At 59.0% G+C, this 57671-nt stretch carries 49 protein-coding genes (2 of these 49 only partly in view); 19 read left to right on the forward strand and 30 right to left on the reverse strand.

Annotated features, from left to right (window positions below; genetic code table 11):
* The 3 genes in view from HALAL_RS0102305 to HALAL_RS0102315 are tightly spaced (at most 28 nt apart) and all read right to left on the reverse strand, a layout consistent with a single transcriptional unit that may run on beyond the window.
* Window positions 1-276, reverse strand: partial view of a response regulator gene (locus HALAL_RS0102305; RefSeq protein WP_025272452.1) — the 5' portion only. Its footprint begins 390 nt before the window's first position; the window shows 276 of its 666 coding nt (coding positions 1-276); it begins with the start codon at window positions 274-276; its stop codon lies beyond the left edge, outside the window.
* On the reverse strand, window positions 273-1382 hold the full coding sequence (locus HALAL_RS0102310) for a sensor histidine kinase (RefSeq protein WP_025272453.1): 1110 nt from the start codon (window positions 1380-1382) through the stop codon (window positions 273-275). Before HALAL_RS0102310 ends, HALAL_RS0102305 begins: the two co-directional genes overlap by 4 nt.
* 28 nt (window positions 1383-1410) lie before the next feature.
* Window positions 1411-3285: a serine hydrolase domain-containing protein gene (locus HALAL_RS0102315; protein ID WP_025272454.1), complete on the reverse strand. Its 1875-nt coding sequence runs from the start codon at window positions 3283-3285 to the stop codon at window positions 1411-1413.
* 379 nt (window positions 3286-3664) lie between these two features.
* Here HALAL_RS0102315 and HALAL_RS0102320 point away from each other — a divergent pair, with 379 nt between their 5' ends.
* Window positions 3665-5032 carry an ABC1 kinase family protein gene (locus tag HALAL_RS0102320; RefSeq protein ID WP_025272455.1) on the forward strand — a complete coding sequence of 456 codons (1368 nt, stop codon included), beginning with the start codon at window positions 3665-3667 and terminating at the stop codon, window positions 5030-5032.
* A gap of 255 nt (window positions 5033-5287) precedes the next feature.
* Here the strand turns inward: HALAL_RS0102320 and HALAL_RS16410 are convergent, their stop codons facing one another.
* Window positions 5288-5647, reverse strand: a complete 360-nt coding sequence (locus HALAL_RS16410; protein ID WP_025272456.1) for a WhiB family transcriptional regulator — start codon at window positions 5645-5647, stop codon at window positions 5288-5290.
* Window positions 5648-6675: 1028 nt separating this feature from the next.
* Window positions 6676-8787, reverse strand: coding sequence for an ATP-dependent DNA helicase UvrD2 (locus HALAL_RS0102330; RefSeq protein ID WP_025272457.1), 2112 nt, complete (start codon window positions 8785-8787; stop codon window positions 6676-6678).
* A gap of 129 nt (window positions 8788-8916) precedes the next feature.
* On the opposite strand from HALAL_RS0102330, the gene HALAL_RS0102335 reads away from it, so the two are divergent.
* Window positions 8917-9150, forward strand: a complete 234-nt coding sequence (locus HALAL_RS0102335) for a mycoredoxin (RefSeq protein WP_025272458.1) — start codon at window positions 8917-8919, stop codon at window positions 9148-9150.
* Between the two features lie 167 nt (window positions 9151-9317).
* Here the strand turns inward: HALAL_RS0102335 and nudC are convergent, their stop codons facing one another.
* From nudC to HALAL_RS0102350, 3 genes are read right to left on the reverse strand one after another with little or no spacing between them, the layout of a single operon-like run.
* Window positions 9318-10187, reverse strand: coding sequence for an NAD(+) diphosphatase (nudC, locus tag HALAL_RS0102340; RefSeq protein WP_025272459.1), 870 nt, complete (start codon window positions 10185-10187; stop codon window positions 9318-9320).
* Window positions 10187-11500 (reverse strand): M16 family metallopeptidase, encoded by a 1314-nt coding sequence (locus HALAL_RS0102345; protein WP_025272460.1) that lies wholly within the window; start codon window positions 11498-11500, stop codon window positions 10187-10189. The genes nudC and HALAL_RS0102345 overlap by 1 nt, the downstream gene beginning before the upstream one ends.
* A complete protein-coding gene (locus tag HALAL_RS0102350; RefSeq protein WP_025272461.1) occupies window positions 11497-12780 on the reverse strand; it encodes a M16 family metallopeptidase in 1284 nt (427 codons plus the stop codon). The genes HALAL_RS0102345 and HALAL_RS0102350 overlap by 4 nt, the downstream gene beginning before the upstream one ends.
* 339 nt (window positions 12781-13119) lie before the next feature.
* Here HALAL_RS0102350 and HALAL_RS0102355 point away from each other — a divergent pair, with 339 nt between their 5' ends.
* The 3 genes from HALAL_RS0102355 to HALAL_RS0102365 all read left to right on the forward strand — a co-directional run bounded on the left by HALAL_RS0102355 (window position 13120) and on the right by HALAL_RS0102365 (window position 15440).
* On the forward strand, window positions 13120-13878 hold the full coding sequence (locus tag HALAL_RS0102355) for a methionine ABC transporter ATP-binding protein (protein ID WP_025272462.1): 759 nt from the start codon (window positions 13120-13122) through the stop codon (window positions 13876-13878).
* Window position 13879: 1 nt separating this feature from the next.
* The gene (locus HALAL_RS0102360; RefSeq protein WP_025272463.1) at window positions 13880-14560 is read left to right on the forward strand and encodes a methionine ABC transporter permease; all 681 of its coding nucleotides are present in this window, start codon (window positions 13880-13882) and stop codon (window positions 14558-14560) included.
* A gap of 64 nt (window positions 14561-14624) precedes the next feature.
* A complete protein-coding gene (locus HALAL_RS0102365; RefSeq protein ID WP_025272464.1) occupies window positions 14625-15440 on the forward strand; it encodes a MetQ/NlpA family ABC transporter substrate-binding protein in 816 nt (271 codons plus the stop codon).
* A 59-nt stretch (window positions 15441-15499) separates the two neighbouring features.
* Here HALAL_RS0102365 and HALAL_RS0102370 read toward each other — a convergent pair whose 3' ends face one another.
* Complete coding sequence (locus HALAL_RS0102370; RefSeq protein WP_025272465.1) at window positions 15500-15871, reverse strand: VOC family protein; 372 nt, start codon at window positions 15869-15871, stop codon at window positions 15500-15502.
* Between the two features lie 133 nt (window positions 15872-16004).
* A complete protein-coding gene (locus HALAL_RS17270; RefSeq protein ID WP_025272466.1) occupies window positions 16005-16514 on the reverse strand; it encodes an NUDIX domain-containing protein in 510 nt (169 codons plus the stop codon).
* A gap of 326 nt (window positions 16515-16840) precedes the next feature.
* Here HALAL_RS17270 and HALAL_RS0102380 point away from each other — a divergent pair, with 326 nt between their 5' ends.
* Entirely contained in the window at window positions 16841-17410 is a 570-nt protein-coding gene (locus tag HALAL_RS0102380; RefSeq protein ID WP_025272467.1) for a TlpA family protein disulfide reductase, read from the forward strand.
* A gap of 30 nt (window positions 17411-17440) precedes the next feature.
* On the opposite strand, the gene HALAL_RS16420 is transcribed toward HALAL_RS0102380, so the two are convergent.
* The 8 genes from HALAL_RS16420 to HALAL_RS0102415 form a co-directional block, all read right to left on the reverse strand.
* Window positions 17441-17959: a cytochrome c biogenesis CcdA family protein gene (locus HALAL_RS16420; protein WP_051462696.1), complete on the reverse strand. Its 519-nt coding sequence runs from the start codon at window positions 17957-17959 to the stop codon at window positions 17441-17443.
* A complete protein-coding gene (locus tag HALAL_RS18780; protein WP_051462699.1) occupies window positions 17956-18222 on the reverse strand; it encodes a hypothetical protein in 267 nt (88 codons plus the stop codon). Before HALAL_RS18780 ends, HALAL_RS16420 begins: the two co-directional genes overlap by 4 nt.
* A 90-nt stretch (window positions 18223-18312) precedes the next feature.
* A complete protein-coding gene (locus HALAL_RS0102390) occupies window positions 18313-18987 on the reverse strand; it encodes a Crp/Fnr family transcriptional regulator (RefSeq protein WP_211240416.1) in 675 nt (224 codons plus the stop codon).
* 181 nt (window positions 18988-19168) lie between these two features.
* Window positions 19169-19615 carry a DUF6789 family protein gene (locus HALAL_RS0102395; protein WP_025272469.1) on the reverse strand — a complete coding sequence of 149 codons (447 nt, stop codon included), beginning with the start codon at window positions 19613-19615 and terminating at the stop codon, window positions 19169-19171.
* Window positions 19616-19792: 177 nt separating this feature from the next.
* Window positions 19793-21154 (reverse strand): dihydrolipoyl dehydrogenase family protein, encoded by a 1362-nt coding sequence (locus HALAL_RS0102400; protein ID WP_035534319.1) that lies wholly within the window; start codon window positions 21152-21154, stop codon window positions 19793-19795.
* Window positions 21155-21531: 377 nt separating this feature from the next.
* Window positions 21532-23073 carry a stealth family protein gene (locus HALAL_RS0102405; RefSeq protein WP_084471820.1) on the reverse strand — a complete coding sequence of 514 codons (1542 nt, stop codon included), beginning with the start codon at window positions 23071-23073 and terminating at the stop codon, window positions 21532-21534.
* Between the two features lie 286 nt (window positions 23074-23359).
* A complete protein-coding gene (locus tag HALAL_RS0102410) occupies window positions 23360-25186 on the reverse strand; it encodes a glycoside hydrolase family 3 protein (protein WP_025272472.1) in 1827 nt (608 codons plus the stop codon).
* Between the two features lie 150 nt (window positions 25187-25336).
* On the reverse strand, window positions 25337-26737 hold the full coding sequence (locus tag HALAL_RS0102415; protein ID WP_025272473.1) for a mycothione reductase: 1401 nt from the start codon (window positions 26735-26737) through the stop codon (window positions 25337-25339).
* 242 nt (window positions 26738-26979) lie between these two features.
* Between HALAL_RS0102415 and HALAL_RS0102420 the strand changes: the two genes are divergently transcribed.
* Window positions 26980-28905 carry a glycoside hydrolase family 15 protein gene (locus HALAL_RS0102420; protein WP_025272474.1) on the forward strand — a complete coding sequence of 642 codons (1926 nt, stop codon included), beginning with the start codon at window positions 26980-26982 and terminating at the stop codon, window positions 28903-28905.
* Here the strand turns inward: HALAL_RS0102420 and HALAL_RS0102425 are convergent.
* The 4 genes from HALAL_RS0102425 to HALAL_RS0102440 all read right to left on the reverse strand — a co-directional run bounded on the left by HALAL_RS0102425 (window position 28832) and on the right by HALAL_RS0102440 (window position 32511).
* On the reverse strand, window positions 28832-29629 hold the full coding sequence (locus tag HALAL_RS0102425; RefSeq protein WP_025272475.1) for an MHYT domain-containing protein: 798 nt from the start codon (window positions 29627-29629) through the stop codon (window positions 28832-28834). The genes HALAL_RS0102420 and HALAL_RS0102425 overlap by 74 nt on opposite strands.
* Before the next feature lie 415 nt (window positions 29630-30044).
* The gene (locus tag HALAL_RS0102430) at window positions 30045-30674 is read right to left on the reverse strand and encodes a response regulator transcription factor (RefSeq protein WP_025272476.1); all 630 of its coding nucleotides are present in this window, start codon (window positions 30672-30674) and stop codon (window positions 30045-30047) included.
* A complete protein-coding gene (locus HALAL_RS0102435) occupies window positions 30665-31846 on the reverse strand; it encodes a sensor histidine kinase (protein WP_025272477.1) in 1182 nt (393 codons plus the stop codon). The genes HALAL_RS0102430 and HALAL_RS0102435 overlap by 10 nt, the downstream gene beginning before the upstream one ends.
* Window positions 31847-31995: 149 nt before the next feature.
* Window positions 31996-32511 carry a hypothetical protein gene (locus HALAL_RS0102440; protein WP_156937562.1) on the reverse strand — a complete coding sequence of 172 codons (516 nt, stop codon included), beginning with the start codon at window positions 32509-32511 and terminating at the stop codon, window positions 31996-31998.
* A 472-nt stretch (window positions 32512-32983) separates the two neighbouring features.
* On the opposite strand from HALAL_RS0102440, the gene HALAL_RS0102445 reads away from it, so the two are divergent.
* Together HALAL_RS0102445 and HALAL_RS0102450 are read left to right on the forward strand one after the other, a co-directional pair.
* Window positions 32984-33184 (forward strand): hypothetical protein, encoded by a 201-nt coding sequence (locus tag HALAL_RS0102445; RefSeq protein WP_025272479.1) that lies wholly within the window; start codon window positions 32984-32986, stop codon window positions 33182-33184.
* A gap of 37 nt (window positions 33185-33221) precedes the next feature.
* Complete coding sequence (locus HALAL_RS0102450; protein WP_025272480.1) at window positions 33222-35615, forward strand: FtsX-like permease family protein; 2394 nt, start codon at window positions 33222-33224, stop codon at window positions 35613-35615.
* Between the two features lie 51 nt (window positions 35616-35666).
* Here HALAL_RS0102450 and HALAL_RS0102455 read toward each other — a convergent pair whose 3' ends face one another.
* Entirely contained in the window at window positions 35667-36476 is an 810-nt protein-coding gene (locus HALAL_RS0102455; RefSeq protein ID WP_025272481.1) for a helix-turn-helix transcriptional regulator, read from the reverse strand.
* A 103-nt stretch (window positions 36477-36579) separates the two neighbouring features.
* Between HALAL_RS0102455 and HALAL_RS0102460 the strand changes: the two genes are divergently transcribed.
* A complete protein-coding gene (locus tag HALAL_RS0102460) occupies window positions 36580-37329 on the forward strand; it encodes an SDR family oxidoreductase (RefSeq protein ID WP_025272482.1) in 750 nt (249 codons plus the stop codon).
* Between the two features lie 148 nt (window positions 37330-37477).
* Here the strand turns inward: HALAL_RS0102460 and HALAL_RS0102465 are convergent, their stop codons facing one another.
* Complete coding sequence (locus tag HALAL_RS0102465) at window positions 37478-38026, reverse strand: ArsR/SmtB family transcription factor (RefSeq protein ID WP_025272483.1); 549 nt, start codon at window positions 38024-38026, stop codon at window positions 37478-37480.
* Between the two features lie 157 nt (window positions 38027-38183).
* Between HALAL_RS0102465 and HALAL_RS0102470 the strand changes: the two genes are divergently transcribed.
* Window positions 38184-39377, forward strand: a complete 1194-nt coding sequence (locus HALAL_RS0102470; protein WP_281171591.1) for an MFS transporter — start codon at window positions 38184-38186, stop codon at window positions 39375-39377.
* Between the two features lie 90 nt (window positions 39378-39467).
* On the opposite strand, the gene HALAL_RS0102475 is transcribed toward HALAL_RS0102470, so the two are convergent.
* From HALAL_RS0102475 to HALAL_RS18400, 3 genes are all read right to left on the reverse strand, one after another.
* Entirely contained in the window at window positions 39468-39953 is a 486-nt protein-coding gene (locus HALAL_RS0102475) for a GNAT family N-acetyltransferase (RefSeq protein WP_025272485.1), read from the reverse strand.
* 283 nt (window positions 39954-40236) lie between these two features.
* The gene (locus HALAL_RS17940) at window positions 40237-40716 is read right to left on the reverse strand and encodes an SUKH-3 domain-containing protein (RefSeq protein WP_084471821.1); all 480 of its coding nucleotides are present in this window, start codon (window positions 40714-40716) and stop codon (window positions 40237-40239) included.
* A 351-nt stretch (window positions 40717-41067) separates the two neighbouring features.
* A complete protein-coding gene (locus HALAL_RS18400; RefSeq protein ID WP_156937563.1) occupies window positions 41068-41532 on the reverse strand; it encodes a hypothetical protein in 465 nt (154 codons plus the stop codon).
* 207 nt (window positions 41533-41739) lie between these two features.
* Between HALAL_RS18400 and HALAL_RS16425 the strand changes: the two genes are divergently transcribed.
* Complete coding sequence (locus tag HALAL_RS16425) at window positions 41740-42789, forward strand: IS630 family transposase (protein ID WP_029767251.1); 1050 nt, start codon at window positions 41740-41742, stop codon at window positions 42787-42789.
* A gap of 299 nt (window positions 42790-43088) precedes the next feature.
* Here the strand turns inward: HALAL_RS16425 and HALAL_RS0102500 are convergent, their stop codons facing one another.
* Both HALAL_RS0102500 and HALAL_RS0102505 read right to left on the reverse strand, forming a co-directional pair.
* Window positions 43089-43703, reverse strand: coding sequence for a DUF6928 family protein (locus HALAL_RS0102500; protein ID WP_025272489.1), 615 nt, complete (start codon window positions 43701-43703; stop codon window positions 43089-43091).
* 149 nt (window positions 43704-43852) lie between these two features.
* On the reverse strand, window positions 43853-45406 hold the full coding sequence (locus tag HALAL_RS0102505) for a hypothetical protein (protein ID WP_025272490.1): 1554 nt from the start codon (window positions 45404-45406) through the stop codon (window positions 43853-43855).
* A 763-nt stretch (window positions 45407-46169) separates the two neighbouring features.
* Between HALAL_RS0102505 and HALAL_RS0102510 the strand changes: the two genes are divergently transcribed.
* The 5 genes from HALAL_RS0102510 (at window position 46170) to HALAL_RS0102535 (ending at window position 53579) form a co-directional block, all read left to right on the forward strand.
* Window positions 46170-47555, forward strand: coding sequence for an LPXTG cell wall anchor domain-containing protein (locus HALAL_RS0102510; RefSeq protein WP_169732392.1), 1386 nt, complete (start codon window positions 46170-46172; stop codon window positions 47553-47555).
* Between the two features lie 1351 nt (window positions 47556-48906).
* Window positions 48907-49227 (forward strand): hypothetical protein, encoded by a 321-nt coding sequence (locus tag HALAL_RS0102520; RefSeq protein WP_025272493.1) that lies wholly within the window; start codon window positions 48907-48909, stop codon window positions 49225-49227.
* Window positions 49224-50903 (forward strand): hypothetical protein, encoded by a 1680-nt coding sequence (locus tag HALAL_RS0102525; RefSeq protein WP_025272494.1) that lies wholly within the window; start codon window positions 49224-49226, stop codon window positions 50901-50903. The genes HALAL_RS0102520 and HALAL_RS0102525 overlap by 4 nt, the downstream gene beginning before the upstream one ends.
* Window positions 50857-51225 (forward strand): hypothetical protein, encoded by a 369-nt coding sequence (locus HALAL_RS0102530; protein WP_156937564.1) that lies wholly within the window; start codon window positions 50857-50859, stop codon window positions 51223-51225. Before HALAL_RS0102525 ends, HALAL_RS0102530 begins: the two co-directional genes overlap by 47 nt.
* Window positions 51226-51905: 680 nt before the next feature.
* Entirely contained in the window at window positions 51906-53579 is a 1674-nt protein-coding gene (locus tag HALAL_RS0102535) for a stealth family protein (RefSeq protein ID WP_025272496.1), read from the forward strand.
* Window positions 53580-54045: 466 nt separating this feature from the next.
* Here the strand turns inward: HALAL_RS0102535 and HALAL_RS18405 are convergent, their stop codons facing one another.
* Window positions 54046-54216, reverse strand: a complete 171-nt coding sequence (locus HALAL_RS18405) for a hypothetical protein (RefSeq protein ID WP_156937565.1) — start codon at window positions 54214-54216, stop codon at window positions 54046-54048.
* A 742-nt stretch (window positions 54217-54958) separates the two neighbouring features.
* Between HALAL_RS18405 and HALAL_RS0102545 the strand changes: the two genes are divergently transcribed.
* Both HALAL_RS0102545 and HALAL_RS0102550 read left to right on the forward strand, forming a co-directional pair.
* Window positions 54959-56032 (forward strand): MrcB family domain-containing protein, encoded by a 1074-nt coding sequence (locus tag HALAL_RS0102545; RefSeq protein ID WP_025272498.1) that lies wholly within the window; start codon window positions 54959-54961, stop codon window positions 56030-56032.
* A 394-nt stretch (window positions 56033-56426) separates the two neighbouring features.
* Window positions 56427-57671: the 5' portion of an LPXTG cell wall anchor domain-containing protein gene (locus tag HALAL_RS0102550; protein WP_025272499.1), read on the forward strand. Its footprint extends 378 nt past the window's final position; the window shows 1245 of its 1623 coding nt (coding positions 1-1245); it begins with the start codon at window positions 56427-56429; the stop codon falls past the right edge of the window.

Genomic DNA, 57671 nt, shown 5'->3' on the forward strand with positions numbered 1-57671 from the left:
GCGGTAGACGAAGTCGTCGTCGTCGAATGTCGTCAACATGATCGCACGGGTGTCCGGCCGGTCCGCCAGCCTCTTGAGCACCTCGATGCCGTCCAGTTCCGGCATGCGTATGTCCAGCAACACCACGTCGGGACTGAGTTCTCGCACCAGTTCCAGCGCCCGGACTCCGTTCTCGGCCTCCCCGACGACCTCCATGTCCTCCTGGGAGTCGATGATCAAGGAGAAACCGGATCGCATCAGCTCCTGGTCGTCCACGACGAGAACCCTGACCGTCATGACGGTTCCCCAATCTCTGCCGTGACCGAGAAACCGCCGTGCGACGCGACGCGGAACTCGCCACCCCCAGACTCCACCCGATCTCTCAGATTGCGCAACCCATTGCCCTCCACGACCTTCTCTGCACCGCCATTGTCGTCTACGGACACTGTCACCCGGCGTCCGGCCACCCTCACCGCCACCTCGGCGACCGATCCCTCTGAGTGCCGCAGGAAATTCGTCAGCGCCTCCTGGACTACTCGGTGTGCCACCGCTCCCGCCTGCGCTGACACCACACCGTCCTCGAACACCACGAGCCTCGCCTCCTTCGCGCCGGCCTCATGGGCACTCTTCACCAAGTTCGGAATGTCCACCAATCCCGGAAGTTCCCCGGATTGCCACAGGTTCACCAGCGACCGCACCTGATCCATCGCCGTCCGTCCCGTGTCCGCTATCGCGTCGAACGCCGCCACAGCCCTCGCCGGATTATTCTCCACCGCAAGGGGGCCGGACTCCGCCTGCACGACCATCAGACTGACCGTATGACCCAGTATGTCGTGCATGTCGCGGGCGATGCGCTCGCGCTCCCTCACAGCCGCCCGCCCGGCCTCCCTCTTCCGCTCCTCACGTTCCCTCTCGGTGAGCTCTCGCCTTCCCGCGACCGCCCTGCCCAGGAACCATACCGCCACGAGCAGCAGTATCGAGCGCGACGCCGTCTCCAGGCTCGGCTGGTGGAGGACCACATCGACGACCTGGATCAGCATCGCCGCCACCAGGATCGCCAGGCCCCCTCGTCGGACCGCGGCCCTCCTGTCCTCCGCCACCGAGTACAGCGCGACCAACACCCCGTAGGCGATCGGCTGCGGTGCGGTGTCCGGGTCCGGGATGAGATACAGGCCCGACCCCAGGAGGACCAATGAAAGTACCACCAGCGGATATCGGCGGCGCCAGTACAGCGGTACCGAAATGAGCAATACGGGAAGGTACTGCGCCGGCGTCCAACCGGCCTCCGGTGCCGCCGTCCTCGTCGTCACCAGGAACGGCAGGGCGTGGGCAATGAGCACCGCCAGGACCGTCCCGGCGTCCACCGCCCACTCAGGCGGTCGTCCAAACCTCTTGTCCGACATGCTCTTCTCCATCCCTGCCGACGATCCCCTACGTGAACGGCGGGCCCACAATGTTGTACTCCAAGCAGAACGCCGTGAACGACAACGCTCCCAGCGTAGCCGCGATATAGAACATCCTCCCGGCCAGTGGCCCCCGCTTCCTGACCAGGCCCCGAACCGCCAGGACTACCTGCACCACGGTCACCGGCACCGTCAGGCTCGCCAGTGCCAGGGCCGTTATCAGGACCGGATCGGCCGTCACCAGCGCGACCAAGAAGGCGAACTTGCCCTCTGCAAGCACCACCGCCATGATGATCGCGAATCCCAACGCCAGCAAAGCGTTCACACCGGCCACAGCCCATTCCAATGACAACTTCCCCCTCACCAGCGCCACCGTCGCGCCGACGAAGACCCCCGCCGCCGCGATCAAAGCGGCTACGACCAGCACTCGGTACAGGGCAGGATGGTGGAGCCAGGAGACCTTGTCATGGACGGCCAGTCCCCCGTCCAGTGCGAACGAGTCCCCGTCGGTGAAGACGAGCTCCCGGAACGTACCTTCCTGCCCGTACCGGCCGTCTCCGAGCGGCGTCCACTCCACGGTCTCGCCGAACAGGCCCTCGGTGACGATCCGCCCGTCGCTCAGCGACTCGACGTGCACGGGGCCGTCCAGGAACGCCCGTATCCTTGTGAACCCGTTCTCGCTTGTCCGGCTGTTGAGATAGTAGCCCTCGTACTGCGATGAATCCGTACCCTCCACCGCTTCCAAGGTCGGTGGCTCCAACGCGGGAAGGTGCTCGGTAACGATCTCTTCCAGCAGGTCGGAAGGGCCAATCCCGCCGCCCTCCTCGCTTTCCGCGTTCGACGCGATATGGAATCCCAGGTCCAATTCCGGGATGATCGCCATGCCGGTGTGGGAACCGGGCACGTCGCCGCTCTTGTACCACACGTCATGGCCTTCCACCGATCTCTGCTCCCAGCCGAAACCCATGCCCCTCAGCCCAGGGGCACTGGCGGCCTGGCGCGTGAGCATCTGCTCCGCCACACCCTCTCCCAGCCGTTCGTCCCGCGCCATCATGGCCGCCAGGTACACCGCCATGTCATCGCCCGAGGCCACCGGGCCCATGCCCGCCGGCGCCTGAACCCCGTACCGGGCTCCCGTGGGACGCAGCCCCTCCCGGCCCCGAATGTAGCCCGTGGCGATGTTCGACTCCGTCTCCTCGTCATACGGGACCTTCACCGACGAATCCGCCATCCCCAGCGGTTCGAAGACGTTCTCCCGCACGTACTGCTCGTACGGCACCCCCGTCACACACTCGACGATGTATGCCGCCAGCATGAACCCGTAATTGTCGTAGGACACGGACTCACCGGGCGGGCGGATCCTCTCCGGCTGCGTGTCCTCCACCGCCTCAGCCAGAGGTGGAATCGGGCCCGACTCCACCGCGGAACCGATGAAATGGTCGTCGTCGAAACCTCCCGTATGCGTCAACAGGTTCTGCACTGTGACGGGCCTCCCCGGATACGTGTCCTCAATCGAGAACCCCTTCAAGTACTCGTTCACGTCCGCATCCAGGTCGACCCGGCCGGCTTCCACCAGTTGAAGGACCGCCTGCGCCGTGAACAGTTTCGCTTCCGACCCTAGCGAGAAGCGCGTCGTGGCGGCGTCGACCTCGTCCCCACTGTCCATATCAGCCAGGCCGAACCCCTCCGACTCCAGCACGCCCTCGCTCGAGACCAGCGACGCCGCCACGCCAGGCACGTCCCTCGCCTCCATCTCCCTCTCCACGAAGGACCGTACCGTCTCCCAGACCCCGTCCGCTTCATCCGCCTGCGCCGAAGCCGGTACGACCAACGCTGTCATCGACGCCGCGACCGCCAAGGCGCCCATCAGTTTCTTAAAGAAACCCCTGTGATTTCCGAACATGACTCAATGCTCGGTCTCGGCGATCTCCCCCGCATCGCCCCGTGTGCTGATTTCCCACATCGCCCATGAGGACTACGACCTCCATCACACCGTCGGTCACGCAGCGAACCAGAATCCACCTTGGTTCTGTCAATTCCGAACTCTCTGATCGTGAGACAAATCCACCGAATCAGACAATCTCTCACCTGCACAAGGAGCTCGTCTTCGAATCTGCGCCGTCAACCCTTCCTCCCAGGGCGATCACACCTGCCTCTCATGAAAACGGCACGAGACAGAAACTACAAGCGAAGAGGCGAACACTCACCGTATAAAAAGCACGATCGGCAGTTGTAGTACTAGGCAATGTGCTGTGAACCGCCAGAGCGGTAAGGTAAGAACCGTGAGTGAAAACGACCACCCCGACAGCAAGAACTCCCGTCTCCCCGAGCGCGCCCTGTCGCGTGGCTTCAAGTTGGCGTCCCTACCGCTGGGGCTCGCCGGTCGAGCGACGGTGGGGATGGGCAAAAGGATCACTGGATTTGCGGACGAGATTCTCGGCGAGGACGTACAGCGTAAGACCGCCGATCACCTTTTTCGGGTTCTCGGCCAGCTCAAGGGTGGCGCGATGAAGCTCGGTCAGGCCATGTCGATTTTCGAGGCGGCTCTCCCCGAGCATCTGGCCAAGCCGTATCGCGACGCCCTGACCAAGCTCCAGAATTCGGCGCCTCCCCTGCCCGCCGAGAGCGTCCACGGAGTCCTGCACCATAACTTGGGTGAGGATTGGCGTGGGTTCTTCCGTGAGTTCAACGACCAACCGGCGGCCGCCGCTTCGATCGGCCAGGTCCATCGGGCCATATGGCACGACGGTACCGAGGTCGCGGTCAAAATTCAGTATCCGGGTGCCGGAAAGGCGCTGCAGAGCGACTTGAAGCAACTGACGCGCATCGCTCCCCTGTTTAAGACCCTGCAACCCAATTTCGACGTCAAAGCCATCATCCAGGAACTCCAGGAACGGATCTTGGAGGAACTCGATTACGAGTACGAGGCCGAGGCGCAGCGGACCTTTGTGAGTGAGTTCCAAGAGGACGATCAGCTACTCGTTCCAGACGTCCGCTACTCCACCAGTGAGGTACTCGTTACCGAATGGGTGGAGGGCACACCGTTGGCCGAGATCATTAAGAACGGCACCCCCAGTGAACGAGACAGCGCCGGGTGGGCGCTGGCCACCTTTCACTTTTCGGCACCCGCACGAACCGGATTGTTGCACGCCGATCCGCACCCGGGGAACTTCGCCGTGGCCGACGACGGTCGTTTGATCGCCTACGATTTCGGGGCGGTCGCTCGTCTGCCGGACGGTATTCCCCCTCAAATCGGCCGTCTGACGTCGTTGACTCTGCATGAGCGTGGTGACGAAGTCGTCGCCGGCCTCCGTGAGGAAGGCTTCATTCCCTCGGACCTGGACATTACCTCCGACGAGATACTGCACTATCTCACGCCCATGCTGGAGCCGTTGCGGGGCGGTGAATTCACCTTCGACCGCGACTGGTTGCGAAACGAGTCGTCACGGCTGACCTCATCCGGTTCACATGCCGCTCGGGTGGGAAAGCAATTGTCCTTCCCGCCGGATTATCTGTTGATCCACCGAGTCACATTGGGATCGATCGGAGTTCTCTGTCAATTGGAGGCCACCGGGGATTGGAATGACATTGTGCGGCAATGGGTTCCGGGTTTTGACTACCCGGCATTATCGCGACACCTATATTCGTAACCGATGCGGACATTGAAAAAGCCTGTCGGCGACCTTCCAGAGGTCGCCGACAGGCTTTAAGTGGCCAACGCACTATGACAGCGCGTCAGATATGGTCGTGGTGCTCTTTCCAGATACTACGCATCCGTAGTCGAGAAAAGGCCGTCACGACCGTTTCGATCATCCGGTTCGTCGCCGGAGTCGATTGTGATGCTTCAATTTCATATGCTGTTATATCTACATCTCGCTTAAGATGCAGAGTGAGTTCGTCGAGACTCATGCTACTTTCGCTCCTACCAGTTCCAATTCGCGCGTACGCTGTTCCAGCTGCGCTTCTGCTTCGGCTTCGGCACTGACCGCGTTCTTCCGCGGACGGCCACGAGGCTTTTTACGGGCAATGACCGTGCCTCGTTCGAATATTTCTCCACCCCAGACGCCCCAGGGTTCGGACCGTTCCACCGCACCGGCGAGGCACTCAAGGCGTACGGGGCAGTCCGCACACAATGACTTGGCGAATTCGAGCTCGTGTGGTGTTTCAGAAAACCAGAGGTCGGCATCGTATTCGCGGCACGGTAGGTCGCCTCCTTCCGAGGCGGCCTGGGCGACAAGTTCGGGGCCGGAGAGGCTGGGGTTCATAACCGCTGACATGGACGGGTTTTGTTCCTTGCGGCCGGCTTGCATTCGTGAGACTTCCTTCCGGGATGTCGTCGTCTCGTTGTCTGTCGTTACTTGTGGTTCCGAGTGAGTGTGTGGTCGCAATCGACTTGTTCTAATCACGTATCCGTCTTCACGATTCGTCGTCGTTCGGATTCGGGGCCATACGTCGTATTCGAATCGACGCAACCTTTGGGTCGCATCGCTGTTCGCTCTACCTAAGGACGATGGCGGGATCGGGGGTCATTCGAGTCGTGTTCTCGCGTCACGCTGCTGTCACACCGGGCCGTCGCCCTCGGTTGTGCCGCAGAGATCGGTGATGCGCCGTGGAACCGGTCTCGAACCGATACATCTCGATCCGACCGGGATTGGGACAAAAAATTGGCCGCGATCCCGGTGGCGGGATTCGCGGCCTCGAAGGTCACTCGGTCAGATAGACCAAATTCGCTTTCGAGGCGGTCGCTTCCCGCGACGGTGCTGGCGAACCCCAGCTGCAAGTACTGGGAGTCCTGCGTTTATGCGGTTGTTCGTAACGGCTTTACCGTCAGCCTCACCGGTGTTCACGGAGGCGCCGGAATTCACTCCGCCTGCGAGACACACTTCGGCCCCAGGACGCACCGTGATGCATGTTTGGATGACTGCGGAATTCTGAGCCGGGTTCGAGTCGACGAGACTTGTCGCCCAAACCGAATCATGCTGAACGGCGACGCCGTCGGCCGTCAGGGGCTTCGGACGCACTGGTTCAACATTCCGGTTCAGTTCGCCGTTCTGAATTATTGTGTTGATCTCCACTGGTCTTCACCCCTTTCCATCACATGATTATTTTTTGGCCACCCATGACTGTCACGCCACGAGTTCGCCCTTACATTCCCAGGCTCTACCGCCCGGACCAGGCCATGACCGGAGGCCGTGTCCCGATGAACGCAACATTACGCCCATGGTCTGACATGTGCAACGCATTTTTCAGCGATCGTGGACCGAATTCTTCTCCGGCCTTCCCTACGAAGCGGTTAGGAATCGTCCGGCAACTCCACGGCCTCTGCCACAGATCCCCCATTGACCAGGAACAACACTGCTTCAGCAAAACGATCCAGTTTATACTTACCTATGCCGTAGATCTCAGACAATTCCTCATTCGAGGCCGGGGAGCGCTCTGCGATTGCGGTCAAGGTCACATCCGTAAAGATCGTGAACGCGGGCTTTCCGCTTCGACGGGCCGTTTCCAAACGCCACTGCGTCAGTCGCTCGTGCAATTCTTCATCCATTGTGGATGGACAATCTTCACAATGTCCCAGTTTACGGTCACGAGCGGCGGTCAGGGGTTTCTCGCACCCCGAACACACCACTGTGATCGGACGCTTGCGAGCTACTTTCGACTCCGAACCTTCGTTCTTCGGTGTGACACTGCGCGGAAATCCCGATACGTCCGCATCGCGCAGAAAACGACAGAGACGTCGTTCCCGAACACCCCCTTGCCGCAACAGCGCGAACGACAGGTGGAGACGCAGGCGTGCCCGAGTGACACCCACATACAGGAGACGGCGCTCTTCCTCTTTGGCCGCGTCGCTGCGCGCGAAGGTGGTCGGAAGTGTGCCGTCGGCCAGTCCCACCAGGAACACCGTGTCCCATTCCAATCCCTTTGCCGCATGCAGGGACGCCAAGGTCACCCCGTCGACCTGGGGGGCATGCTGTTCGGACGCACGTCGATTCAACTCCTGACAGAAGGTCGACAGATCTCCTTCGGAAAACTGTTCCGCCAACCGCACCAAGGCCATGATCGCTTCATACTGTTCACGTTGCGCACCACCACTGGGAACGCTACCGCGCCGCCACCCGGTCGCCTCCAAAGCCTGTTCCACCGCTTCCAGCAGTGGAAGCGACGCGACGTCGGTATTCAGGGCGGACCGCAACGCCACCATGGCCTGGCGTATTTCGGGTCGGGCAAAGAATCGACCCGCACCTTTGACCACGGTGGGAATTCCGTACTCCGCCATGCATTCTTCATACATTTGCGACTGAGCGTTCGTCCGATACAGCACCGCGATCTCCCCCGGAGGGGTTCCCTCACGCACGAGGCGAGCGCACTGCCGGGCCACCATATCGGCCTCTTCAGCCTCGTCGCTGTAGGCGTCCCCGGTGACTTCCGGGCCGCTCTCCCGTTGCCCTACCAGTTCCAGGCGTGCGGCGGCTTCTTTACCGGAGGCCTTGGAAATCACTTTATTGGCCAGGCCGACGATCTCAGGGGTGGAGCGGTAATCGCGTTCGAGCCTGATCAGGCGTGCCTCCGGCCAGCGTCGAGTGAAGTCCAGAAGATAATCGGAGGTGGCACCGGTAAAGCTGTAGACGGTTTGGCTTGCGTCCCCGACCACGGTGATGTCGTCGCGTTCTCCCAGCCAGGCGTCCAACAGCCGCTGCTGTAGTGGGGTGACGTCCTGGTATTCGTCGACCACGAAGAAGCGATACTGCCCTCGGATACGGTCGGCGACGGCGGCATCGTTTTCGATGAGATCGGCGGTATGTGCGATCACATCCGAGAAGTCCATGACGTGGGCCCGTTCTTTGGCCTCTTCGTAGGCGGCGTAAACCTTGGCCACCTCGATCGGTTTCATTGGACTGTCACGTCCCATTGATTCCACCGCCGCCACGTATCGGTCCGGCCCGATGAGGCTGGAGGCGGCCCATTCGATTTCGGCCGCCAAGTCGAGGTTTTTGGGTCGGTTGGTGTCGACTCCGGCTCGGGCCGCCGCGATGGAGACGAATTTGACCGTGGAGTCCATCAAGTCGGGAATCGCCCCGCCGAATCGTTTGGCACCGAAGTACCGCAACTGCCGGAGCGCGGCACTGTGAAAGGTACGGGCATTGACTCCGGTGACTCCCAATTGTCGGAGGCGGTCCCGCATCTCCCCTGCCGCTCTAGCGGTAAACGTGACGGCGGTTACATGCTGTCCCAGCAGGTCGCCGCGTACGACTCGCCAGGCGATGCGATGCGTGACGGTTCGTGTCTTACCGGTCCCCGCACCTGCCAGGATCGCCACCGGTCCCGGTTCGGCGGTCACAGCGGCCCGCTGTTCGTCGTCGAGCCGGTCCACCAGTGCGGTCAATTGTTCATCGCGAGAAGCCACAGAGCGAGTATGGCATCCACGTGAGATGTGCAGTCGGTCTCTTCAGTGCCACCATCGGGAGTCGGCGGAATATCCGTACCGCGACATTCGTTGCCGAAATGACTTCAGACCGATAGGAGGAGTAAACCGATGGTGGAAATGTTCTCGACCACGTGGTGTGGCTACTGCAAGCGTCTCAAGGTGGCCATGGAGCACGCCGGAATCGACTACACCGAGACCAATATTGAAAACGACCCTGGGGCGGCCGACTGGGTGATGAACGCCAATGGGGGAAACCAGACCGTGCCGACCCTTCGGTTCGCGGACGGTTCGGCCTTGACAAACCCGACGATTGGTCAAGTCAAGGAAAAACTCGGCATTTAACACAACTGGGAAAATTTACCCGATACCCCCTTACAACCGACTATCGTAATGATCTATAGTTGTGTGCATAAGCTTGCTTGGTGATTTCGAGGGGTGATCACCAAGCAATAGCCCTGAGGAGGGATCCATCCTCAGGGCACTTTTTGTATCTCCGTCTCAACGCCGCCTTACCGGTACGACGTTTCATTTCCCAACCAGTGATTGACGATCCGCAACGCAGTCGAGGAACGCATGAAACCCTGACCCCACCAACCGTCGGCGGCATTGAATATCTCGTCGACTTCAGCCCGGGAAAACCACTGTGCTTGGGCGATCTCGCTGTCCTGCAATTGCAGACACGCCTCCGGATCGGCCTGAGCGGTATAGGCGAACATGAGGGAAGCGGGAAAAGGCCATGGTTGAGAACCGAGGTACTTCAGGTTCCACGCTTCCAGACCGACTTCTTCGCCTATTTCGCGGATCACCGCATCCTCGGCGCTTTCACCCGGATCGACGAAACCCGCCACGAGCGCGAAACGACGTTTTCGGTTCAGGGCTCCATGGGCGTGTTTGACCAGAAGAACGCGATCAGCGCCATCGTGGATCAACGTGATCACGGCCGGGCTGATCTGTGGAAAGTGGCTGTTTCCTTCGGTATCACGCAATACCCAACCGCCCTCGTCGGCGGATAGGGGTAGGCCCGTTCGCGGATGGAATCGATGCCGTTCGTGCCACTGCCCGACGGCCAAGGCCTCCATGGCGACTGCCACGTCCACGTCGGACCAGTGCGTTCGGCTGGAACGTAGTCTCACTCCATCGGAAAGGGAGGTGAACACCGCGAACACCGGTTTGTTTCCGGTTCCCAGGAACACGCGTCGTCCCTCCGGAGCTTTATCCGGGCTGAGGTATTCCAAACCTCCAGCGGTTCCCGTGAACGTCTCCTCGTTCAGATCGACGGCGATCACCTCCGCTTTTTCCCAAGCGGCTTCCAGTTGAACGGAATCCTTACGCCGTTCGCCGTCGAAGTCCAATGGGGAAGGCGGAAAGGGACTGTCCATCACACCTCCTCGACCGAACCGAGGGCGCGCAGTTCCCCGCTTATCGCCGCCACGTCACCGGATACGACGGTGACCGCCCGGCGAGAATTCAACCGTTCCGCACTGACGCGCACGATGTCGTCGACCGTCACCCGCTGGAGACGTTCGGTGTGCCCTTTGAGCCAGTCGAGCGACAAACCATTCGCCGCCAAGTTACTCGCGTACCCGATCAATCCGCTTTGACCGGCGAGGGCGAGTTTCAAGTTTCCCAAGGCATATTGGCGCGCCTGGTCGAGTTCCTCCTGGCTGGGTGGGTTGGATGACATGCCGTCCAGTTCGGCATAGGTCTCTTCCAGCGCGGCAGCGGTGACCTCCGTGGCCACGTCGACGACGCTCAGCTGCACCGAACCGGCCGGTCGATGCTGGATCGAAGAGCGCGGTGAATACCCGTATCCCTTGTCCTCCCGCAAGTTCGCCGTCAGGCGTGAGGAGAAATAGCCGCCGTAGATCAGGTTCGCCAACTGCATGGCGGCGTTGTCCGGGTGAGTGCGACCCACTGTGGGGGTCGCGACGCGGATGGCCGACTGGACGGCGTTATCCCGGTCTCCCAAGACGATCGGCCCGGTTTTCCAGGGCGGCAACGGAGCGATCGTGTCAGTGTCGTTGTTCCCCGACCAGTCGGAGAAGACGGCGTTCAGCTGCCGCACCACTTCACTCGGATCGGCTGCGGTGACCACTGTCAGCTCGGCCGCCCCAGGGCGAAGCCGTTCGTCGTGCAAACGGCGCACCTCGTCGGCGGCCACGTCCGACACTTCGGCGCTCGTCGGTTCCTGATAGCCGTAGGGATGACCGTCCCACAGCCGTTTATGCAGCAATTTACCCACCACATAGCTCGGTTCCCGTTCCGCCACGGTAATCGAGTCCACCATGCGAGCGCGTTCGGTTCCGAACTCCCTGTCGGGATACGTCGCGCCGGTGAACACGTGGGCGAGGATCTCGAACAGTTTCGTCGTGTACTCGGACAGCACACTCGCGTTCAAGGTGAGGTGGTCGCTGGAGGACGATACTCCGACCGTGGCGCCCAAGCTCTGCAATCGAGCCGCCAATTCGGCTTGACTCCATTCGTCCGTCCCGGACAGGAACGTCGCGGTCAACAGATCCGCGGCGGCGATATTGGCGTAGGCGGCGTTGAATCGCAGTCGGACGTCCACCAAGCCGGTGTCCCGAAAGGGATATACCGCCACACGCAGCCCATTGTCCAGCTCGGCCCGATACGGTTCGGGCAGTGGCAGACTGGTTTCCGGCCCCAGCTCTGGGATGATCGTCGTGGTCACTGTGCCCCTCCCGGTTTTACTTCAAGAACGGTTCTACGGTCGGCGGTGAGTCGCCGGGCGGCTTCGGAGACCGCGTCATTGTCCACGCGACGAAGTAGGTCGGGGAGACGGTGAATGAACTCCGGTGAGTCGTGGAAAATCTGTGCCGTCGCGAAGTTCCGGGCACGTGCCAGCGGTGAGTCGGCGGCCCGCAGGAAGCGTGCCTGGGCACGGCGGATAACGCGGTCGCGGTCGCCGTAATCCACGGAATCGGCGATCGACTTGATTTCCTCGTCGACGATGTCGACGACCTCGGAGACATTACCGCCGGGCGGCAGGAACCCGATCACCTGGAACGGAGCCGGACCACGCGTGGCGTACGGCTCTCCCATGACCGAGACGTAGGATCCGACCTCCGTCGCCTTCTGCTCGTCCTGCACCAGGCGTCGCACCAGCCGGGAGGCTTCTCCGTCTGCCAACATATCGGTGAGGACCACATGGGCCAGGAAACCGTCCAGGTCGTCGAGTGGATCAGGAGTGCGCCAAGCGGACACGAACGCCGGCAACGGAGCGAGAGCGTCCGTATAGTCCTCCCAGCGGCCGCCGGCGGCGTCGGGTTCGTTCAATTCCGGCAGGGCCGGGGTCGCCCGTGCGGGGATAGGCTCGAAATACTCACGGACCCATGACGTGACCTCGGCGATGTCAAAATCGCCCACAATGCTCAACACCGCGTTCGACGGCGGATAGTATGTGTCGAAGAAATCCTGGGCGTCGTCGACCGTAGCGGCCTCGAGGTCCGAGAACGAACCGATTCCGTCGTGAGCGTTGGGGAAGGTTTCAAACATGACCTGCGGAAGCCTTGTCCACGGGAAACCGCCGTACGGCTGATTCATCACCCGCACCCGGATCTCCTCCTTGACCACGTCCACCTGGTTGTCCAGGTTTTCCCTGGTCACGGCGGGACCGGCCATGCGGTCGGCTTCGAGAAACAGCACCCGCCGCAAGGCGTTGGCGGGAACGACATTGTAGTAATCGGTGTAATCGACATGGGTGGAACCGTTGAACTGACCACCGGCCGCCTGCACCAACTGCATGTGCTCGGCCTTTGCCACGTTCGCGGAACCTTGGAACATCATGTGCTCAAAAAGATGAGCGAAGCCGGTTCGTCCTTCCGGTTCAGACCGCATCCCCACGTCATAGACCACCGCTACCGCCGCCACCGCGGCGGAGTGGTCAGGAGCCAGAATGACGCGGAGGCCGTTGGACAGGACGAACGTCTCCACAGGGCGGGAATTGACCATGTCCGTAACGGTATCTCACCCGTGACATCCGAATGTCAATCCCATACCGGCTCATTCGTGCTGAAAGGACCGTTAGACCGCAAACGGTCATAAAGCACGTCGATTGCTGTGTCCTACCCCTCAATCCATTGGCGATGAGCCGGTCTCGCTGGTTCACTTATAGGCAATGAACGCTCAGCACATTTCTCAGATGACCGGCCGTCGCGCCGGCATGATGTGCTGCGCCATGCGAATGTTTTCCTGAGGGCCCACATCTACCGGATCGCGCCCCGAAGCGATATCTGTCTATCGTCAGATCACACCTCGTGATTTCACGTCCTTATCGAACTCAGGAAATCCATGATCACGCTCACCAATGTCACCAAACGTTTCGGCGACGTCACCGCCCTCGACGGAATCGACCTGACCATCGAGCGCGGCGAGGTCTTCGGCATACTCGGTCGCTCCGGAGCAGGTAAATCAACCCTTCTGCGCTGCCTCAACCGCCTGGCCGTCCCCGACAGCGGAACCATCGCCGTCGACGGTGTCGACCTCGCCGAACTCAAGCCCAGGTCGCTACGGCGCCAACGTCAGAGCAGCGCCATGATCTTCCAGCATTTCAATCTGCTGTCCAACCGCAATGCCGTGTCGAACGTGGCCCTTCCGCTACGGCTGAACGGCACCAAACGCACCGAACGTAAAAAGCGGGCGCTGGAGCTTCTGGAACGCGTCGACTTGGCCGACAAGGCACGTGCCTACCCGGGGCAACTGTCCGGAGGACAACGGCAACGTCTCGCCATCGCACGAGCGCTGGCGACCAATCCGGACGTTCTATTGTCCGACGAGGCCACCTCGGCACTCGACACCGATACCACCGACGAGATTCTAGAGCTGCTCAAACAGCTCAACCGCGACCTTGGACTGACCATTGTGCTCATTACCCACGAGTTGGGGGTCATCGCTCAGATCTGTCATCGCGCCGCGGTGATGGAAGAAGGAGCAATCATCGAGACCGGCGAGGTCGACCGCCTGTTGGCCGATCCCGACACCCGACTCGGTTCCAACGCACGCCAAGCGGCGGCACGCCTGCTGGGCGAGACGGTACAGGGGGTCAACTGACATGGAGACCCTGCGCCACTGGTGGACACTCACCGTCGACGCTTGGCCCGACCTGCAAGAGTCCGGCATCGAGACGATACAGATGACGCTCTGGTCAGGCCTGTGGACCCTGCTGGGCGGCCTACTGTTGGGCGTCCTGCTGTATCTGACGTCGACCTCCGGCCCCAGACCCAGCCGGATCGTCAATTTCCCACTCGGAACCATCGTCAACATCGGACGGTCGGCCCCCTTCGTGATTCTCATGGTCGCGATCGTCCCGTTCACCAAACTGGTAGCGGGAACAACCCTGGGAACCACGGCCGCCATCGTTCCACTCTCCGTGGCCGCGATACCGTTCTTCGCCCGCATCGTGGAAAACGCCCTCCTCGAAGTGCCACCCGGATTGACCGAAGCGGCACGATCAATGGGCGCGACCACCGTCGGACTGATCGGACGGGTCATTCTTCCCGAGGCCACGCCGGGTCTCATCCGTGGATTCACCGTCACCGTGGTGACGATCGTGGCCTACTCGGCCATGGCCGGAACGATCGGCGGTGGCGGACTGGGCGACCTGGCCTTCCGTGACGGCTACCAACGTTTCCAAACCGAATACATGATCCTTCCGCTGGTGCTGTTGGTCATCGGCGTACAGATCATTCAATTCATCGGCGATCGCAGCGCGAAAATACTCGACCGCCGCTAACCACCGCAAAAACCCGCAATTACTCGGTGCCTTGGCACCGCCTACCCAAAAACAGGAGTACACAATGAAACGTCAACTCATCACCACCGCCACCGTCCTCCCCGTCGCCGCACTCGGACTGAGCGCCTGCGGCCAAGACGGCGAGGGTTCGGGCGACGCACTCACCGTCGCCGCCACCACCGTTCCGCACGCCGAGATCCTCGAATACGTATCCGACGAGCTCGCCGCGGACGCCGACCTGGAGCTGGACATCGTCACCTACAACGACTACGTTCAACCCAACGTGGTGACCAGTGAAGGCGAAGTCGACGCCAACTTCTTCCAACACCAGCCCTACCTCGATCACTACAATTCGGAGAACGACACTGAACTGGTAACCGTCGCTCCCGTCCACATCGAACCGTTGGGGCTGTATTCGGAGGGCGCGGGAAACCTCGACGAACTGTCCGACGGTTCCGAAATCGCCATCCCGAACGACACCACCAACGGTGGACGTGCCTTGCAACTCTTGGCCGACAGCGGGTTGATCGAACTGGAGGAAGGAATCGACGCCACCAGCGCCACGGTGGACACCATCACCTCCAACCCACACGACTTCACGTTCACCGAACTGGAAGCGGCACAACTGCCACGTTCGCTGGACAGTGTGGAAGGAGCCGTCATCAACGGAAACTACGCGCTCGAGGCCGATTTGAACCCGGAGGACGACGCGCTCGCCAGTGAAACGGTGGAAGACAACCCCTTTGCCAACTTCGTGGTGACCACTCCGGAGAACGAGGACGACAAACAAGTACAGAAGCTGGTCGAACTGCTCCAGTCGGATGAAGTCGCCGACTTCCTCGCCGAGGAATACGACGGTTCCGTACTGGCGGCGTTTTAATCGCGGGACGGTGGCCGAGGTCGAGGACATCACCTCGGCCACCGTACCGGCCTACAGGCTCATTCGCGGCGGTGACAATGGATTAAGCGATGTTGCAGAATATTCGCCACCTGCCCGTCCGGTGAACGCACGAAGAACCGCCGCACTCCCCAGTCCTCATCGGTCAGGGGGTGCACTATGTCAGCGTTGGCCGCGATCGACTCCGCATAGAGCTCATCAACATTGGTGACCTCAATGCTCACATCAGGAACCACGGGTCCCGTCTTATCGTCGGTGAAAAGGCTGATCTGTGCGGTCGCTTGGTCCGGTGAAGCCAAGGTGACGATCCAGCCCAGATTCATGACTTCGGTAAAACCCAGCGACCGATAGAAAGCGCGACTGCGTTCCATGTCGTCCACTTGGACATTGGGAACGACTCTTTTAATACCCATCGCCAAAGCATAGCCCCGGGCACCGACGACAACCGGATATCCGAGTGTTGTCACTGCGTGGACGGCCCCATAGCAACCTCTTAGACGTGACCGATGCCGGCCAGGATCATCGGCACTCTCTGAACGATTGGGATTAAACCCTTCCCAAAGCTCGGGTATTAATTCCACAGTGTACTGGCTGCCTGGGAATATCGTTTGACCCCAAATTTTTCAACACCTCAAGCATTTCGGGGTCCAGTCGAATGTGGGGTTCGTGGAACACATTCGTTGCCGGTATCCACCGATACTCGAAATCCTGCTCATAGGCGTCTCCTCCGGATACGACGGGTTTGAAGTACGGGACGCGGCAGAAGAAGTAGTGATTTTCCTGGTGAAATGTCGCATCATGGTTCTGGAAGACGTCAATGGCGACCGGACCGGTGACGTCCTCAGACGCCAATTTCAGTCCGCACTCCTCGTAAATTTCGCGTACTGCCGTATCGCACAACGATTCACCTGTATCGGCACCGCCACCTGGTATCTCCCAGACGACTCGCCCTTCCTTAGGAAAGTAGCCACCGACGAACAATATCCGATTCTGCGGATCCATCAAGATGCCTCGAGCGGCCATACGATCGATTCTCGGCTGGTCACTGTTATTCATGTACCCAGATTAAGCTGTGTCGCACGATGTTCTCCAGCCTCCGCGAACGCGAGTCAACACGAATACCTTGCACCTGAACACCCTCAATAAGGGAAACGGATACCGTCAGCCGCCTCCCCAATGAACTCCTCCACATCCGTGGCTTCGATACTCGAGCCGCGCCAAAGGGATGTGGAGCGGCTTTTCATCGGCACGGCTCATTACGACCGGGAGCTCCTCGATTGCCATTCCGTCGGGTTCACGGCAGATCGACTAGACTGAAACCATGGAGTTCCGTCGATAGACAGCCATAAACACCACCCTAAACAGGACCGGAGGCGACAAACGTGACGACACGATCTCGACTGTTCAGTAAATCCCTGGCATTCGCCCTCACGGCGATGTTCGCGCTTTCGGCTTGCGGCGGGGGTGAGGCGGAATCTCCCGACTCGTCCGCCGAGGAGAACGATCGATCGTCGTCCTCGGACACCGGGTCAAGCGACGCCCCGGCTCCAACCGTTGAGGCGTACGATTTCACCGCCACCACGGTTGACGGCGAGGAATTCGACGGAGCACAGTTGCAGGGGTCCCCGACCGTGTTGTGGTTCTGGGCCTCCTGGTGCCCTAAGTGTCGCGCGCAAGGACCCGATGTGCGGCAATTGCACTCCGATCACGGCGATTCCATTGACATCGTGGGCATCGCGGGTTTGAACTCGGGCAACGACATGCAGGACTTCATTGATTCCACCGATACCGGCGACGTCACACACCTGGACGACGACGCCGGAGACCTGTGGGTCAAGTTCGATGTCACCTCACAGTCCGAATACGTCGTCCTGGATGCCGACGGCGAGGTTGTCGATTCCGGCACCCTCAGCGGTGAGGAACTGGACTCCAGCGTCTCGGACCTGTACTGATACGGTGTCAAAGCTTTGCCGAGGGGCAGGTCAGTTTCCCAACAGGCGATTGACCTGTTCGGCCAACCACTGCTGTATCGATGCCGCCGCTTCGATGATCGGGTCGTCGCTACCCACTTCGTTCAGCGTCTGGATTTCCCACCAGCCGTAGTAGGCGACGTACAGACCCGCAATGATCAGAAGTACGCCGACGAAGCGCATGATGGTCGCGGTATGGCGCCGCAGCCAGTGCACGAGACCTTCGCGTGCCAGTGCGATCGTTATCGACACGATCCCGATCACCAGGCTCATACCCAGCGCGTAAGTGAGAAAGACCAGCGTCCCTCCCAGCACGCTCGTCTGCCGAAAGGTCTGCGCTACCACGGCCAGAAACGGGGCGATCGTGCACGACAGGGATGCCAGAGCGAAGACGAATCCGAATACGAACATCGACCCGACCGAACGTTTGATCTCACGCCCACCAAGGCGGGGAACGAATCCGGAAAGCTCGCGTCCACTCAACATCCACAGTCCCGCTCCCACCACGGCAATGCCGACCACGACGGTCACCCATGGCAGGTAGGGGAGACCACTTGGCTCGCCGCGACGGAAAACGCCAGCCCGAACGCTCCGAAAACGAGCGCGAAGGTGAGCGACATGATCACAGTGAACAGGACCGCGCGCGCGAGAGTGCGTGGCAGGGAACGACCGCCGTCCCCATCGGCGGGGTTGATCAAGAATCCGGCGTAAATCGGCAGAAGGGCAAAACCACAAGGATTGACCGCGGCGACGGCGCCCGCCGCTAGGGCGAAGGCGAGAGACAGGTCCGACATTCATTCATCGTCGCAAATCGCGGCGCACCGGAATGGAACGGCTCTAACAACGACCGAGTGGTGAACGTTGGTATCCGACCGGATTGCGTCTCAGTTCCCCGCAAATCGGACCAGCGACGCCTCGTCCACGACGGTGATCTTGGCACGTCCCAGTTTGATCCACCCGCTCTCGGCGAATTCACCGAGAACCTTGGTGGTCGTTTCGCGTGAGGTTCCCACCAGGGCCCCCAACTGTTCATGCGTCAGGTGCACGGTGGGCTTGCGGTCCTGTTGTTCCACCAGGGTGCAGAGTGTCCCGGCTATGCGTTGGGGGACGTTTTTGAACACCGAATCCGATAGCCGTTGTTCGGTGGCGGCGAGACGATGCCCAAGGGTCTCGGCGATGCGGGTGGCTATGCGTACGTCCGATAGCAGAAAGCCGGTCACGTCGTCCCGGTTCATCGTGCACACGATCGACTCGTCAAGCGCCTCGGCAAAGTTGTCGTACATCTGCTGGCCGAGAATCGTCATTTCCCCAAAGATCGTCCCCGGATCAATCATGGCCGTGGTCAAGGCTCGTCCATCGGGAGCCACGCGGAAGATGCGGATGCGTCCGCGTTTCAGAATGTAAAGGCGTTCGGCGCGCTTATACGGGGTGTACAGGATTTCGCCCGCGTCATAGGTACGCATAGGGGCCGCCGCTGCGATAGCGTCGAGGTCGTCTTTGGACAGATCGCGGAATATGTCCACCTCGGTCAAATACTGACTGGCGTGTGGTCCTGACATCGAATCCATCGTCTCGTTACGGTGCGGCGCCCATGGTGGATCACCGACAGTCCACCATGGCTGTCGTTTCAATCTTTCCCAAGTCGTTTGCACACAGTATGGCATCGACGTGGACTCCGAAAGGCGAGATACGTCATTACCGTCCGAATAGGCCACATCGATCACCACTTGAACTTTTGTATTACGCGTTCCGCCGCGAGAACACCTGATAAACGATTCCCAGAATCAGACCGAAGATCAAGTGCCCCACCAGTGACTGCATCGCCGTCGTGTTGATGACGAAAACCATCTCGGTCATTCCCAGGATGGTCGGCATGAGAATCAGCGCACCCAGCACCCACCAGACGGCGCCGTACAGCAGGGCGAATACGAGGGTGCGCGGCCAGCCTTTGGCCACTGTCCCGAACAGGAGCCCGAAGCTACCCCCGATACCCATGGAAATAACCAGATGCACCAGCCACCCGATAGCGACCGAGGAGCCGCCGACCAGCGCGGCCACCATGGTGATCATTCCCATCATCTGCATGAGCACGCCGAACATGATCCCACCGGCGATACCGCCGACGATGCCGTAGCCAATCCGGGGAATCACCGCATGTCGTATATTCGGCACGGTTTCCGCTGCCATGACAATCTCCTCCCTTGTCACCTCGTCCCAGCGTGTGAACGCCGACTCGATCTCAGTTCGCAAGCCGATTCGATATGAGTAGACGTCGTCTCACGCCCGGACAATGCTCAAGTTATGGCGCACGGGTGCCGTAGTCGGTAACGGCGATTACATTACGGGGAGAAATTCGACGATCGGTCAATCCGAGCGCAGCCCCGGGCTGCGAGCCGTACGCCCACCGATCTCCATGACCAGTTGCGCGGCGGCCAGCTGGACTCCGTATGCCCAGCTGGGATAGGCGGCAGTGGCCTGTGCGAGCCGCCCGGCGAAGGTATCGGCCGTCATCGCCAGCACTACGGGCTGAATCATTTCCCCAGCGTGTGGGGCCATGATGCTAGCTCCGATCAAACGGCCGCCGCCTCTATGTCCGAGTCCCTTTCGGCGGTCGGCGATGAGTTTGACGTAGCCGTCCGTTCGGTCGGCCACGATGGCGCGGTCGATGTCGTCGAGCGGAAGGTAAGCGACCCGGGCACTATCGGGGGCTCTGTCCTCCCGAACTCCTACGTAGGCGATCTCGGGGTCGGTGTACACCACCGCCGGAATGGCGTCGGTCGAATAGGTGCGGTTGCGGGTCGTCAAAGCGTATCCGGTGGCCATCCGTCCCATGGCGTAGGCGGCGTGTGTGAAGGGCATCAGGCCGGTCACGTCTCCGGCCGCCCACACGCCCGACCCGGTGGTGGCCAGGTGTTCGTCGGTGCGGATGTAGCCGTGCTCGGTCAACTCGACTCCCGCCTTGTCCACATCGAGCCCCCGGGTCACCGGCCGTCGTCCCGTTGCCCACAACAGGCACTCGGCTTCGAAGACGCGACCGTCGGACACCGTGACCAACTGGCGGTCGATACGGTGTTCGACCGCCTCCACCGCGGCACCGGTCACCACCTCGATTCCCTCCCCGAGGAAACGGCGCCGCAGAATCTCGCCGGCCTCGGCTTCGATGCCTGGAAGCAAGCGATCGGACGCCTCCATCACGGTCGTGGGAATCCCCAGGCGGGACAGGGCTTGCCCCAGTTCACACCCGACCACACCCCCACCGACCACGGCAATGGACTCTGGCTTGCCGGCCAGGTCGAATATGCTGTCGGTGGTGTGTACGTGCGCCGCGTCCAGGCCCGGTACCGGCGGAAGGACCGGCGTCGATCCGGTTGCCAACACGACCTTGGAGGCTCCGATATGATGCTTTCCCACCAACAGCGTCCCAGGTGAGATGAACTGCGCCTGACCGGAGAACACATCGATTCCCTCGTCGTTGAGAGCCTCGACGTCCTCGGTCGCGGCGATGGTGTCGATGGAGGCACGCACCCGCCGCATGGCGGCGCGGAAGTCAAGGCCCTCTGCCGCCGCCTCGATCAAGGACTGCGATGGGACACATCCCGTCCACGTGCAATCGCCGCCCAACGGCCCGTTCGATATCAAAGCCGTCGTTACACCGTGTTCCCGGGCCGCTCGAGCGGCTCCCAAGCCCGCGGCTCCTCCTCCAATGACCACCAGATCGTAATCCATAATCCCTTCCCTGGCACCGATTGAACGCTGAGGGTTCGTTCGAGGAACACCCCACCCATTCGCATTGTCGCCAAAACCAGCTGCACTATCGTGCGATCGAGGAGGAAATCCGAGATGGACGCCGTGAGTTCAGAAGGTTCTGGGCGTTTCAGCAACCAGCGGACCGTACTCCACTACATCACCCCACTCGGGTTCGTTCCCTGCTTCCGCCACCAAGATAGTCACGGGCAGTCGATTCCCATTGGCTTATCGTTCCTTGTTTCCCCTCCCCGACCAGTCGATTCAGTATGGAGCAGGAACGGAAACCGTTTCTGTAAGCGGATCTACAGAATCCATTATATCGTCATCTATCAATTGAGAGTGCTCTTTTGCGGTGCTCAGTCGTTCCGTTTTTCCACCGGGCTCGGCTCCGGCAGGAACCGTTCGAAGAAACTCTGACAGACCTCGTGCAGCAGATCCGGTGCGATTCCGTCGGAATCGGCGTCGTTCAAACACAGAAAATCGTATGAGGCACCCTTCAAAAACTCCCGCAGGCGGGTGGGCGTCGACGCCTGTTCCAGTCCCGCGTAAAAGAGTCGAGCGTGGCCCGGAGTGGCGCGCTGGGTCAAATAGGCCCAGTAGTGATGGAGCGACGAGGTCAAAGATATGTCGCTGGGATGTCGGAACGGCTGTGTGGCCGTTTCCCGTAGGCGATCCGGATACTCCGCTTCGATTTCCCGAAGCACCTCCTTGTTCAAGGCATGCGGAGTGTGTTTCATTTTCTGCCGGTTGACCGAGCCGAATCTGTCCATCAGAATCCGGCGGTTGTTCTTGGCCGCCTGGTCGACCGGAATGTCGTGGTCGTTGACCGGCATACCGTTGATACGCGCCGGGGACGGGAAGAAGTGCGTCATTCCCGTGGCGGTGAAAAATTTGCTCGGAGAGGTCGGCCGCGCCAACAGCACGTCGTCGTTGAAGTAGAGAAACTGCTCGCTCAAACCAGGAATATGATGAAGCCTCGTTTCAATCGCCTGTGAATTGAACGAATGGTCCACTCCGACATCGCGAAAGATCTCCCGATGCGACACAACGGTGATCCGACTGCTCGATTCGTCCAGCCAGGACGGTACCTGGTCGTCGGTGACCAGGTAGACGTGGCGAACCCACGGCGCGAAGGCGAAAAGAGACCGCATCGAGTACTTCAACTCGTCGCGATTGGCGAAACGGGAATCGTTCGAGGAGAGCTTGGACGGCGAGCGCCCCAGCTTCTCCAAGGCGCGGTTCTTTCGGTCGTTCCAATCGGGGTCGCTGCCGTCGACCCAGGTGTAGACCACGTCGATGGGGAATCGGATGGAGAAGGTGTCCGGTGCGATGAGGCTGGGAAAGGTCGGGTACTTGCGTCCGTCCGCCGCATCGTCGTATAGCCAGCTGAAGTCGCGTTCCTCGCCTTGTACCAGGAGGGGGCCTTCGGAGCGTTTGACGGCGAGCGAATTCTGCACTGGTGACACCATGGCTTCGCCGTTCGAGTTCCACAGCGCGACGATGCACCTGTGGTTGGATTTCGGCAGTGATATCGACCAGGCCTGTCCGTTCTCGCAGGGCCATCGGGTGACGCGCAGTTCTGCAGTGCGGAGGGCGGGAAGGACGCTTGAGACGAAGGTGTCGTGGTTTTCGGGGAGTACACCGAGTTGAGTGTGGTTGTAGCGATGGTCGGGTATGCGGAAGTATTCGCAGCCGGCGGAGTCGAAACACGCGATGATGCCGGTCAGTAGTCTCTCGCGTTCCTGTAGTGGGTGCTGGCGTGCGACGGCCTGACGTCGTGCGTTTCGGCTGGACCAGCGATCGGTTTGGCGTGCGGTCCACTGGGTGAGTGTCAATCGTTGACCGGACGGCACCAGCTTGATCAGTCGGCGTTGTATCGGTTTGACCACTGTTGACATTGCCTGCCCCACTCATCGTTGAATCGAACCGCCTCAATGGGGTCGCCTTCCGGGGCGGCCAGACCCGATCAATGGGCGATGGAAACGTTACGGAACCGATATCATAACGCTCGGTGAATGGCTGTTCTCGCACCATGTGAAAATTTATGATACAACCAACTGAGATATATTCATTTTTAATCGTTTGGGACTTGTGTACCTCCCCTATCGATCGGGCAGCACTGGCACGTCGAACGCCTCAACTCCAATGCCGCCCGATCACGATTGCGAGGAGCTCCCACTCGATCTAGAGATCGACCGGAAGTGACGCCGACGCTTCCAGGCGTCCGGTGACGATGCCCGATACCGATGCCATTGCCTCGGCCACTTGGGAATACGTTGCCATGGACACGACTCCCTGGGGGAAGTTCGCCACGTCGTAGGGCTTGGCCATGGATACGGCCGCCGTCGGCGTACCCGAGGAATTGACCGACGTGACCAACTCGATCTGATTTCCGCCCGCCATCGCGTCGGCACACAACACCACCGCAAAATCAGCGTTACCGGCGGTCGAGGCGGCATTGGAAATCGATTGCCAGGTGGGACTGTCACCGGTCACGGTGCCGGAGGCTGACATTCCGTCGGACTCCAAGGCGCTCACTATATTGTTGACCACCGCATCCGAAGGCCCGAAGACCGCGACCGAACCACCCGTGGCCGCCGGTAGGATTCCTCCTCCATCGACAACGGTGACCGTCTTGTCGAACAATGCCTGAGCCGCTTCACCGTTAGAGTCCGAACCGACTGTTTCCTCCGCCGTGGCAACGGCCTCGTCAGTCGAGAGCGGTTCCCCGGTCAGCCCCCGGTGGTAGCGCAGACGAAGGAGACGGCGCACCGACTGATCGATGCGCTCTTCGGATATCGTGCCGTCGTTGGCCGCCGTCACGACCGCGTTATAGGCGGTCTCCAGATCGTTCGGCATCAGAAGGAGATCAGCCCCGGCCTGCAACGCCAGCACCGGAATTTCGGCGTCGCTGTGCTGCACGCGTACGCCTTCCATGTCGAGCGCATCGGTGCTGATGACGCCCTCGTAGCCCAGCTCCTCGCGCATGAGCCCGGTCAAGATCGGTTCCGACAGCGTCGCGGGGGTATTGCTGTCGTCCAAAGCGGGGAACTCGAGGTGAGCACTCATCACCATGTCGATGTCCGCTTCCACCGCGGCGGCAAAGGGCGGGCGGTCGATCGACCGCCACTCTTCTTCCGAATGCGTGATCACGGGCAATCCCACATGAGAGTCCACATCGGTGTCACCGTGGCCGGGGAAGTGTTTGGCACAGGCCGACACGCTTTCTCCGAAGGTCGCGTATCCCTCGACCTGCCCGGCCACCATTTCGGCGGCCACCTCCGGGTCGGCGGAGAAGGAACGACGCCCGATGACGGGATTGTTCGGATTGACGTTGACGTCGGCGACGGGGGCGAAGTTGACGTTGATTCCCATGGCGCGCAATTCGGAACCGTTGATGTACGCGGCTTCCTTCGCCACGTCGACGTCCTGTGTGGCTCCGATGGCCATCGCAGGCGGGAGATACGTGGCGGGACGTCCGATACGGGTCACCGCACCGTGTTCTTGGTCCACCCCGATCAGGGCGTGAATCCCCAGTTCGTCAAACGACGCCTGCTGGATTCCGGCCGACAGACGGGCGATCTGCGCCGGATCGGAGACATTGTCCGCCCAGTCAAAATAGATGATTCCGCCGACTCGGTAACTCGCGATGAGTTCGGCGGCGTTGTTCACGCCGTAGCGTTGCTGGTTGGCTGAAGTGAACGCACCGTTCGCGGTGTCGGCCGCGTCTCCGTGGACGTACACCATGAACAACTGTCCGACCTTGGTCTCCAAGTCCATCTCCTGGATCACCGAATCGACCCAGGCCTCGCGTTCCTCGACGCTGAACGAGCTCGGCTCGGTGGTGTTGGGATTGGGCTTTTCGGGGTCTTCACTGCCGTCGGACTCGGTCGCGTCTCCGCTCAGCTTCCAGGCGGCATAGCCGCCCGCTCCGACGACTCCCACCCCTCCGGCGACGGCGATGAGCGATCGTCGTGAGACGGATTTCCCACGTTTGGGCTCGTCAACCACGTTCTCTCCCTTTCACATGACACGGACACATTAGTTTGAAGGCTACCTTTGTATCAGTATTCTTAGCCAGGGGTAACCGTCGAAGTGAGTTCTTCCCGCCGTGCACGCGCGTTCAAGAGGCGGTTCGGCGATTGCCGCCGAGTATCGCGCTCACTCTCTACCCGGCAGTTTGAGGAGCGCGTTTTCCACGACTTCGGTCAATGCCGGGTGAATCCAGTACTGCGATTGAGCCATCGTGACCGCATCTGTTCCCAAGGTCATGGCTTGCACGAGCGGTTGAATCAGGGTGGCCGCTTGCGGCCCGATGATGTGAGCTCCCAGGATCTGCAGGGCCTGCCGGTGTGCGATCAATTTGACGAATCCGGTCGTGTCCTCCATGGCCCAGCCGTAGGCAACGTCCGAGTATGGGTGAACGGCACTGACATACTCCACTCCGGTGTCCCGGGCCTCCTGTTCGGTGATGCCGACCGAAGCGATCTGAGGGTGAGAGAACACCGCATGCGGCACCGCGTCGCTCTTCGAACGCACCATGTTCTCGGGATTCAACAGATTATGTCGGACGACTTTGGCATCCCCGTTGGCGACGTGTTTGAGTTGATACGGCGAACTGACGTCCCCCAACGCCCAGACTCCGTCCACCGAGGTGCACTGGTAGTCGTCCACCGAAATGCGCCCGTCCTTGTGGAGAACCAGATCCCCGGTCTCCGCATCGATCATGTCACTGTTCGGGCGTCGCCCGACCGCGACCAACAAGAGATCGGTCTCGACCGTCTCCGGGCCGTCGGGTCCGTCCAGGGCCACGATCGTGTTCGAACCGTCCCGCACTACCCGGCGAACGTCGCGATGGCGGAGGTAGGTCCATTGCCGCTCGGCCACCTCGCTGAACCGCTGGGAGACGGCCTCGTCCTCGCCGCGCAGCATACTGCCGCTACGCCCGATGACGGTGACCGCGACGCCCAAGGCCGCGAAGACATGTGCCATTTCCGCTGCGATGTATCCGGTACCCAGAATCACCATGCGCTCGGGAAGCTCCGCGATCCGCATAACGGAGTCGGACGTGTGGTACGCCACCTCGTCCAGCCCGGCGATGTCAGGGATGATCGGGCGCGAACCGGTCGCCACCACGATGTGCTCGGCCGTCATGGAGGTGATCTCGTCACCCGTATCCACTTCCACCGTTTTTGGATCGGTGAATCGGGCCGTTCCGTCATAGAGCGTGACATTGTCCTGGCCGTGCGCGCGATATTCCTTACCGCCGTCGGCAATGGGGTCGATCCGACCGAAGATGCGATCTCGTATCGCGGGCCAATCGATGCCGTTCAGCGTCAAGTCCACTCCCAGACGCTCTCCTTCCGCGGGCGAGCGCGCCACGTCCGCGGTGTGCACCAGCATTTTCGTCGGAATGCACCCGACGTTGAGGCAGGTGCCTCCGTATTTTGACTCGGAACCGACACCGTGATCGACGATCGCCACATTCCAGTGGGAAAAATCCTGGTCAACGATGGTGTTTCCAGATCCGGACCCGATGATGACGAGGTCGTATTCACGCATGCTGTCATCCTATCGGGTGTATCGGCACGATCGGGCCGCCATTGACGGCGAGATTGGACTCTCTTGACGGCCGAGTGGACGTTTGAACCGGCCATACACTCCAGCGAGGTTCGTTCCGGCTCGGCCGGTGATGTCCCTTGCGAGCACGACGCCTCCAATGACGGAATGTCACCATAATTACACCAGGAATATAAGACATGACGTAGCGTAAAACCGCTGTCGCACGTTCCGGAGGTAGGTCATTGAGCAGCCGTCCCATTGCCGACTATGCCGTTCTCGCCGACGGTCACACCGCTGCCTTGGTGTCGTCGCTCGGGTCCATCGATTGGCTGTGCCGCCCGGCTTTTGACAGCCCGTCCCTCTTCGGTCGACTTCTGGACGCCGATGCCGGGCATTGGTCCATTACTCCTGATGGAGTCACCCGGGTCAGTCGGCGTTATTTGACCGACTCCATGGCCCTTCGCACCGAGTTCGTCTGTACGACCGGAACAGTGGAGCTATGCGACGCGCAACTGCTGCGAGGCGGGGAGGCGTCGACCTCTCCACAAGCGCTGGCCCGCATCGTCACCTGCCTCGACGGGGAAGCCAAGGTCGACATCGTTTTCAAACCACGACCGGAGTACGGCCTGGTTCACCCGATCCTCACCCCTATCCCCGGTGGAGTGAGCGCGGTCGGTGGTCCGCTTCGCGTCACTCTGACCACTCCGGTGGAGATGCTGATCGGCCACGACGGCGCGACGGCAACGGCCCGTCTGCGTGCAGGTGACCGGTTGTGCTTCCTCACTCAGGCGGTACGCCTGTCCGATCCGGATCCCCTCCCCTGGCCGAGCGACGCCATTGAAGAGGCTTTCGATGAGACCGTCACCGCTTGGACGGAGTGGAATCAACGCCACCACCTTCAGCTCGGCGAACACGACGACCTCGTTCGACGTTCCCGGATGGTTCTCGAATCACTGCGCTACCAACCCACCGGAGCGATCGTGGCGGCCCCGACCACTTCGCTGCCCGAGGAGGTCGGCGGAGTGCGCAACTGGGACTACCGCTACTCCTGGTTGCGCGACGCCAGCTTTACCGTCCAGGCGCTGGCCACCAGCGGCTGCCAAAGAGAGGCCTTGGCGTATTTCGACTACTTGACCCACACGGCGGCGCATTATCACGCCACGAATCCGCTGCAGATCATGTTCGGCATTCGTGGACATCATGACCTGTCGGAACGACATCTGGATCATTTGTCCGGATGGCGTGATTCCCGGCCGGTTCGGGTCGGAAACGGCGCTTGGCGACAACCGCAACTGGACGTCTACGGGGAGTTGCTCAATGCCGCCTGGCAGGTGCGCGATCACCTGGCGAGCCTCTCTCCGGCCACCACCCGCCTGCTCTGCCAGATCGCCGATGCCGCCGCCGAGCAATGGGGCACAACGGACAACGGGATCTGGGAGGTACGCGGTCAACCGCGTCACTTTACCTACTCGAAGGTGATGTGCTGGGTGGCTCTGGATCGGGCGATCAAATTGGCACCCGTCCTCGGTTCCGACGAGCACGTCGACCATTGGGCGACCGAGCGCGAACGGATCCGCGACGCCGTGGAGAACCGCAGCTGGAATCCCAACATTGCCGCCTTCACCGCCGGGTTCGACTCGGAAGACCTCGACGCTTCCGTCCTCACCCTCCCGCTTGTGGGGTTCCTTCCCGGCGGCGACTCCCGCATTGTGTCGACGGTGGACGCCATCGCCGAACACCTGACCGATCGTCGTGGCCTCACTCTGCGCTACCGAATTTCCGGACAGGACGGTGTGGCGGGCGGTGAGGGGTCGTTTCTCCTGTGCACGTTCTGGTTGGTGGAAGCGCTGACCGCGACCGGGCAACGGCGACGGGCCGAGCGTTTGTTTCAAAAGGCCTGCGGGTACGTCAACGACGTTGGCCTATTGTCCGAAGAAGTGGACGGAGCCACCGGCGAACTGCTGGGTAATTTCCCGCAGGCGTTCAGCCATATCGGCCTGATCAACGCCGCCACGGCCCTTTTCCACGCCGAGGACGAATTATCGGGCGCGGACCTCTCGTTCGCCGTTCCTCTCCTGCTGACGCGGCGTCGCCTTACAGCTCACCGCCGACCGCTCGCGGCGTTGACGACTCCGCATCGTCCTTGTCGGACGCATCGTTCCGTGTAAAGAGGACGAAGAGGAACACATTGATGATCACGGCGGCGAGTACGACGATCGGGATAGTCAGCATGATCGGGTCCATGCCGTCCACTCCGATGAGCCCCTCGATGGGCGTGACACTGACGCCCATCATCCCGGTGTAGTGCATGACGCAAATGGCCACGGCCATGATCAGTGCTCCCAGAATCTGCCCGGTTCTGCCTCTGAGCCATAGGGCAAAAGCCAACGCCACGATCGCGGCGACCACCGCGATGACGGCCGCGGCGATCACATAACCGTGATCGTGGTGCAGTCGACCGGATACGTTGATCGCGTGCATGCCCATGTAATGCATAACCACGATTCCCAACCCGGTCGGCGGGCCCGCCACGAGCACGCGCCAGAGCGAGCGCCGCCGTGCCCCGGCGACGATGAACAGACCAAAGGAGACGGCGACGATCGACGCGACCAATGACAGCAACGTCATGCCCACGTCGTAGCGGAGGACGGATCCGTCGACGCGAAATCCGATCATGGCGGTAAAGTGCATCATCCATACCGCCGTCCCGCCCAGGGCGAGCGCCGCTAGAGCGATCCATCGATACCGGTCGCGCCACACCAGGTGACGTCGATGTCGTCCGGAACGGGCGATGGTAATACAGGCGAGGGCGATCCATGAGCCGACGAAGGCGAACATGAAACCCATGACGGGCGTGATCCAGCCGTAGCTGAAGTGGTTGATGTCGTACACGCGCGGCGATCCTTCCGGGGTAGCAGGTCTGGCGCAGTTTCTCGGTGGGCACCCGATGGATCGTGCTTGGCTGCGCACGTTGGGCACACCGTGCCACCGAGTCGGTTGTCGTGTGTGCCCTGTCGGTCCGACGTCGCGGTCCGTTCGATGGTGTTCGTTGGGCACACGGTGGAACGCAATGTGGCTTGTGCTCCACTTGGGTCTGGTCGGACCACGTGGAGTCGTTGGTCGAATTGCGGACCGCTCGTCATGGTAGTACACGCATACGACGAACCTACTAATTGGTAACCAATACCTGTACTCTGTGATGGCCCGATACGCAGGATCTTTAGTTCTCACCGCGAACCTAAAGATTCGAGTATGGCCTGCGGTATTACGAAAGCAACATTCATATTCCACTCGAAAGGGTGGGCGACTATCGGGTTTCGAGATAGCGCAGGACGGCCGCCACCCGCCGGTCGGCCGTCGGGCCCAAATCGAGCTTCCGAAAGATGGCTCGGATGTGTTTGTGCACGGTGTTGTCACTGATATACAGTCTTCCGGCGATGGCGGGATTGCCCAGACCTTCCGCCATAAGCCGCAGAACCTCGCCTTCCCGCGCGGTCAAGTCCGCGACCGGACTTCGGGCGAACAACTGCGCGACGACTTCCGGGTCAATGGCGGTTCCGCCTCCCGCCACCCGATCCAGAGCCTCGGTGAAGGCTTCCACGCGTCCGACCCGCTCCTTGAGAAGATAGCCGATCCCTCGTGAGCCTTCCGCAAGCAGGTCGGTGGCAAAACTCTGCTCCACATAGGCCGATAGGACCAGCACCGCCAGCCCCGGTATCCGGCGGCGCGCCTCCACCGCCGCCCGTACGCCTTCGTCGGTATGCGTCGGAGGCATCCGAACATCCACAATCGCGGCGTCAGGGATGGAGTCGGCCACCGCCTCCAGAAACGCGTCGGCATTGGACACTGCCGTCAGCACCTCATGCCCTTGGGTTTGCAGAATGAGGCTCAATCCCTCACGCAGCAACGCATCGTCCTCGGCAATGATCACCCGCATGGAATCTCCGCTTCTATGGTCGTCCCTTGGCCCGCCGCACTGTGAATCTCCACACGCCCATCGTGAGCCTCCACTCGCCGTTTGATCCCCGCCAAACCGGTTCCGTCCTCTGCGCGAGCCCCGCCCGCACCATTGTCGCCTATCCGGATCTGCAGGAGCTCATCCAGCTGTGTCACCTCCACCCACGCTCGGCCGGCCTCACTGTGCTTGGCGGTGTTGGTGAGCGCTTCGGCCACCACGAAGTAGATCGTCGCCTCCACTCCGGCCGGACTACGACCCACCGAACATCTCACAGTGCACGGTACCGAGCTCTCCGCCGCCAAGGTGCGCAATGCCCCGTCCAGACCACGGTCCTCCAATACCGGCGGCAGGATACTGCGCACCACCGAACGCAGTTCCGCAAGCGCCTCCTCGGCTCCCGATTGGAGTCGTTCCAGTATTCGTTCGGCCTGCCGTGGGTCCGAGTGCAGGGCTTGTCGTGCCGCTCCGCTCAACATGGTCACGCCGACCAGACGGTTCTGAGCTCCGTCGTGCAGGGCGCGTTCGATGCGTCGCAGTTCGACGGCGTGGGCGTCCAGGGCGGCGGCACGTGTGGTGGTCAGGTGTTCAACCTGACGGAGAAGATCATCAGACGACGAGAGCAGACGTTCAGCGTATTTGTGTTGCAGGTCGGGGAGCCTGGGTATGACGACGATCCATACTGCCGCCCATACGACTCCCAACAGCGTCGCCAACCACGCCTGTGGCCAGGTGTTCAAGTATACAATCCCGTTGAATACCGTCGCGCCTTCCGGTGGGAGAAGATACCACCAGAGTGGAAAGGTCAGCTCTCGTACGGCGTTGACTCCGGCTTGGAGACCAAACACGCCGAGCAGAAGCCCCCAAGTCGCGTGCACTCCCAGCCAATACAGCTCTCGGCGCGAGTCGTCGTGGCCAATTCCAGGTTCATTACTTGGATACGGCAGTTTCAGACGTCGCCGTTCCACATTGGCGACCAAGCGCAGCAGACGCAGGTACCACGGCAGAAGGGCTATACCGATACCTACGAGACACAGAACCGCTACCGCCAGACCGAGCAGCAGCACGGACGCGGCAAGCAGTGACGTTCCGATCCCGACGATGAGGACGCCGGTGGCTCGCAGGGAACGGCGCAGGTGATTGGTGACGCGCATTGGTTTCAACACTAAGTAGCGGTAGGTCGAGCCGCCACCGGATCGCGGCGACCGGGCCGACGCCTCAAACCGCGAGGAATCCGGGATATGACCGTGGGATCGGACCGTTCCCTACCGACCACAGTCCAACCCGTTGTCCCCACCGGAGGCTATGCGGCCAGGCGACGAAATTCCTTTTCGCCGTCCGGGACATAGTTGACCGCCGCCTCCGGCTGAAACGTGTGAACCGCCGCGGCCAAACATTGCTCGTCGGCCATCACGTAGAAGATCGTATTCCCGGCGGCCCGTCGATGGAGGCGGAACCATGCCCGGTCGTATTGCCGTTCCCATACCGACTCTCGTGCTTCCCGCCCCCGCCCTGGTTTGAGCCGGGCGCCGATGTGCAGCCACCGTGTGTTCGGACTGCGCACGCTGACCTGCTTATGTTCAATAATGTCGATGGATTCGATGTCGCCCCAGTGGTGAAAGCGCGGCAGTCCCCACCAGTTCGGGTATAGAGTCAGGCCATGCTCCCGGATTCGGGCTACCGGCAGAGCCCCTACCGCCCGTGGAACCAGGACCAGCAGCACGACCACCGCGAGCACACCCCAGGCGTACCAAGCGGGATCCGGGTAGACGATTACGGTCCACCCTACGGCCACCGCCGTAAATATCGCAGTCCACATCAGAAATACCCTGTTCGGGCGGTTGAAAATCCACATCGTCACGTTCTCACTGGTCCGGGGTCCTAAACATCGACAGCGCCATCCCACACCCCTGGGAACAGACGCGTTGATGTGACTGAATACAGTTTGTTCTTTGCTCAGTTGCTGGTGACTGCGAAGCTGTCGGCAAGTTGCAGGGCATTCGCAGACCGTTGAATTTGCGCGTCTGCGAGCAGGACCGGCGTCTCGCTACGTCGAGTCGTTTGCGACGCTGACCCTGTTCGGGCTCGGTTTTGACAGTGGCCCGTTCGCGTTTGGTCATACGTTATCATCGACGGCCTGGCTGCGTCTGGCACCTATTGCAGTCAGAGCAAAGTCACCTCTCCTATGTATTCCGTGGTACAGCCTCCTGTACTACGGTTTGGTCGTTTGTGGGCATGGTGAGCGGCGCGATTCGCTCTAGCGTTGAAAGAACCACCACGAAAGGGAGAGCATGAACACCCACCACAGCGATCGCAATACCGGCAGCCCGACCGTGACCACATTGCTGTGGACGGCCATAGCCGTGTGCGCCGGTATCAATACCGGCCTGTCCATGACCGGACACGTCGCATTCGGAGCGATCGCGGGAATCGTCGCCGTTGTACTACTCGTGGCCGTCGGAGTCCGTAACCTACGCCACCGTCGGCAATGAACTCCCTGCGCCGCAATCAACCCCAGGACTGCACCCCATGAAGCGGAAAAACCGTCACCGACGAAACCGACTGCCTCAGCTGCGGCGAAGCGGACTGATCGCCGTTGCTCTCGCCGCCCTGGGCGGGGCGATGTTGATCGTTCCCACCTTGATCGTCGCCGAAACGAGTCTACGGTGGCAGCCCGGCCTCGATCACCTGATGAAGGCGGACATCATCGTCGCGGCCGACCAGGAAGTCGACGTTCCCGAAGATCTCGATATCTCTCTGCCCCAACGCGCCACGGTCGCCACGGATCTGGCCGACGACATCGCGACCATCGACGGGGTCGGCGATGCCTGGCCGGAAATATCCTTTCCTGTCGCCGGTCTGGCCGAACAGCAAACCGGGTACGCCTGGCGGGACGGCATTACCGACCTCGAACAAGGTCGTTCACCAGAGGGCGAGGACGAAGTCGCGGCGTCAACCAATATCGACGCCGTTCCTGGTGACCGTCTCGACCTGGTAGTCAACGGCAACACCACCACCGTCACCGTCGTCGGCACGGTTTCGGAACCCGGACTGTACTTCGATTCCGCAACCGCGAATTCGTTCTACGCCAAGACCGGACACGCCGATTTCATCGCCGTCAACGTCAACAGCACCACCGACCTCGACGCGGTGACTAACAGTATCGATACGACCGTCGCCGATTCCGAGCTCCACATTTACACCGGTAAGGAACGCGGGCAGGCGCAAGCCCCACCGGGCCAGTCCACTACGCTGCTGTTCCTTCTTACCAACGCGGTCGGCGGGACACTACTGCTTTTGGTGGGTTTCATCGTGGCCGCAGCGATCTCGGTCGCGGTAGCAGGACAACGTCACGAACTGGCACTCCTACGACTCATCGGAGCGACGCCTGCGAAAGTCCGCAACACCATTGCCTCCCAGGCGAGCCGCGCGGCACTCATCGGAGCGATTCCCGGAATCGCCGCCGGATACCTCCTCGCGCCGCCCTTTCTGGAACTGATTCGCGCCGAAGGATTCGTACCCGACGCCCTGAGCTTGACCTGGAGCCCGATCCCCGCCGTCGCGTTCCTCGTCCTCCTCGTCGCCGTCGTGCACCTCGCCGCCCGCGCCGCCGCCCTGTCTACGTCACGACAGCCCGCCATAGCCGCAGTACGCGACAGCACCACCGAACCAAAAACACCCGGACAAACGCGAACCACCGCTGGGATCGCGCTGACGGCCCTGGCGTTGACCACAATGCTCGTCCCCCTCTTCGCCCGCACCGAAGCGGCCTTCATCGCCATAGGTTCTGCCGTCATCCCCGCCGTGATCGGATTCGCGCTCGCCGGTCCACGACTGTGGCAACGCCTCGGTCGCCACCTCCGGCGACAACGACGCACCGTCACCGCCGAGCTCGCCGTTGCCAATGTTCATACCTTCCCGATGCGCATGTCCGGTGCCACCACGGTCCTCGTGCTCGCCATAAGCCTGACCGTCTCCCAGGTCTCGTCGAAAACCACCCTGGCCGAAGCGCAGGAACACGACATGACGGAAGGGTTCGCAGCCTCTACCACCACGATTACCGCACAACAGGACGGAGCGATAGGGCTCCCAACCCTTCACGACGTCCGCACCCTACCCGGCGTTGAGCGAGCGGCGATCATGGCCACCACAACGGTTATATCCGACCGCTTCGACGGAATGAGCGCCCATCAGGTAAAGGCGGTCACCGGCGACGTCAACGACCTCATCGACCCCGATGTGACCGACGGAAAACTGCGCCTGACCGGCTCCACCGTCGCGATCGACACCACCACCTCCTGGATGGAAAACGCGGAAGTCGGCGACTCGGTCTCCATCACGCTCCCCAACGGAACCGAGGCGAACCCCGACGTCGTCGCCGTCTATCAGCGCGGCATGGGATTCGGTCCCTATCTGCTGTCGGCGGACCTGTTGCCCGACGGAAGCACCTTCGACACCGTCCTCACCTCCGGTGGCAGCGAAGCCGTCACCGCCTGGTCCGCCGAACATCCCGCCGTGACGGTGCTGGACGAACCACCGACCGCCGCCGACACCAGCGGCCTGACGCTTGACTCCATCATCGCGCTCGCGATACTGGCCTACGTGCTTCTGGGAATCGCGAATAACCTCGTCGCCGGAATACTTCGCCGCCGCAAGGAATTCCACACCCTCCTGCGGCTCGGAGCCTCACGCAGGCAAGTACGCGCTATGACCCGCTATGAAGTATTGCTGCTGTGCCTCATGGCCGTCGCCGCCAGTGGAGTATTGACGATCCTTCCGACTTCTCTGCTTGGACTGGTGTTCCTCGGCGAACCGTGGCCGCACGGACCAGCGTGGTACCTTCCGGCCACCATCACTGCCGTCGTCGCGATTACTTACGCGGCCATGATGCTACCGACTCGCTTGGCCTATCGTTCCACTTAAGACTGGCTCTCACCATTGCCTACCCCGTTAGACCCAGAAGATACAAGCCGCTCAGGCCACTTCCCTGAGTCGCTTCAGGGCACGTTCCGAGGCAGAACCCGGATGGGGAACATAAACCACCAGTCGAAACGCGGTTCCAGGGATATCCAATACCTGACTCTCGATTTCAATCGGTCCCACCACAGGATGGACGACGCTCTTCGTCTGGGTTCTACGAACGGCTACCTCATGTTGGTTCCAGACGTCCTCGAATTCTGCACTAACGCCCAGCAATTCATCGACCAAAGAAGTCAATCGACTGTCTGAGGGGTTCTGTGCCAGATGGGCTCGCATATCCGCGACACAGCTGCGAACAAACGCCAGGTGCTGTGGATCCGATACGTCCCGCAACGCACCGACGAACGTCGCACGGATGATATTGCGGTCGGCAGGACCGAAATGGGACAAACCCATGAACGCGTCCGCGAGTTCGTTCCAGGTCACAATATCGTAGGACGCGTTCACCACATAGGCGGGAAATTCCGTAAGCCCGGCCAAAAAATTCCGAATCGTGGACGGCACGGTTTCGTTGTCCGAAACCGAATCCGCAACCTCTCCGACCACATTGCACAGGTACACGTACTGATCGCGATCAAGCCGAAACGCTTGAGCGAGCGCGTTCAACACGCTCCGGGACGGTCGCGGCCCGCGCGCCTGCTCCAGGCGAATGTAGTACTCCACCGAAATATCCGCCAGTTGAGCGACCTCCTGCCGCCGAAGGCCAGGCGTCCTTCGCCGCCCGACGTCGGGGAGCCCGACATCAGCGGGACGAGTTCCCCTACGCCGCGCGCGAAGAAAATCAGCCAGCAATCGTTTGTCCATACCCACAGCTTGGCGGAATCGCACCGCGACGTCCACCTGGTACTGGCGATACCACCATTAACGAGGTCTTCCTAGGTGCGGCTTCGGTCGACAACCTGAACGAATGGACAAAACAGTACTCATCACCGGAAGCAATAAGGGAATCGGATTGGCAACGGCTCGTGAACTGGGATCGCGCGGTAACAACGTCATCCTTGCCGCTCGTTCGCAGCAGCGGGTTCACGACGCTGCGGACGCCCTCTCACGGGAGGGAATCAACGCCGACCCCGTGGAGCTCGACGTCACCGACTCGACCAGCGTGTCCGCCGCTGTTCACCATGTGACCGATACCTACGGCAAGCTCGACGTTCTCATCAACAACGCCGGCATTGCCATGTCCGACGGCAGCGGAAACACCAGTGAACTCACCCGAGACACCATGCATCGTGTCTTCGAAACGAACGTGTACGGCGTTCTGACCGTCACCAACGCGTTCCTTCCGCTGCTTCATAAGTCCCCTGGCGGCCAGATCATCAATGTCTCCAGCGAGGCCGGGTCTCTGAACGTAGCCGGACGCGAGGACACTCCGTTGGCCGACATCCAAGCCGGGGCCTACGGAACGTCAAAGGCCGCTCTCAACATGCTGACGATTGCCTATGCCAAGGAACTACGGTCGACTCCAATTAGCGTCAACGCGGTGTCGCCCGGATTCACCGCCACGGATTTGAACGGGCGTCGCGGAATCAGAACCGTTGAAGAAGGCTCCCAAGCGATAGTCGATCTCGCGGTCATGGAAAACGACGTGCCGAACGGGACTTTTCGTTGCGATGGTCGCATTGACTTCCTGGGAGACACCGTCACCGTTCCCTGGTAAGCGATCAAACACCTCCGCGCGTTGAGCCACCCTGATCTTCTCGCCGGGCCTTGACGTCCATGACATCACTTCGATCAATGGTCGTCAGGGCCGGTCTCATCGCTCACAACGCTGGGCTGTTTCAATACGAACCGCAACCGGACACGGATTAGTGCCGGTATTCGTGAGCGGCGAAGAAAACCGAATACTCCTTGGCCGACGGGTCGTCGTCTTCCAGATTGACGTATTCATCGAATACTTCCTGCACACGACCCAGCAGTCCTTGCATTTGCTCTTCAGTCAGCTTCGCCGTAAAGGTACTGAACGACGTCATTTCCTCTACGTCCTCCGACTGGGCAATAAACGCCTGACGCATCGCGCGACTAACGCCGGGCGCAACCGATGGACTAAAGTCAAGCTGCCAGCTCAGCCCGGTCGCCCGATACGGGACCTCCCGCGCACCGCGATTACCGACCCGGGGCTCGCTTTCCTCCAGAAATCCGGTCTCCACCAGTTTGCGCACGTGATACAGGACCGTTCCCGGATTAAGCCCCAGCCTGACAGCGATCTCCTTGTTCGTCAGAGAGTTACGACGACACATCTGCAGGATACGCACCCGCACCTCGGAAGCGACCGCTTTAATTTGCTCCCTAGTAGCGGGGACTCGCTTCGGATCGCGATTGACTTCGTCATCGGTTTCAGTCGGATCATGAGGCATAACCCCAGAATAACCGCATGATGACAAAAGTCAACTGATTGAGATTACATCTAGTTGAATTTTCTCAACTGATTGAGTAATATCAACCGTATGTTGAAAGCGACTCAATCCGGCGCTCGTCAACCTTGACTTCAGGCGGCTGTACTACTCCAGCGCCGTGAGTTTCCTTAGCGTCTCGTTGATGACGTTCATCTTTCCGATGGTCGCCATCCTGGCCCTCGGTGCGGGGGAATTCGAGGCGGGCCTGATCGTGGCGCTCGAGAAGACCGCTTTCCTGCTCATCGGGTTGCCAGCGGGTGTGTGGGTCGATCGAATGCGCAGGAGGCCGGTACTCATTGGTGCCGACCTACTTCGGGCCGCTCTGCTTCTGTCCATTCCCGCAACCTGGGCAGTGGGGATGTTGACGCTGGAGCAGGTTTACCTGGTAGCACTGCTGCTTGGCGCGTGCACGGTGTTCTACGATGTCGCCTACGTCAGTTTTCTCCCCAGCATTGTGGAGCGAAGACTCACCGTGGACGCCAACGGACGCCTGGAAATACTCCGTTCCGGATCGGTACTTCTCGGGCCGGTCACGGGCGGAGCACTCGTCGGCTGGCTGGGAGCACCGCTCGCACTTCTGGCAAGCGGAGTAGGCATCGGCGCATCCACAGGATGGCTCACGAAAATCAACGTTCACGAACGCACAGAACCTATGAACTCCCAAGGAATGCGCCGTCAAGTGATGGAGGGCCCGCGATTCATTTGGAACGAGAAGGTTATCCGAGGAACGGCGATATGTACTGGGGCGGTGAACTTTTGCTTCAGCGGCTTCATGATCATGTTCGAAGTCCGCATGCTGCGTGATTTGGGGACCGCACCGCAAACCATGGGCTATATCGTATTGGTCGCGGGCTTGGGCGGAGTCGTGGGCGGCCTTGTCAACAAGCATCTCGTCAACCTGATCGGCTTCGGACGGACGATTTTCGCCGCTGCGGCTTGCATGCCGTGGGCCATTGCAATCGTCTGCCTAGCGGGGCCCGGGCTGTCCGGCATCGTCATCGCCGCTGCTGGAATGTTCCTGGCGACTGCGGCGATCGTGATATTCAACGTCAATCAGGTCAGTTATCGACAAACGATGACGCCGGACAACATGCTCGGACGACTGACCGCGTCCGTCCGGATGCTGGCCTGGGGAAGCATGCCGGCCGGGGCTCTTCTGGCGGGTATTGCGGGTGAAGTCTACGGCGCTCACGCCATCATGTGGGCGGCAGCAGCCGTTGCACTGCTTGGGGCACTTCCTCTCCTGACAACTCCGCTCTGGAAGATGAAGGAGCTGCCCGCTTCGAACGTGTCAGAAACCGCATCGGCCTGACGATCACAGTCTCGGCCGACCGGTCGATGGTCGCGGCACCCCACACCTCAATATAATCCAGTGTGCCGCAAACCGCTGAGCGCCTTTGACTTAGGAGGCTTCTGGGGCGGTGTATCCATAGTGATACCAGATCTCGCGGCTTCCCGAACCCGGTTCGTCCTTAATGAACCGGTCGTACAGGGACTGGCCGGAAAAATTGTCGGGGGCGGTTTCCCAAGCCATGGTCTGGTAACCGCGCTCGGCGGCCGCTGCTGAAGCAGCACGCATGAGCTGCGCCCCGATACCTTTAGCTCCACCACCACGGTGCTCTGGTGCTACGTACAGGTCGTTCATCAAGGCATTGACCGTAGCCGTCGTGGAGGATCGGACCCAGTACAGCGTCGTAAAGCCGACGGCGGTGCCATCGACGCGGGCCACAAGCTGGAGACCGGCAGAATCGTCGTTGACCAGCTGTCCGAAGAACTCCCGATTCCGTTGCTCGTCCGGCTGCTGCTTATAGAAGCGCTGATAATCGGCGACGAGGGGAAGTACGTCGTCAAAATCGTCTCGGCCTACTCGGCGAATTTCGATACCCATTGCATGCCTTCCTATTTGGTACGTAATGAGCGTATCGCATGTATCGACACGGCTAGCGATATGACCGAATGTGCATAACCTCTTTTGGAATGATTTCAACAAAAGACCCGTTTCAAGTTCACAGCATTGTGACTGGTCAGTCTCAATCCATGGCACATTGGTACAAATATGAAAGCATGCATTATGGGGTCTCGACTCGACCAAGCATACGGCGCCAGACATACAAAAAGTCAACAAGAGGTTACCCGAAAGTCCTCAGTAGAAACCTCTTGGTGAGGGCTTACTATTTCAGATCCGGCCCCCAGGGTTCAACACCATCTTTCAACACTGCAATACAATCAAACTTCGTACTAACGGTCACAGAGAACTCTATTGCTTGCTCAATAGACTCCCCCAACTTCCAAACCAAGTCAAACTCAGTAGCAATAACAAAACCACTCGATTCTATAAATACATCGGAATAGTATACCCAGGATCCAATCGGCATCCAGATTCCGCCGAGAACTTTCGAGATTGAGTTTTCATAACCCATTGCTACAGTTCTTGGATCAAAAGAAAGTGGGTCTTCGAATTCTGGTATCCAACCCGGGCGAGAACGCAATGTCAATCCACCAAACTCAGTAAGAACTTCTTTCCCGTGTTCATGCACTGAATACCCCGCATTCACAATACCGGCGCAGTAGTCCGATATACCAATCGAACGACCTTCATGCCATCCCGCATAACGTAGTTCGTCCAGTGCGAGTTCAGAAAATCGATCCATAATGTCACTTTAACTCCCAAACCATTTAGCACATCACTGCATCTTGAGCACGGAACGGCACTAGTCTTGTGCTCGTGGGATTTGGATGACATCCAGCTCCGCGACTTTATAACCCGCATACTTCCGCCAGTCATACCGCTGACGCCTTCCTGTTCATATGCCTGAAGTAGACAACCCATTTCAGGTTCACAGCATTATGACTGGTCAGTCTCAACCTATGGCGCATTGGTATAAATGTGAACTTCTGCATTATGAGATCTCATCTCGACCAACCACGCGGCATTAGATTTGGAAAAGTCAATAATCGGTTGCCAGAAAATCCTCAGTACGATTAAATGACAGACTGTGCCTTTACAATGTGCTGCGACCGTCCAAATACCCTCGATCAGTTACTTCATCCACCACAACTTTTTGATCAGTCATGCCGTGAACCACTACGACCACATGTCGAGATTCCCATACGGTGTCATCCATATAAAAGGATATAGTCGCAGATTGTTCATTGACATAACATCTCACAATAAACTTCTCAAAGAGGTTATCAGAAATATAAAACTGCCCATTATCACTCTCTATTACATGAGACACAACATGATTAAGAACTCCCTCATCAAGCAATCTCTGATCGCAGGACGTTCGAATCGAAAGAACAACTGGAAGGTCACCAGGTTCATATGCCGATACGAGCATTTCATTATCTACGAGAACGATTCCTGATTCGTCGATTTCAGGATGATTTGAGCTTGGGGTGATCGGCTTTCCCTCCACATGAATAAACCCCCAAGGAAGTGACTCTCTACATACTATGTAATCCAATCACATCATATCCTTCTTCGATTAAGCAGGTCGTCAGCAATCTGAATGGAGCCATTGTGAATTTCCACCGATTGGTGCCATCGAAACATCACGGTTAAACCTACCCCTATTCCCAACAGAAAGGAAACCTATACATGGCATTCTTATTGTGCCACATCTAGGATATTGAGGCGGAACTTGATCGTTCCTCATTCGTTAGTCCTTGATATGAATGATTCTCCCGGCATGGACATGCGGCGGTTGTCGCCTGTCGCCCAAGAAGCCCTGCGCCTGCGCGTGATGCACGCTGTCGTTAACGGCATGGACCCTGATGAGGCCACCCGAGTCTTCTGCGTATCGACCGATTCCATCGCCAACTGGCAAGACCGATACGGACAAGGCGGATGGGAGGCACTCCGGTCGCGGCGGCCGGGCCGGCGGCCCGGCGAGGGCACCAGAATGACCGCCTCCGAAGAAAAGGCCCTCCTCGACAGGCTGCTGACACACACGCCTGACGACGTCGGCATGGTCGGCAGGCTCTGGACCGCCCGTACAGTCGCCGTCCTGGCCAGGGAACTGTTCGGAGCCATCTACACCGATCGAGGCATGCGCACACTCCTGACACGGTGGGGATTTAGCCTCCAACGCCCGGATAAGCGCGCCGTGGAGGCCGATTGTGAATCCCAGCGCGTGTGGGTCGAACAGTCCTGGCCTCTGCTGCGGCAGAGAGCGAAAGACGAAGGAGCGTTGATCTTCTTCGCCGACCAGGTCGGAGTCCGCTCCGACCAACTATATGGCCGCACCTGGGGACACCGGGGCCATACCCCGGTTCCGACACAGACGGGAAACAGATTCGGCATCAACGCCATGAGCGCCATCTCCATGCAAGGAACGATGATGTTCACCGCCTGGCAAGGCTCGGCCACGACCGACGTGTTCCTGACGTTCCTCAACCGCCTGATCACCACAGTGAAGCCGAAGATCCACCTCGTGCTCGACGGACACTCCGTACACCGGTCTAAAGCCGTCCGGGACTGGGTAGCCGCCCGTTCGGAGGCGATTGAACTGCACTTTCTGCCTCCCTATTCTCCTCAGTTGAACCCCGACGAGATGGTCAACGCCGACCTCAAACGGGATCTGGCCGACCAGTCCATAACCGATGTACGGCGGATGAAAGCCCCTGTACGGTCGTTCTTCTGGAGCGTTCAAAAGCAAAGCGACCGAATCAAATCATACTTCCACGGCAAGCACGTCCGATACACACTAAGAACCATCTAGTTCCGACTCAATATTTACTCGTCATTCGCGCTCGCATCTTTAATACAGCCGTGCCTCAACAGAGCCGCGCCCTTATACGAACTCATTTACAGCAGTCCTATTGCAGCCTGGGAACGCACCGAAGTTTTCAAAAAGGATGTGGTATTGGCGGCCTCGTCATCGGGCATCCCGTCGAATACCGCCACCATACCGCGTTTACGCAGGCCCTCCTGGGCGACAGGGGCAGCTTTCTCATGTCTCGCTTCAGAGCTCCGGCATCCATGACATGGATAACGAACCAGAAACCTTAAAGCGATGGGTCAATAGGTATCCTCAGCGGCCCTGAACGAGGGAAGCAATACTTCCTCCAGGTCAATGCATTGCTCGTCTACGCGGCCTTCTAGCACAAATCCAAAAAACTCACGAAGAACCTCGTTCCCAAAATCAATTGGATGGAATTCGAGAGAATAATCTGGCACTGATCGTTCCCCTGCCCAGAAAGTATTCTCAAATGAGAAATGTCTACCAAAATTTTCCAAGATACCCAGTCTTGGACTCATACTAACCATTCGACGCACTGACTTTCCTCGCCAGATACCGAATGAAGCCCAATCTTCCATACTATGCATTGCCACATAAACTACATCACGCCCATCTATCAAGTTAGAAAACTGTCTGTAGGTTTCCGACGGCAAATCATGAGCCAATGACCTTGTTGAAATGATATCGTAACCTGGAAGACTCGCTACGCATACGATATTAGGCTGCGGCCAAACAGCGAAATCTAGCATAATATCACCAGTCGGCGATACAGCATCACCGAGAATACGGGAAGCTATATCCCGTGATTTCTCAAAGTCGGTATCCTCCAAGTTTTCAAACGGTCTATCAGGAATACTGTGGCCAATAAGCATCATCGCTATTTTGGACCCCATCGATCCTCCTTTATAAAAGGCTCGGTCAAATGATGACACTAGCACAGAGGGCATTCCCACAATTCAATTTGAAGAGACATCTTCACTCTATCTCCTTTCCTCAGGCCTGGCACCCTGCTACTTCGAAGGGTAGCCCCATTCTCCGACATCTAGTCATAACCAATCATTTGATTTGAGGTCAGCTTGGCCCCTGGCCCAGTTTTAACCTCAAACGCTTTCCAGTTCCCATCAGACTCTTGTGCGACGAAATCAGCTCGAAATTCGGTACCACCATCCGTTTGGAATGGTACTTCACTAGTTATATTTTTATATCCTTCTGCTTGTAGTTCCTTCTCAGTGGATGCTTCCCCCATTTTTCCGTGCGGTAGCCCAGAATTCGGGCACTCACCCGCATTGTGGGTGAGGAAGTCAGTTCCGCTGACTTCGACGTAGTAAGTGTGGAGATCGGCGACCGTGAGGTTGTGGACCGTCGTCTCCGCAGTCCAGGATTCGATCGCACTGATCTGAATCCAGGTTCCGGAACTTGTCCGTAGGAGCTGCCCGACCTTGAGGTCTACCGCTTCCGTCCACTGCCCCGTCAAGGGCTCATCGCCGACTACAGACTCACCATCTAGGTCATCGGGCGCACCATACGAATCATCGTCTTGCTCAACCAAATTGATATTGCTACGGCCCTCAGCAGGCGGCCCGCCGCCTCCGGAACCGGAGCCGTCAGCGTAATCAATCTGGTCCGGCTGCAGATCATCAGCACGATCAATAGCACCAAGATTGTCTCCGAAACGGTCGGATTCAGGAACCTCGGCCGGATCAGCCGTCCACATCGGGTGCTCATCGGTTGCGGTGATCGACTCATCGGTCTCCCCGTCACCGTCGGTGTCGATATCGAACTCGACCAAGAGTCGCTCAGCCGTGCCTTCTCGGGTCATCACGACTTCCCGGGCAACGGTTTCACCGGTCTCCTCGTCGGTCGCCTGCACCTTCTCACCGGCTTCGACCTCGTCGATGAGCTTGGTTGTCCCATCAGCCATGACGACCTGCGTCTCTTTGGTAAACGAATTACCGACACCGCAGGAGGGAGCATCGTCTTTTCCGCTCTGTCTTCCTTTCTTCTTACTTTTGACTTTGCTCAAGTATTTGCCGGAAGCAGATTTCACGGCATCGTGGTATTTGCTAATCGTCCGGCGAGCTGAGGCAAGCTTGTCCTGAAAGCCCGTAACAGCCTTATAGATCCGTTTAGCGGCCTTCCACAACTTGGCGCCGAGTTTGATGACCTTGGTCCACGGAATGAGATCCATGATCATGGTCGCGCAGGACCACATGTCACCTTCCCCGACACAGGCCATGATGTCGTTGATGCCAATGAGGTCCTTAAGTACCTCACCTGCTACATCGATGACGACATCCATCACAGAAGTATTGAGGACTTCTTGTGCTTCCTCCACCTCTTCCTTCTGGTCCGGATCCATGTTTTGGTCAGCGAGATCATTGGCTTTGGCTTGGTCGCTAGGCGTCGACGATCCTACGCCTTGACCACACTTGGCGTAGCTCTGATATTCATCGCAGTCATCGCGAAGGCCTCCATCGCTGTTGTGATAGGAACAGTCGCCGTCAATACAGGACTGACCGTTGATATGCCCGACCAACATGCCGGATGGATCCGAAAACGTTACCGGCGAGTGATTCGAATAGGCGTACCCGCCCATTTGTTACGAATCAATCGGGTCAGACGAAATGAATCTGCCCAGGGCCGGGGCCGGGGCCGGGGCCGGGGCCGGGTCGTATTCTCTCGCCCCACACGCGTCAGACCGGACGGATCTTCTGTCCCGCCTAGGAACCCTCGATTGTTCACCCAGGTGTCAACCGGCTCGCCACGCTCATTGCCGTACAAGTCCCGATAACGGACCTGGACTCTTGCGTCTCGGCGTCCACTGTCGCGGTGGTCGTGCCTTGATAGTCGGCGCCGAGACAACTCAGCTCACTTCCGCTGGTACGCATGGCGACCTTGGGAACCGTCTGAAACCCGTCAGGTCGGGGGTTCGTAGGTCGACCATTTCCCTCGTGCCTATATAGCCCATATCACCGCAACCTGAAGCCTATTACGATTTGGCCTCCATCCCATTTCAGAACCCGTCTCAGGTTCGGAACCAAGATCCCCGCAGATAGTCTGGCGAAGTTACTCCTCCGGCCGATGCGCCGGAATCTCAATCTCCTTTATACGGAAATGCGAGACGAATGAATACTAATTTGACGACATCCTCTCGGCGCCTTCCGCGTGCCACCGCGGCATTGACCCTCGCCGCTGTTACCGGGGTCGGGTTGACAGCTCCGGCACTGGCTCAAGACAACGATCTCGGCACGGCCGATATGACCTGGGACGTGATGGACCTCGACACTCCGGGTGGTTTCGCCGGGGGAGAGTTCACGTTCGACGTCGACTCGGATGGAGGTCCCTCCAGCAAGCCCGTCATGATCTCGTTCGCTGTGGATGGTCCACCCGAATCCTTCGCAGTCACCGAACCTGCCGGCAGTGACGAATGCATCGAAGCTGACAACTCCCTCTCCTGCGCGTACAATGCTGCGGCAGCCGACCCGACTTTGTACTTCGAAGTCGAAGCCTCTGAGGACTTGGAGCCCGGATCGTACCCTTACACGGCCACTGTCCAGTGGGGTGAACACACCCTCCTCAATGAAACGGAAACGTTTAACGTTTCCGCCTCCGATTCCGGTGAATCGACCCGGCCGTTCATTCATGGCGAGTTCGAGAATACTGATGTTCAGGCGGGCGAAACAGTAAACGTGGAGACTCCGTTCCGTCTTGATGGAACCGTTCCCCAGGGCCCCAACGTAGTAGCGATTCGCGCTGGCGCTCCCTTCAGCCCTGTCGGGATGAACTTCGAGGGTGCCTCCCCAGTCGCAGACTACGACAACTGCAAATACTCGGAAGAGAACCACGTCGGTACCTCCTCCGTCGTTTGCTACGTCCCCGACGTTGACTGGACGCAAGGCGCGACGTACTCCATTGACGATGAAACTCCTCTGTCGTACGAGATTGCGGACAACGCCCTCGGTTCTCCGTGGAACGTCTGCGCATGTTCTTTCTCGACTTCGTTCATCGACCAAGAAACCGTGGACAACCTGACAGTTGATCTGGAAGGCGACAATCAGCTGGAAATCAAGGAAACCGATATTTCGGTGAATGGTGATCACTACGATGCGGACTGGTATGGGCTGCTGCGCTTGACGGTTAGTGACAACCCCTACGACCTTGAGGTATCGCCGGTCAATATTGAAGGAGACAAGGGCGACACCGTCGACGTCACAATACCTGTCACTAACAATGGCCCGGCTAAGGCTATCGGAACGGGTGCAACCGTCTACCAGTACCGCCTACCAGTTCAGCTCCCAAGCGGTGTTGAAGTGGACGAATTCAACAATGACCGCCAGAGTGGAAACTTTTGCGAATCGGATTTCGGACAATCTATCGAAAACGATTACGGTCTGGAAGAATATGATCTCATGTGCTTCTTCAGCGAAGTAGAAGTCGGTGGTACCGCAGAAGTAGAATTCTCTGTAACGATCTCCGATGCCGAATCAACAACTGACGGAGCATTTTTCGCGATCAATGCCAACAGTCCCGTTTCCGATTCAGGGTACGAAGACAACTATGACAACAACTCCGCAGTCATCGGCCTCAACTCGCCTGATGTTGTAAAGAACGTCGACGAAAACAACAGCGACAACGATCTTCCAGTCACCGGTTCCGCATTGACTTACGGAATCATCGGCGGCGCTGCCGCTCTCCTCGCTGGAGCAGTGTTGTTCTTCGTCGCACGGCGTCGCTCGGTCAGCTAAACAATCTCACTCAGCCTGAATTAGTCGGGCGAATTATTCTGCGGGTCCTGCTTTAGGCAGGGCCCTTTTTCTGTCCAGACAGCGATCTTCCACTCCGTCATGTTGATTTCTCCGGCGCGGACCCGCACGATGCGAAAGCCGATCTCTTGCCACATGTCGTGAAACCAAAGTCGGCCCGCACTGCCGGAAGCGCCCCCTATAGGCCACTTCTCCCCCACTCCACCATGACGACGGATCCGCGAGCTATCGGTCAATGTCCGCCAAATCCCGTAGGAGCTAGTCAGACAGGCTCTCCTCCATAACAGCACGCCCCACCATGCTCATCCTCTCATCGAGACCGTGATCCCATGACGGACCACATCTCTTGCCTCACAATGCGAGTCTCGAGCTACCGCGCCGGTAGTCGTCGACGGTCATCAGCCACGGCACTGCATTGAAAACATCCCCAGAAACGGCTAAGTAGAAGAACCAGTTCGCGAAATAGCCGATTCCATCCACACCGAATGCGACGCCCAAATTCAAGGCGCTCGCGGTCAAATCGAAAAAGCGCTTGCCACCATCGAGCTGGCTTCGGAAGGCCCCAGCAACAGCCTGGTATCCGATGGCATTGGGACACTCCAGGAAGCGCTACAGAACATGGACGAGATCCTGTCAACGTCAAACGCGGCGAAGTCAAGCGAGGAAGACTGGGCAAATCACCTATAACAACCGCTGGTGCGCTGCGCGTGCATGATCGCACGACCTCCCGAGTCGGGTATTTGACACCTGGCTCGGGTTTTTGTTTGCGCGACACGCGCTTGTGTTTATTGACATTGTGTTAGCAATACGCGACACTAACGATCGCTGGGTAATCCCGACGGTTGCCCGGGGTCTTTGGCAATCATCCGGATTGTCGACGGCAGCGACTCGCCAGCACCAAGCAACCAACTTACGACTGGCGAGTCGCCCTCAAACTACAAAACCCCGAAAGGAGGTCTCGTGTTCTCACTCATCGTAGTGCATTCGCACGCTCAGTTCCAGTCACGAGCCGGTGTCGCCGGGCGCGTCAGTTACTACTGAATCGTCGCCTAACCGGCATCATCACCGCAATCACCGCTTATACCAGCTAATTCCCAATCGGCGTGTGTCCAAAAACGGGTCAGAGTTTGAATCCGTCAGGGACACGCGGCTATCCCGTCGTGCCCAAATGCGGGCCACGAGTGGACATATAACGCTCGTGACTCCGCTGTGGGAAGGGCAAGTGGAACGCAGGATTCGGCTGGATAGGTGGTGATCGGTGGGCCGGCTCAATTCGACTGTCTCTGTATTTCTCACCGATCCCCCAAGCCTGGGGAGAATGGAGATCACTGACATGCCTGAACTGATAGGCACTTTGTCGTGGGAGGGCTCCCGCGTCGACATTATTCAACGCTTCGGACGACAAACCGTATGGGTCACCGTCGACGGTCAATTCGCCGCACTCGTCCACACGTCCAGAACCGTCATCCATCCACACAACGGACGGAGACTTCCCGACGAGGTCCAATCCCGGATTGTGCGCCTCGCTGCTACCGCACAGACCAACAGGATTCGTGTCTGTCCCGATATTGAGCCGACAGGACCGCCAGAACCGTCCGACCACGACAGGGAATCGATCAAACCGGCTGGTTGTGACGTGGAGGCGGTGCAATGAATATCAACTCACACGACCTGTTCGCCGTCTATGAAGTCCTTCTCATCGCCTACCCGGTAGCGGTATCGATGATCCTCACCCGCTCGAAGGCGTGGGAGATGCGTTCGGGCTTCACCACCGTCACCACAGCGTCCCAGAACGGCGCTACAAGTACCGGTGGTTCGCCACGCAACAGTGCGACTGTTCCTGAAACGCCGAGCCATGACTCGCAACAACAGGCCACCGGCCATCACGACTCGAACCACCACCACGATTCGGAACGCTACTTCGCCGCCGGGCAGAACACCACCGACTGGGCATTGGGCGACCGAAATACAACCGAGCAGACTGTCGTGGGCAGCTACCAAATGGCGGGTCGCAGTGCCACAACCGATACCGCTACCGCCCCAAGATTGGGTGGTCAACGGTCATCGTCGGACTCTTCACAGGAGCACGATTCGATCGAGAACCGGCAAGTCTCCACTCACGTCAAGCCGCCCACCGGTCGCGCCCGAGGATTCGAGGGTTGGAGTACGACCGGACGGCCGGTCACCTACCTCAGCAGCGCCTACCGGTCCTCAACCCACCAGAACCACAACGCCCACCAGCCGCTGAGAGGTAATGCATCGGGCGAGTCGGTGGGTGCCCGGCCTGCCCAGGCCATTACCGAACAACCGGCCCGCCAACTGTCCGCCCACCACGACACCACCGGAAACCGGCCCACCGAGCAACGTTCAACCCACCACGAGAACGCCCACCAGCGTCAAGCGAACCAAACGCTCACCAATCAATGGCCCACCAGCCAAACATCGACCGAACGGCGTTCGACCTACCACGGACGCACCGACACCTACCAGCGTTCGGGACGCCAGCAATCCGCCTACAACTACAACGAGCCCGTCGGCCCTGAGCCTGCCTACCGGCAGCCCGCCCACCACGAGCAGCCCACCGACCAGAACACGTCACTTTCTCGCCCATACGACCACCGACGGGTCTCCCGGCCGCGACGGTCGGTGTACGAACGGCAAGAAATCCCCATCCAGCACCGCCTGGGTGACACCACAGAACCAGAAAAGCGAGGCTATCCCACCCACGGACAAGTGTTGACCGCGATCCAGTGGAAAGACCATCGCATCGAGCTACGGCAAGCCTCGCTCACCTCAGCCACCATCCTCGCGATCAACTCTGACGGGGTTTCGACGGTATTGGGGGCGATTCAATGGGACGCTAGGGCCTGCGACCGGCCCGTCTGGACCGGCACGCCCGCACAACAACGCCTCATGCCACGAGACAGGCGGGAGTCGTTCGCCCTCGGCGACCGCCTTGTCCACGCCATCGAGGCACTCTTCCACAAACGCACACCCACACCCTCACGGTGGAACGGGTACAGCGAACGCGACGGCTCCCTAAACCCACAAACACGAGTGCAGACACCGACCCAGACACGGGCGCACACTCAAACGCACGGGCGGATGAACCTGCAGCCGTGGGAACAACACCACGGACACCAACGGGACCACGCGCAAACACAATCAACCGAACAGCAGGTGGGGGCGGTGAGTGCGTATGCCGGTTCGTTATCTCCCCATCGGGACGTTCAACCTCGGCACCATCCGCCACGAGGCCTACCGGTTCCACGGACGCCTCGACGTGTCGACCTCAAACGTGTTCCTCTTCCTCACCACCAACTCCGATAGCGGCGTGGAAACGGCTGTAGGCGGTACCAGGTCTGAATCGAGTCCCGGTGGTTTTCAGAGCCTGTCGGACACCCTGCGGGACGACCGAGTGACGGTGGAATACCGGCCGCCGGACGTATTGGCCAACTGTGCCAACCCACTCCGACCGACCATCGTGCTCTACCACGACCGACTGTTCCAACACACCGTCACCGATACCGACTGGATCGACCGACTAGCCCACACGCTCCACACGGCCGTGTCGCCACACCTCGACCCCGAACGGACCACACCAAAAGGAAACGTTGTACCGGGGCCACGCCGCCGGTGGCGACCCAAATGATCCCGTCACTAACCAACGAACCCGCGCCGGGTCAACGCGTTCGCCATTGCGCGTCGCGTGAGGGTTCATGATCTTTACTCCCGGTTCTCTTTCCTGGTAACCGGCGCTGCGGGAGAGAGAACCCCGGTCCTGTCGGGGCTCTGGTAGGTGGGCAGCCCCGACAGGCCCCCTATATATACATCGAGAACGGCCGACGATCTGCACTTCAGGGGTTGGGCCTGCCGGTAGATCTCCACATGTGTGGAGGGCAGGCTTATCGAACTGAGCCTTAGAGAGATCGTTGTACGTTTTTCGACCCGCTCGCTATTGTGCCGTGTCATTCCCGGTGTCACCACATAGGTCGACACCGTATTTCATGAGCGCCAAGGAAAAATGAAAAAGATTGCGCGCACTACTGAGACTCTTTAACCATACTTCATGGGAGATCGAAAGGTATGACACCGAAACACGACGCTGTGCCAGTGGTTCTACCTAGGCTTCCACAACCCACCTCGCCTCAAACACTACGTTCCAAGGAACCCCGCACGACCGTCTATACCGTCGCCTGGCTGAACGTCATCGAAAAAGACTCAATATGATTCCGATTCCAAGCATCGGTATCCGGTGACACCACTGGCCAGACACGCCGAACTTGAACGCTTCAACCACCGTTCGGTGGTGTCTGCCATTATCATTCGCCCATGGTGAAGTCTCTGAACCGAATCCTCCAGACCATTCGGCAGCGCCGGACATCCTCACAAACGCCCGAAGAGGCTCTCGCGGCACGAGCAGCGAGAAAACCGTATGCCGGGCGCACAGTCACAGAATTCACCTCGGAAGCCGCCTCGGAAACGAACCTCCGATTCATCATCGACATCTTGGAAGAGGAGGGGATCGACTACTTCCTAGTTCCGGGACACGCCGCCATCCGCCATGTGGTCGGCATTTCGGTACGGAACCGGCAAAGGTTCCTGAAACTGCTGTCCGTCAGCTATGCTGATGAAGCAATCCACGTCGGAGTCCCCTCCGGCCGATCCACATTCTCACTCGGACCTTTTTCGACAGCCGACGGAGAACTCCCCCACGAACTACAGAACGAAGATGTCCTGCGTGCAGCGCAAATTCAGTTCGGTCCACAGGGACAAGTCCTAGCGGGTTTCGAACACGGTTGCGACATTGAGTTCTGGGCCGAGGGTAGCGAGCTCAGAAATTCGGAAGCCGGACTGGAACGTCTCTCGGCGACCAAAGCGAGCCTGCCCGTGGAACTCCATACGGACACGTGGGTCGGGCCGCGTCCCAATACGGTCTCGGATGTTCTTCCCGCCGAGGCCAGGCGCGAGGTCCGGACAATTGTGGGTGAAGGTGAATACCGAACCTTCGAAGACTTCGCCGACAACATCTCCCACGACGTCCCTTTCCCCATCGACGTCGTCTATACCTGGGTGGACGGCGATGATCCTCAGTGGAGAGCCAAGAAAGCCCACCACCTCGGGGAGGAGGTACCGGAACATCACCGCGCTGATTCACGCTACAAGAATCACGACGAGCTGAAGTACTCGCTCCGATCGCTCGAGATGTACGCGCCTTTCGTCCGCAACGTTTACCTCGTGACCGACGGACAGTGCCCGCCCTGGCTGGACACCAATGAGTGTACGCTGATCGACCACAAAGTCATCTTCGCCGACAGCACCGCCCTCCCCACGTTCAATTCCCATGCCATAGGCTCACAGCTCCACCACATTCCCGGATTGGCGGAGCATTTCCTCTATTTCAACGACGACGCCCTCATTGGCCGACGGATATTGCCGGAGGTGTTCTTCGAACAAAATGGCCTATCGCGTCTCATGCCCTCCTCCGGGCGCATTGGGCTGGGGCCACCTCTCCAGGAAGAACCGGCCCCCAACTCGGCGGGAAAGAACGTCAGAGAACTCTTGCGCCGTGACTTCGGCGTCTCCATCGCCAACAAGTTCCGACACACTCCGATTCCACAGCTGCGATCGGTGTCGTATGAACTCGAAGAGCGATATCAGAAGGAAGTGGGTCAGACCATGCGCTCGCGATTCCGCCATGTCGACGATATTGGATTCTGCGCTCTGTTGCACCAGCATTACGCGTACCTGACCAGTCGGGCGATCATGGCCGGCGAGGCTCGCTGCGCATATGTGAACATCGCCGATCTCGACGCTCCCGATAGACTCGACGAAATCAGTGAAAAGCGACTCTACGATTTCATCTGCCTCAATGATGTCAACACACCGCCGGAACGCCGTGAAGAGGTTGGCGCGATTGTCCGGTCGTTCTGCGAGGTCTACTTTCCCTTCCCCTCCAAATACGAAAAGACGGACGTTTGCTCCACAGATTCCGACCGCTCTTGAGTTCTATATACCGATCCGAATAATGGAAGGAACTTGTGTGACAGCGAGCGGCACCCTCGCATCAGCAGCCCCAAGTGGAGTCTCGCCAATTGGCATCGTTGAGCGGAATGGTTCTGACCAGGGTCCTTTCGATCCGCTAACTCGATATCCGATTGTTCTCAGATGTGACATGTCCGCAGACCCCTTTGCAGAGTACTGAACTGCGAACGTGAATACATCGGCGGTCGGAATGTAGTCCTGTGCCGCAACGATCTTCTCCAGGGGCGCTTGGCACTCAAAGCGAAACCATGGATAAGAGGCACTACTTCGAGGCATACGAATTCTACTCCCATTGCACCGACGGAGTCGACCGAGAGGATCTCTTCCTACCTGCAACAAGCGTTCCAAGGGAGATCTGTGGTTCGTTTAAAGCCAACCGTCGGGCGCTGGATCTCAGGTCGTGCCTCGGGAACTGATTATTCGGACGTTACCAGCCGGATACCGGCCAATGCCCTTGGTCGATAAGACGTTTCATATGACGGAACTTCCGCTGCAGACGACGTAGTATCAGAATCGATCCGAGATCTAAAAAACCCGTCACAGCTTCCCAATCCACGCCGGCTCCTACTACGTCGCTGGCAAACGATACTTCACGCATGTAGGCAGCGTAGGGTATCGCTGTTACACAGGTAGCCTGATTGGACGTTCGTAATGATTTCTCTACACCCCCGGTACAAGTCATCCACACTGGCAAAGCCCATCCCTTTGGCCTGCATGTCCTTAACAATTGTGGGTCCACCCCACTGACGCAGAGCGTGTACGATGAATCCTGATTCGATCGAGTCCAATCGGTGTTCGACCATCTCTCCCATACCGTGACTCCAGCCCTTTTACCATGTACGGAGCAGAAGTTGATTTAGCGATGCGCCACGCACAGAATGTACCTCCGACGATCAGTTCGTTGAAGTCGCATAAGTCTCATAATCGACCCAAAACAATTCTTCGAACGCAAAATGCTCACCAACGTCTTCCACAACATTAGCGTGGGGTTATGCTGGCCGACCGCACGTCACGCTGCCCGACCAGACGGGGAATAAAGTCCAATCCTCCACACGATCCATTCCGACGTAATATGTTTCCCGCCGGTTCGCGAAATTCAAAACCCGATCATATACCGCGGATGGACGGATGCGCACTACCGAACTGGAATACTACATCATAATCACCGAAGCCGACCGCACAAGCCAGGTGCCAATCTGGCCGCTAACAGTCGATTCACACGACTGTAATTCTGAGCAATCTACCAGCGGGACTTCCCTGGTCATTGATCATGTTGAAGGCAACTACTATCCTGAGGACTGGCATTCAAATGTGCCCGGCTAAACATAGATGGAGCAGGTATGATCCGCGAGCTGTTTGAAGAAGTCGGTAAGACCACATATAACTATCGCGGAAACCGCGATCAGGCAGTATTTCAAATCCTCAAGGATCTATCCAGCCAGCTAGAAGCGATCGTGCCTCCCCATTTCATAACCAAGATTAGTCAAGGCGTTGGCAGTCTCCCCATGGGGCTATGGGTTGGCATCCTCGACCCCGACGTCACGACCTCACCCACCCGCGGAATTTACGTGGTATTTCTCTTTAATGAGGACCGCACGGAGGTAAGCCTCAGTCTCAATCAAGCCGTCACAGCTGCTGGACAACGCGCTAAAACCATGCCGATATCAACAAAAACGCTACTACGACACGAAGCCGAAACGATCCGTCGTCTTCTAAAAGAAGACACGCATGGGCTCACTACGACCTTGCACCTAGGGGCGAGCAAACGTGTATCGGAGTACGAGGCAGGAAACATATTTGGGAAAACGTGGACGCTGGATGCAATGCCGCCAGATGATGAAATCATCCGAGAGTTGGCCCGTTTCCTCGACCTATATGCTAATGTCATTGCTGCCTCTGAAAATGCAGTTCTTCAAGGACACCTTCGACTACCCCCGCGTGAGCCAACCGCTATCCCGGAAACACGGCAACGTAAATTCACACCTAAGAATGGTGATGAGTATCGTGCCCAAATCAAGTCAGTGACACAGACACGCCAACGTTCCCACGAACGTCTCATCGCCAGCCTTGGGATATGGGCAGGAGAACGGGGCTACGAACCGAATACAAATGTCCACCCGCGTGACCTCCTTCTACACCACGACCAGGGTCCTGATTGTCTTGTTGAAGTAAAGGTATTCCCAACCGGACGCCCATATCTAGGTATCCGTGAATGTATTGGCCAACTTTTTGAATACCGAGAGTTCTACCAGGATCCGCGAGACAATACGAGGCTTGTTGCAGCCCTGTCTGAGAACCCCGGCGATGCCTACCTCTCGCTCCTTTTCAGTCTTGATATTGCCACTCTGTGGCCAATCAGCCCTCACACCTGGCACGGGTGCAATCTCGCTCGGCAATTTGGCCTCATCGATTAAAAGGAATTGGCTAAATTTACCTAGGATGTCACCGTATGTAGCGCCCGCTCAGAGAGGCACTTGCAGTACTTACCTCTCGGGGCGACATTAAATTTCACTGCCCCCAGACGGCTCTGACGTCGTTCAAACACCCCCTCAATCGGGAGCACTCACTACTTCCATCTCTCTATGTAAAATCACATTCTCAAACTGCGCCAGACCAAATGCTACATCCGCTGGAGTCTCTGTAGCACATTTCACCGCAACCCTAGAAGTATCACAATTTAGACTCTATCCCATTTCAGGCTCAGTTTTGGATCGAAGGTTTATCACCTTCGCGTATACCCTTGCGAAGTTACTCCTCCGGCTATAAACGCCGGAATCTCAAACTCCTGTAATCGGAAATGCGAGACGAATGAATACAAAATTGACGACATCCTCTCGGCACCTCTCGCGTGCCGCTGCGGCGCTAACCATAGCCGCCGTTACTAGCGCCGGACTGACGGCGCCTGCGCTGGCCCAAGATAGCGATTTCGGGACAGCCGACCTCGTCTGGGATGAAATACCCCTCGATTCCCCTGGCGACTACACTCGAGGCACCTTCGATATCGAAGCTGACCTGGACAAGGCACCCTCTGATGCTCCCATTGAACTCAACTTCAACGTGGATGCTCCCTCCAACACCTTTGCCGTTACCTATAATTACGGATTCGGCGAATGCGAGGAGGATGATAACTCCCTCAACTGCATCATTGCTGATCCGGCTGCTTTTATGGCAACAGACTTCAAGATCGAAGCAGTGGAGAGTTTGAAATCTGGTTCTTACCCCTACACTGCAAGTGTGCAGTGGGGGGAAAGCACCCTTCTCGACACTACAGATGCCTTTGATATCAAGGGCCAGGATCTCGTCGATGCCAGGCATCCGTTTACCCATGGCGAGTTCGAGCACTCGAGTGCCCAGCCCGGCGAAATTATAGATGTCGACACCCCATTCCGTCTGGACCGTGCAGTTCCCGACGGCCCCAATGTTGTGGCGGTAGATTTCTCAATTCCGTTCAGCCGTGTGGGACAGGCCTATGAGGGTGCAGACCCCATCGCTGAGTATGACAACTGCGAGAATCGAGATTACGACAATTTCAATTCAATCGCTGTTACCTGCTACATCGCTGATCAATCTTGGCAGCAAGGCACTACCTACTCAATCGACGATGCTACTCCCGTAACTTACGAAATTGCTGATGACGCACTTGGCACCCCCTGGGAAGTCTGCGGTTGCTTTTTCTCCGCGTCCTTCATCAAGCAAGAGACGATGGACGAATTGACCGTCAACCTCGATGGGAGTCACCAACTGCGTATCGCGGAAACCGACACCCAGGTCGAGCGTGACGGCGAGATGGCACAGTCGTTCGGGCCAATTACCATTACCGTCCCGGAACACCCGTTCGAGCTAGAGGTGTCCCCTTTCAATATAGAGGGCGAGACAGGTGAAACGGTCGACGTCACGATTCCTGTCACTAACAACGGTCCGGCTAAAGCCATCCAAAGCACATGGAGCAACCACTCGTACTGGGTACCAATTCAACTTCCAAATGGCACCGAGGTTGCAGAGTTTAGCGACAATCGCCAAGACGAACACTTTTGTGACCTGGAATTCGGACAA

Source organism: Haloglycomyces albus DSM 45210 (assembly GCF_000527155.1).
Lineage (GTDB): Bacteria > Actinomycetota > Actinomycetes > Mycobacteriales > Micromonosporaceae > Haloglycomyces > Haloglycomyces albus.

Excerpts from the sequence above, each read along its gene's own strand:
- HALAL_RS0102450 (WP_025272480.1), top strand. The coding sequence starts at position 33,222 with ATGAAGCGGAAAAACCGTCACCGACGAAACCGACTGCCTCAGCTGCGG.
- HALAL_RS16425 (WP_029767251.1), top strand. The coding sequence starts at position 41,740 with ATGAATGATTCTCCCGGCATGGACATGCGGCGGTTGTCGCCTGTCGCC.
- HALAL_RS0102465 (WP_025272483.1), bottom strand. The coding sequence starts at position 38,026 with ATGCCTCATGATCCGACTGAAACCGATGACGAAGTCAATCGCGATCCG.
- HALAL_RS0102525 (WP_025272494.1), top strand. The coding sequence starts at position 49,224 with ATGAATATCAACTCACACGACCTGTTCGCCGTCTATGAAGTCCTTCTC.
- HALAL_RS0102355 (WP_025272462.1), top strand. The coding sequence starts at position 13,120 with ATGATCACGCTCACCAATGTCACCAAACGTTTCGGCGACGTCACCGCC.
- HALAL_RS0102370 (WP_025272465.1), bottom strand. The coding sequence starts at position 15,871 with ATGGGTATTAAAAGAGTCGTTCCCAATGTCCAAGTGGACGACATGGAA.
- HALAL_RS0102435 (WP_025272477.1), bottom strand. The coding sequence starts at position 31,846 with ATGCGCGTCACCAATCACCTGCGCCGTTCCCTGCGAGCCACCGGCGTC.
- nudC (WP_025272459.1), bottom strand. The coding sequence starts at position 10,187 with ATGGACAGTCCCTTTCCGCCTTCCCCATTGGACTTCGACGGCGAACGG.
- HALAL_RS17270 (WP_025272466.1), bottom strand. The coding sequence starts at position 16,514 with ATGAATAACAGTGACCAGCCGAGAATCGATCGTATGGCCGCTCGAGGC.
- HALAL_RS0102400 (WP_035534319.1), bottom strand. The coding sequence starts at position 21,154 with ATGGATTACGATCTGGTGGTCATTGGAGGAGGAGCCGCGGGCTTGGGA.
- HALAL_RS0102350 (WP_025272461.1), bottom strand. The coding sequence starts at position 12,780 with ATGGTCAATTCCCGCCCTGTGGAGACGTTCGTCCTGTCCAACGGCCTC.
- HALAL_RS0102520 (WP_025272493.1), top strand. The coding sequence starts at position 48,907 with ATGCCTGAACTGATAGGCACTTTGTCGTGGGAGGGCTCCCGCGTCGAC.
- HALAL_RS0102455 (WP_025272481.1), bottom strand. The coding sequence starts at position 36,476 with ATGGACAAACGATTGCTGGCTGATTTTCTTCGCGCGCGGCGTAGGGGA.
- HALAL_RS0102440 (WP_156937562.1), bottom strand. The coding sequence starts at position 32,511 with ATGTGGACTGCGATATTTACGGCGGTGGCCGTAGGGTGGACCGTAATC.
- HALAL_RS0102510 (WP_169732392.1), top strand. The coding sequence starts at position 46,170 with ATGATCTCGTTCGCTGTGGATGGTCCACCCGAATCCTTCGCAGTCACC.
- HALAL_RS0102545 (WP_025272498.1), top strand. The coding sequence starts at position 54,959 with ATGATCCGCGAGCTGTTTGAAGAAGTCGGTAAGACCACATATAACTAT.
- HALAL_RS0102475 (WP_025272485.1), bottom strand. The coding sequence starts at position 39,953 with ATGGGTATCGAAATTCGCCGAGTAGGCCGAGACGATTTTGACGACGTA.
- HALAL_RS16410 (WP_025272456.1), bottom strand. The coding sequence starts at position 5,647 with ATGAACCCCAGCCTCTCCGGCCCCGAACTTGTCGCCCAGGCCGCCTCG.
- HALAL_RS0102535 (WP_025272496.1), top strand. The coding sequence starts at position 51,906 with ATGGTGAAGTCTCTGAACCGAATCCTCCAGACCATTCGGCAGCGCCGG.
- HALAL_RS17940 (WP_084471821.1), bottom strand. The coding sequence starts at position 40,716 with ATGGATCGATTTTCTGAACTCGCACTGGACGAACTACGTTATGCGGGA.
- HALAL_RS18780 (WP_051462699.1), bottom strand. The coding sequence starts at position 18,222 with ATGTCGGACCTGTCTCTCGCCTTCGCCCTAGCGGCGGGCGCCGTCGCC.
- HALAL_RS0102445 (WP_025272479.1), top strand. The coding sequence starts at position 32,984 with ATGAACACCCACCACAGCGATCGCAATACCGGCAGCCCGACCGTGACC.
- HALAL_RS0102405 (WP_084471820.1), bottom strand. The coding sequence starts at position 23,073 with ATGTCAACAGTGGTCAAACCGATACAACGCCGACTGATCAAGCTGGTG.
- HALAL_RS0102415 (WP_025272473.1), bottom strand. The coding sequence starts at position 26,737 with ATGCGTGAATACGACCTCGTCATCATCGGGTCCGGATCTGGAAACACC.
- HALAL_RS18405 (WP_156937565.1), bottom strand. The coding sequence starts at position 54,216 with ATGCGTGAAGTATCGTTTGCCAGCGACGTAGTAGGAGCCGGCGTGGAT.
- HALAL_RS0102335 (WP_025272458.1), top strand. The coding sequence starts at position 8,917 with ATGGTGGAAATGTTCTCGACCACGTGGTGTGGCTACTGCAAGCGTCTC.
- HALAL_RS0102430 (WP_025272476.1), bottom strand. The coding sequence starts at position 30,674 with ATGCGGGTGATCATTGCCGAGGACGATGCGTTGCTGCGTGAGGGATTG.
- HALAL_RS0102505 (WP_025272490.1), bottom strand. The coding sequence starts at position 45,406 with ATGGGCGGGTACGCCTATTCGAATCACTCGCCGGTAACGTTTTCGGAT.
- HALAL_RS0102395 (WP_025272469.1), bottom strand. The coding sequence starts at position 19,615 with ATGGCAGCGGAAACCGTGCCGAATATACGACATGCGGTGATTCCCCGG.
- HALAL_RS0102315 (WP_025272454.1), bottom strand. The coding sequence starts at position 3,285 with ATGTTCGGAAATCACAGGGGTTTCTTTAAGAAACTGATGGGCGCCTTG.
- HALAL_RS0102365 (WP_025272464.1), top strand. The coding sequence starts at position 14,625 with ATGAAACGTCAACTCATCACCACCGCCACCGTCCTCCCCGTCGCCGCA.
- HALAL_RS0102360 (WP_025272463.1), top strand. The coding sequence starts at position 13,880 with ATGGAGACCCTGCGCCACTGGTGGACACTCACCGTCGACGCTTGGCCC.
- HALAL_RS0102390 (WP_211240416.1), bottom strand. The coding sequence starts at position 18,987 with ATGTCAGGACCACACGCCAGTCAGTATTTGACCGAGGTGGACATATTC.
- HALAL_RS0102460 (WP_025272482.1), top strand. The coding sequence starts at position 36,580 with ATGGACAAAACAGTACTCATCACCGGAAGCAATAAGGGAATCGGATTG.
- HALAL_RS0102310 (WP_025272453.1), bottom strand. The coding sequence starts at position 1,382 with ATGTCGGACAAGAGGTTTGGACGACCGCCTGAGTGGGCGGTGGACGCC.
- HALAL_RS0102500 (WP_025272489.1), bottom strand. The coding sequence starts at position 43,703 with ATGGGGTCCAAAATAGCGATGATGCTTATTGGCCACAGTATTCCTGAT.